The organism is Streptomyces sp. NPDC097619 (genome assembly GCF_040302735.1).
Lineage (GTDB): Bacteria > Actinomycetota > Actinomycetes > Streptomycetales > Streptomycetaceae > Streptomyces.
On sequence record NZ_JBEOSD010000024.1, the window covers coordinates 1 to 56,783 of the forward strand.

At 72.6% G+C, this 56,783-nt stretch carries 50 protein-coding genes and 1 pseudogene (1 of these 51 running past the window's edge); 32 read left to right on the forward strand and 19 right to left on the reverse strand.

The window, feature by feature from the left end; genetic code table 11:
- Window positions 1-115 precede the first annotated feature (115 nt).
- A complete protein-coding gene (locus ABTZ17_RS09505) occupies window positions 116-1,240 on the reverse strand; it encodes a helix-turn-helix transcriptional regulator (protein WP_352194966.1) in 1,125 nt (374 codons plus the stop codon).
- Window positions 1,241-1,539: 299 nt separating this feature from the next.
- Between ABTZ17_RS09505 and ABTZ17_RS09510 the strand changes: the two genes are divergently transcribed.
- Complete coding sequence (locus tag ABTZ17_RS09510; RefSeq protein ID WP_352194967.1) at window positions 1,540-1,854, forward strand: (2Fe-2S)-binding protein; 315 nt, start codon at window positions 1,540-1,542, stop codon at window positions 1,852-1,854.
- Between the two features lie 266 nt (window positions 1,855-2,120).
- Here the strand turns inward: ABTZ17_RS09510 and ABTZ17_RS09515 are convergent, their stop codons facing one another.
- Entirely contained in the window at window positions 2,121-2,525 is a 405-nt protein-coding gene (locus ABTZ17_RS09515) for a pyridoxamine 5'-phosphate oxidase family protein (protein ID WP_352194968.1), read from the reverse strand.
- Window positions 2,526-2,747: 222 nt separating this feature from the next.
- Between ABTZ17_RS09515 and clpB the strand changes: the two genes are divergently transcribed.
- Window positions 2,748-5,333, forward strand: a complete 2,586-nt coding sequence (clpB, locus tag ABTZ17_RS09520) for an ATP-dependent chaperone ClpB (RefSeq protein ID WP_352194969.1) — start codon at window positions 2,748-2,750, stop codon at window positions 5,331-5,333.
- A gap of 192 nt (window positions 5,334-5,525) precedes the next feature.
- On the forward strand, window positions 5,526-6,059 hold the full coding sequence (locus tag ABTZ17_RS09525; protein ID WP_352194970.1) for a type III secretion system chaperone family protein: 534 nt from the start codon (window positions 5,526-5,528) through the stop codon (window positions 6,057-6,059).
- 309 nt (window positions 6,060-6,368) lie between these two features.
- Here ABTZ17_RS09525 and ABTZ17_RS09530 read toward each other — a convergent pair whose 3' ends face one another.
- Window positions 6,369-7,256, reverse strand: coding sequence for a hypothetical protein (locus tag ABTZ17_RS09530; protein ID WP_352194971.1), 888 nt, complete (start codon window positions 7,254-7,256; stop codon window positions 6,369-6,371).
- A gap of 105 nt (window positions 7,257-7,361) precedes the next feature.
- Between ABTZ17_RS09530 and ABTZ17_RS09535 the strand changes: the two genes are divergently transcribed.
- Window positions 7,362-7,847, forward strand: a complete 486-nt coding sequence (locus ABTZ17_RS09535) for a prevent-host-death family protein (protein ID WP_352194972.1) — start codon at window positions 7,362-7,364, stop codon at window positions 7,845-7,847.
- A 421-nt stretch (window positions 7,848-8,268) separates the two neighbouring features.
- Here the strand turns inward: ABTZ17_RS09535 and ABTZ17_RS09540 are convergent, their stop codons facing one another.
- Both ABTZ17_RS09540 and ABTZ17_RS09545 read right to left on the reverse strand, forming a co-directional pair.
- Window positions 8,269-9,456: a pyridoxal phosphate-dependent aminotransferase gene (locus tag ABTZ17_RS09540; RefSeq protein WP_352194973.1), complete on the reverse strand. Its 1,188-nt coding sequence runs from the start codon at window positions 9,454-9,456 to the stop codon at window positions 8,269-8,271.
- 108 nt (window positions 9,457-9,564) lie between these two features.
- Window positions 9,565-9,861, reverse strand: coding sequence for a hypothetical protein (locus tag ABTZ17_RS09545; RefSeq protein WP_352194974.1), 297 nt, complete (start codon window positions 9,859-9,861; stop codon window positions 9,565-9,567).
- A gap of 261 nt (window positions 9,862-10,122) precedes the next feature.
- Here ABTZ17_RS09545 and ABTZ17_RS09550 point away from each other — a divergent pair, with 261 nt between their 5' ends.
- The 10 genes from ABTZ17_RS09550 (at window position 10,123) to ABTZ17_RS09595 (ending at window position 21,787) form a co-directional block, all read left to right on the forward strand.
- Window positions 10,123-10,641 carry a DUF2617 family protein gene (locus ABTZ17_RS09550; RefSeq protein ID WP_352194975.1) on the forward strand — a complete coding sequence of 173 codons (519 nt, stop codon included), beginning with the start codon at window positions 10,123-10,125 and terminating at the stop codon, window positions 10,639-10,641.
- Window positions 10,642-10,765: 124 nt separating this feature from the next.
- Entirely contained in the window at window positions 10,766-12,502 is a 1,737-nt protein-coding gene (locus ABTZ17_RS09555; RefSeq protein ID WP_352194976.1) for a polyamine aminopropyltransferase, read from the forward strand.
- A 155-nt stretch (window positions 12,503-12,657) separates the two neighbouring features.
- Window positions 12,658-13,935, forward strand: a complete 1,278-nt coding sequence (locus tag ABTZ17_RS09560) for an SRPBCC family protein (RefSeq protein ID WP_352194977.1) — start codon at window positions 12,658-12,660, stop codon at window positions 13,933-13,935.
- A gap of 72 nt (window positions 13,936-14,007) precedes the next feature.
- Complete coding sequence (locus tag ABTZ17_RS09565; RefSeq protein WP_352194978.1) at window positions 14,008-14,793, forward strand: aldose epimerase family protein; 786 nt, start codon at window positions 14,008-14,010, stop codon at window positions 14,791-14,793.
- A gap of 77 nt (window positions 14,794-14,870) precedes the next feature.
- Window positions 14,871-15,434: an orotate phosphoribosyltransferase gene (pyrE, locus tag ABTZ17_RS09570; protein WP_352194979.1), complete on the forward strand. Its 564-nt coding sequence runs from the start codon at window positions 14,871-14,873 to the stop codon at window positions 15,432-15,434.
- 198 nt (window positions 15,435-15,632) lie between these two features.
- Window positions 15,633-16,655, forward strand: a complete 1,023-nt coding sequence (gene fbaA / locus ABTZ17_RS09575; protein WP_352194980.1) for a class II fructose-bisphosphate aldolase — start codon at window positions 15,633-15,635, stop codon at window positions 16,653-16,655.
- Between the two features lie 835 nt (window positions 16,656-17,490).
- The gene (locus ABTZ17_RS09580) at window positions 17,491-17,904 is read left to right on the forward strand and encodes a DUF3151 domain-containing protein (RefSeq protein ID WP_352194981.1); all 414 of its coding nucleotides are present in this window, start codon (window positions 17,491-17,493) and stop codon (window positions 17,902-17,904) included.
- A gap of 269 nt (window positions 17,905-18,173) precedes the next feature.
- Complete coding sequence (locus ABTZ17_RS09585; RefSeq protein WP_352194982.1) at window positions 18,174-19,025, forward strand: tryptophan 2,3-dioxygenase family protein; 852 nt, start codon at window positions 18,174-18,176, stop codon at window positions 19,023-19,025.
- Entirely contained in the window at window positions 19,018-20,241 is a 1,224-nt protein-coding gene (gene kynU, locus ABTZ17_RS09590) for a kynureninase (protein WP_352194983.1), read from the forward strand. Before ABTZ17_RS09585 ends, kynU begins: the two co-directional genes overlap by 8 nt.
- Window positions 20,242-20,908: 667 nt before the next feature.
- Window positions 20,909-21,787, forward strand: coding sequence for an alpha/beta hydrolase family protein (locus ABTZ17_RS09595; protein ID WP_352194984.1), 879 nt, complete (start codon window positions 20,909-20,911; stop codon window positions 21,785-21,787).
- A 133-nt stretch (window positions 21,788-21,920) separates the two neighbouring features.
- Here ABTZ17_RS09595 and ABTZ17_RS09600 read toward each other — a convergent pair whose 3' ends face one another.
- Window positions 21,921-23,204: an adenylosuccinate synthase gene (locus ABTZ17_RS09600; protein ID WP_352194985.1), complete on the reverse strand. Its 1,284-nt coding sequence runs from the start codon at window positions 23,202-23,204 to the stop codon at window positions 21,921-21,923.
- A gap of 163 nt (window positions 23,205-23,367) precedes the next feature.
- Between ABTZ17_RS09600 and ABTZ17_RS09605 the strand changes: the two are divergent.
- Window positions 23,368-23,838, forward strand: a pseudogene (locus tag ABTZ17_RS09605) (diacylglycerol kinase family protein); the annotation flags it as partial.
- Window positions 23,839-24,432: 594 nt separating this feature from the next.
- The gene (locus ABTZ17_RS09610; RefSeq protein ID WP_502994631.1) at window positions 24,433-24,738 is read left to right on the forward strand and encodes a hypothetical protein; all 306 of its coding nucleotides are present in this window, start codon (window positions 24,433-24,435) and stop codon (window positions 24,736-24,738) included.
- 227 nt (window positions 24,739-24,965) lie between these two features.
- On the opposite strand, the gene ABTZ17_RS09615 is transcribed toward ABTZ17_RS09610, so the two are convergent.
- From ABTZ17_RS09615 to ABTZ17_RS09660, 10 genes are all read right to left on the reverse strand, one after another.
- Window positions 24,966-26,183 (reverse strand): cytochrome P450, encoded by a 1,218-nt coding sequence (locus ABTZ17_RS09615; protein WP_352194986.1) that lies wholly within the window; start codon window positions 26,181-26,183, stop codon window positions 24,966-24,968.
- A gap of 192 nt (window positions 26,184-26,375) precedes the next feature.
- Window positions 26,376-27,035, reverse strand: coding sequence for a response regulator (locus ABTZ17_RS09620; protein WP_352194987.1), 660 nt, complete (start codon window positions 27,033-27,035; stop codon window positions 26,376-26,378).
- The gene (locus tag ABTZ17_RS09625) at window positions 27,032-28,372 is read right to left on the reverse strand and encodes a sensor histidine kinase (protein WP_352194988.1); all 1,341 of its coding nucleotides are present in this window, start codon (window positions 28,370-28,372) and stop codon (window positions 27,032-27,034) included. Before ABTZ17_RS09625 ends, ABTZ17_RS09620 begins: the two co-directional genes overlap by 4 nt.
- 88 nt (window positions 28,373-28,460) lie before the next feature.
- A complete protein-coding gene (locus ABTZ17_RS09630; protein WP_352194989.1) occupies window positions 28,461-29,141 on the reverse strand; it encodes a response regulator in 681 nt (226 codons plus the stop codon).
- Window positions 29,138-30,457 carry a sensor histidine kinase gene (locus ABTZ17_RS09635; RefSeq protein ID WP_352194990.1) on the reverse strand — a complete coding sequence of 440 codons (1,320 nt, stop codon included), beginning with the start codon at window positions 30,455-30,457 and terminating at the stop codon, window positions 29,138-29,140. Before ABTZ17_RS09635 ends, ABTZ17_RS09630 begins: the two co-directional genes overlap by 4 nt.
- Window positions 30,458-30,467: 10 nt before the next feature.
- Entirely contained in the window at window positions 30,468-31,727 is a 1,260-nt protein-coding gene (locus ABTZ17_RS09640; protein ID WP_352194991.1) for an acyltransferase family protein, read from the reverse strand.
- Window positions 31,705-32,688 (reverse strand): alpha/beta hydrolase, encoded by a 984-nt coding sequence (locus tag ABTZ17_RS09645; protein WP_352194992.1) that lies wholly within the window; start codon window positions 32,686-32,688, stop codon window positions 31,705-31,707. Before ABTZ17_RS09645 ends, ABTZ17_RS09640 begins: the two co-directional genes overlap by 23 nt.
- A 562-nt stretch (window positions 32,689-33,250) precedes the next feature.
- Complete coding sequence (locus ABTZ17_RS09650; RefSeq protein ID WP_352194993.1) at window positions 33,251-33,628, reverse strand: VOC family protein; 378 nt, start codon at window positions 33,626-33,628, stop codon at window positions 33,251-33,253.
- 40 nt (window positions 33,629-33,668) lie between these two features.
- A complete protein-coding gene (locus tag ABTZ17_RS09655; protein WP_352194994.1) occupies window positions 33,669-34,058 on the reverse strand; it encodes a nuclear transport factor 2 family protein in 390 nt (129 codons plus the stop codon).
- A 136-nt stretch (window positions 34,059-34,194) separates the two neighbouring features.
- Complete coding sequence (locus tag ABTZ17_RS09660) at window positions 34,195-36,171, reverse strand: serine/threonine-protein kinase (RefSeq protein ID WP_352194995.1); 1,977 nt, start codon at window positions 36,169-36,171, stop codon at window positions 34,195-34,197.
- Between the two features lie 369 nt (window positions 36,172-36,540).
- Between ABTZ17_RS09660 and ABTZ17_RS09665 the strand changes: the two genes are divergently transcribed.
- The 4 genes from ABTZ17_RS09665 to ABTZ17_RS09680 all read left to right on the forward strand — a co-directional run bounded on the left by ABTZ17_RS09665 (window position 36,541) and on the right by ABTZ17_RS09680 (window position 42,568).
- On the forward strand, window positions 36,541-37,902 hold the full coding sequence (locus ABTZ17_RS09665; protein ID WP_352194996.1) for an aspartate aminotransferase family protein: 1,362 nt from the start codon (window positions 36,541-36,543) through the stop codon (window positions 37,900-37,902).
- 187 nt (window positions 37,903-38,089) lie between these two features.
- Window positions 38,090-38,788: a GntR family transcriptional regulator gene (locus ABTZ17_RS09670; protein ID WP_352194997.1), complete on the forward strand. Its 699-nt coding sequence runs from the start codon at window positions 38,090-38,092 to the stop codon at window positions 38,786-38,788.
- A gap of 215 nt (window positions 38,789-39,003) precedes the next feature.
- Window positions 39,004-41,574 (forward strand): glycosyltransferase, encoded by a 2,571-nt coding sequence (locus tag ABTZ17_RS09675; RefSeq protein ID WP_352194998.1) that lies wholly within the window; start codon window positions 39,004-39,006, stop codon window positions 41,572-41,574.
- 343 nt (window positions 41,575-41,917) lie between these two features.
- Entirely contained in the window at window positions 41,918-42,568 is a 651-nt protein-coding gene (locus tag ABTZ17_RS09680; RefSeq protein WP_352194999.1) for a putative DNA-mimic protein, read from the forward strand.
- 143 nt (window positions 42,569-42,711) lie between these two features.
- On the opposite strand, the gene ABTZ17_RS09685 is transcribed toward ABTZ17_RS09680, so the two are convergent.
- The gene (locus ABTZ17_RS09685) at window positions 42,712-43,437 is read right to left on the reverse strand and encodes an SLATT domain-containing protein (RefSeq protein ID WP_352195000.1); all 726 of its coding nucleotides are present in this window, start codon (window positions 43,435-43,437) and stop codon (window positions 42,712-42,714) included.
- A gap of 249 nt (window positions 43,438-43,686) precedes the next feature.
- Here ABTZ17_RS09685 and ABTZ17_RS09690 point away from each other — a divergent pair, with 249 nt between their 5' ends.
- The 8 genes from ABTZ17_RS09690 to ABTZ17_RS09725 all read left to right on the forward strand — a co-directional run bounded on the left by ABTZ17_RS09690 (window position 43,687) and on the right by ABTZ17_RS09725 (window position 51,139).
- Window positions 43,687-44,031 (forward strand): YbaB/EbfC family nucleoid-associated protein, encoded by a 345-nt coding sequence (locus ABTZ17_RS09690; RefSeq protein WP_352195001.1) that lies wholly within the window; start codon window positions 43,687-43,689, stop codon window positions 44,029-44,031.
- Between the two features lie 110 nt (window positions 44,032-44,141).
- Window positions 44,142-44,741, forward strand: coding sequence for a recombination mediator RecR (gene recR / locus ABTZ17_RS09695; RefSeq protein WP_352195002.1), 600 nt, complete (start codon window positions 44,142-44,144; stop codon window positions 44,739-44,741).
- A complete protein-coding gene (locus ABTZ17_RS09700; RefSeq protein ID WP_352195003.1) occupies window positions 44,734-45,390 on the forward strand; it encodes a DUF5063 domain-containing protein in 657 nt (218 codons plus the stop codon). Before recR ends, ABTZ17_RS09700 begins: the two co-directional genes overlap by 8 nt.
- A gap of 340 nt (window positions 45,391-45,730) precedes the next feature.
- Window positions 45,731-47,005 carry an aspartate kinase gene (locus ABTZ17_RS09705; protein ID WP_352195004.1) on the forward strand — a complete coding sequence of 425 codons (1,275 nt, stop codon included), beginning with the start codon at window positions 45,731-45,733 and terminating at the stop codon, window positions 47,003-47,005.
- Window positions 47,002-48,114, forward strand: coding sequence for an aspartate-semialdehyde dehydrogenase (locus ABTZ17_RS09710; RefSeq protein ID WP_352195005.1), 1,113 nt, complete (start codon window positions 47,002-47,004; stop codon window positions 48,112-48,114). Before ABTZ17_RS09705 ends, ABTZ17_RS09710 begins: the two co-directional genes overlap by 4 nt.
- A gap of 269 nt (window positions 48,115-48,383) precedes the next feature.
- On the forward strand, window positions 48,384-49,082 hold the full coding sequence (locus ABTZ17_RS09715) for a SigE family RNA polymerase sigma factor (protein ID WP_502994630.1): 699 nt from the start codon (window positions 48,384-48,386) through the stop codon (window positions 49,080-49,082).
- Between the two features lie 104 nt (window positions 49,083-49,186).
- Window positions 49,187-50,299, forward strand: coding sequence for a hypothetical protein (locus tag ABTZ17_RS09720; RefSeq protein WP_352195006.1), 1,113 nt, complete (start codon window positions 49,187-49,189; stop codon window positions 50,297-50,299).
- 30 nt (window positions 50,300-50,329) lie between these two features.
- The gene (locus tag ABTZ17_RS09725) at window positions 50,330-51,139 is read left to right on the forward strand and encodes an SURF1 family protein (RefSeq protein WP_352195007.1); all 810 of its coding nucleotides are present in this window, start codon (window positions 50,330-50,332) and stop codon (window positions 51,137-51,139) included.
- On the opposite strand, the gene ABTZ17_RS09730 is transcribed toward ABTZ17_RS09725, so the two are convergent.
- Complete coding sequence (locus ABTZ17_RS09730; protein WP_352195008.1) at window positions 51,120-52,940, reverse strand: prolyl oligopeptidase family serine peptidase; 1,821 nt, start codon at window positions 52,938-52,940, stop codon at window positions 51,120-51,122. The two genes, ABTZ17_RS09725 and ABTZ17_RS09730, sit on opposite strands and share 20 nt — an antisense overlap.
- 81 nt (window positions 52,941-53,021) lie before the next feature.
- On the opposite strand from ABTZ17_RS09730, the gene codA reads away from it, so the two are divergent.
- On the forward strand, window positions 53,022-54,365 hold the full coding sequence (gene codA, locus ABTZ17_RS09735) for a cytosine deaminase (RefSeq protein WP_352195009.1): 1,344 nt from the start codon (window positions 53,022-53,024) through the stop codon (window positions 54,363-54,365).
- A 155-nt stretch (window positions 54,366-54,520) separates the two neighbouring features.
- Window positions 54,521-55,081 (forward strand): NADPH-dependent FMN reductase, encoded by a 561-nt coding sequence (locus ABTZ17_RS09740; protein ID WP_352195010.1) that lies wholly within the window; start codon window positions 54,521-54,523, stop codon window positions 55,079-55,081.
- A 54-nt stretch (window positions 55,082-55,135) separates the two neighbouring features.
- Here the strand turns inward: ABTZ17_RS09740 and ABTZ17_RS09745 are convergent, their stop codons facing one another.
- Window positions 55,136-55,471 (reverse strand): YnfA family protein, encoded by a 336-nt coding sequence (locus ABTZ17_RS09745; RefSeq protein ID WP_352195011.1) that lies wholly within the window; start codon window positions 55,469-55,471, stop codon window positions 55,136-55,138.
- A 172-nt stretch (window positions 55,472-55,643) separates the two neighbouring features.
- Here ABTZ17_RS09745 and ABTZ17_RS09750 point away from each other — a divergent pair, with 172 nt between their 5' ends.
- Both ABTZ17_RS09750 and ABTZ17_RS09755 read left to right on the forward strand, forming a co-directional pair.
- Complete coding sequence (locus ABTZ17_RS09750; protein WP_352195012.1) at window positions 55,644-56,216, forward strand: DUF6153 family protein; 573 nt, start codon at window positions 55,644-55,646, stop codon at window positions 56,214-56,216.
- Between the two features lie 213 nt (window positions 56,217-56,429).
- On the forward strand, window positions 56,430-56,783 hold the 5' end (the start) of the coding sequence (locus tag ABTZ17_RS09755) for a DUF305 domain-containing protein (RefSeq protein WP_352195013.1). Its footprint extends 426 nt past the window's final position; the window shows 354 of its 780 coding nt (coding positions 1-354); the start codon lies at window positions 56,430-56,432; its stop codon lies off the right edge, out of view.

Genomic DNA, 56,783 nt, shown 5'->3' on the forward strand with positions numbered 1-56,783 from the left:
CGGTCATGAACACCGCGTGCGGCAGGCCCCAGGCGTTCACGTGGAACTGGGGGACCACGATCAGCGCGGTGTCGGCGGCGGGCCCTCGGTCGTTTCCCGGGTCCCCCCTCGGCCCTCAGGCGTCCCCGGGGCCGCCTTGCGGGCCGTGACCGACCGGATGACCGTCGTGCGGGCCGTGCGTGCCGTGCAGACCGGCCCCGGCCCCGTCGTGCGGGTCGTCGTGGCCCTCGGGCACGGGGCCTTCGAGGATCCCGGACTGGGCGATCAGGTAGCCCAGTTGGGCCCGGCTGCCGCTGCCCAGGTAGCTGGCGAGCTTGGCGATGTGCGCCCGGCAGGTCCGTACGTTCATTCCGAGCCGGCGCGCGATCGCCTCGTCCACGTGGCCCTCGACCAGGAGTTGGGCGATCGAGCGCTGCACCCCGGAGATGCCCGAGGGGGTGGGGTCGTAGGGAACCTGCTCGGTGAGCGGGGTGGCGCGGTGCCAGAGGGACTCGAAGACCTTGATGAGGTAGTCGACCAGCCCCGGGTGGCGGAGCTCCAGGGCGACGCTGCGGTCATCACTGGCCGGAATGAAGGCAACCGTTCGATCGAAAACAATCAGCCGTGGGATGAGCTCCTCAAGTGTCCTGATTTCCACCTTGCCGGCCGAAATGCGGTCCACGTAGGCCAGGGTGCCCGGACTGTGTCGGACGGTGTGTTGGTAGAGGGTCCTTATGCTGACACCGCGGTCGGTCAACGGCTGGTCGCGCTGGAGGGCCTGGGTCAGGGCCCGGACACTGCGACCGCCCCCGGGCTGGATGGTCAGCATCTCCGTGGCGCAGCCGGTGGTGGCGAGGTTGAGGGCCGCGTTGATGCGGTCGAAGCCCTCGTGCACCGTGATGGCGTGCGTGCTGGGCGGGGTCTGGGCGCTCAGGGCGAGGAATGGCTCGAAGACTTCGGTCAGTTCGATCGAGTACCGGCGCCGGTCCTGGATCTCCCGTTCGAGGGGATGCAGACGCTGGGCGAGGGCGATCGACGGGGGAACCGGCCGGAGCAGTTCGGCGTCATCCGGATCGGGGTGCAGGAGGGCGAATTCCAGCAAGCACGGGGCGGGCCTGACCTCCGCCCGGGCGATCCGGCCGGTGCTCAACGCGCTCGCGTAGAGCCGTGCCCCCTCGTCGCACAGGTCGGCGACCGAGTGGGGATGTGTCGGCTTTGTGCTGTTGATAGGCAAATCTCCACCCCCCAGGGTCCTGAACATGCAAGAACATGATGCATCGTCCCTGTGGCATTGACGTGCCCGAATGAGCCATCGTCTTGTCCGCGGGGGAGAGGATTTCATCAAGTGAGGACGAAGCCGACCATGTACAAGAGAATGCTTCGCTCGACGCTTGCCACTGTCATCTTCTCGGCCGTGGCCTTCGGGGGGGTTATCGGGGCGAGCCTGGGGGCCCTGGGGACTCTGGAGAGCCCGCCGGACAGTGGCTGGGACAGCTCCCGCGCCGCGGAGCTGACCAGCGGATGGCGATCGGACTCCACCCTTTCCCCGGAGGCTCTGGTATGACCCCCGACGACCGCACCTTCCGCCGCGAGATGGCTTCCGCTTACCGCTCCGGCTGGCAGTTCGTCGACCTCGTGACGGCGATCCCACATCCCGGTGACTCCCTGATGGTCACCCTGTTCGGCCAGCCGATCGTCGTCGTCCGCGAGGAGGACGAGGACGTCCGCGCCTACCGCTGCCTGCGCAGGCCGCGCGGCGCGCCGCAGCCCGTGCGCTGCGAGGTCCGCTACGGCATGGTCTTCGTCAACCTCGATCAGCGTGACCACCAGCTCTTCGAACCCGACATCACCACCGCCACCCCCCGCAGTGCCTGACGCGATTCCCCCGTCGTCACAGATCGCTCAGGCGCTACCCCCACACAACGGCGCCATCGTGGACCTGAACACGATGGCGCCGTTGTGATGCCCCTGTCCATGCGCGGACCGGCCAATCCCCGCGGATCCGCGGGGCGCCGACACCGCCCGCGCGGGCCCGTGACGCGCCCCCGCCGGGCTCTGCCGCCGCCCGCGCCGGGACTTCCCGTGACCGCCGTGCGCCGCCCCGCGCCCCGCCAGGCGCGCCGCCGGGCGGAAGGCACGCCCTAGCCGCGGCCCATGGCGCGGTCGAGCCTGATCTCCAGCACCACCCGGTCCGGATTGGGCGACGGGGTCCGCTGGTAGCGCTCCGCGTACCGGGCCACCGCCTCGGCCACCGCGGCCTCCTCCGTGCGGATCACCGCGTGCCCCTCCAAGGTGGCCCAGCGCTTGCCCTGCATCTGGCAGACCGCCGCGCGGGCCGTGCCCGGCGCCGCCGCGAGCACGTTGCGGATCTTCTTGCTGTGCCGGCTGCTGATCACCCGCGCCACGCCCGCCTCCGGGTCGTAGGTCACCCCCACCGGCACCACGTGCGGGGTGCCGTCGGGCCGCAGCGTGGTGAGCGTGCAGACGTGCCGCTCCCGCCAGAAGGCGAGGTACTCGGGCGTCGGGTTGAGTGGGTCCAGGGCCATGGGCCAAAGGGTAGCGAGCGCGGTTCCGGCCGATCTCACGCCCCGGGAGGTCCCGCGCACCGCCTTGAGTGGAATAGACTCAACTTTGTGGACGCTGTACGAGTCAGTACGGGCAGCGGTTCCGTCCGGCCCGCCGCACGACCCGAGCGACCCGAAGATGACCCGAAAGATTCGAACGACCTGACAGACCTGTCGAGGCCCTGAGAGAGGAGACAGCCACACGTGGACGCCGAGCTGACGAACAAGAGCCGGGAAGCCCTCAACGCCGCCACCGGCCGGGCGGTGCAGGACGGACACCCCGACCTGACCCCCGCACACCTGCTGATGGCCCTCCTGACGGGCTCCGACAACGAGAACATCACCGACCTGCTGGCCGCCGTGGACGCGGACCAGGCGGAGCTGCGCGCCGGCACCGAACGCCTCCTCGCCGCCCTGCCCAGCGTCACCGGATCCACCGTGGCCCCGCCCCAGGCCAGTCGCGAGCTGCTCGCGGTCCTCGCCGAGGCGGGCCGGCGGGCCAAGGAGCTCGGGGACGAGTACCTCTCCACCGAGCACCTGCTGATCGCCGTCGCCGCCAAGGGCGGCGCGGCCGGAGAGCTGCTCGCCCGGCACGGCGCCTCCGCGAAGAAGCTGCTGGGCGCGTTCGCGACGGTACGAGGAGGACGACGGGTGACGAGCCCCGACCCGGAGGGCCAGTACAAGGCACTGGAGAAGTTCGGCACCGACTTCACGGCGGCCGCCCGAGAAGGGAAGCTGGACCCCGTCATCGGCCGGGACCAGGAGATCCGCCGCGTGGTGCAGGTCCTGTCCCGCCGCACCAAGAACAACCCGGTGCTCATCGGCGAACCCGGCGTCGGCAAGACCGCCGTGGTCGAGGGCCTGGCCCAGCGCATCATCAAGGGCGACGTCCCCGAATCCCTGAAGAACAAGCGCCTGGTCTCCCTGGACCTCGGCGCCATGGTCGCCGGGGCCAAGTACCGCGGCGAGTTCGAGGAGCGCCTCAAGACCGTCCTCGCCGAGATCAAGTCCAGCGACGGCCAGATCATCACCTTCATCGACGAGCTCCACACCGTGGTCGGCGCGGGCGCCGGCGGCGACTCCGCCATGGACGCAGGCAACATGCTCAAGCCCATGCTGGCCCGAGGCGAGCTGCGCATGGTCGGCGCCACCACCCTGGACGAGTACCGCGAGCGGATCGAGAAGGACCCGGCCCTGGAGCGCCGCTTCCAGCAGGTGCTGGTCGCCGAGCCCAGCGTCGAGGACACCATCGCCATCCTCCGCGGGCTCAAGGGCCGCTACGAGGCCCACCACAAGGTCGTCATCAACGACAGCGCGCTCGTGGCCGCCGCCACCCTCTCCGACCGCTACATCACCTCCCGCTTCCTCCCCGACAAGGCCATCGACCTCGTGGACGAGGCGGCCTCCCGGCTCCGCATGGAGATCGACTCCTCCCCCGTGGAGATCGACGAGCTCCAGCGCGCCGTGGACCGGCTCCGCATGGAGGAGCTGGCCCTGAAGAACGAGTCCGACGCCGCCTCCCGCGACCGCCTCGACAAGCTCCGCAAGGACCTCGCCGACAAGGAGGAGGAACTGCGCGGACTGACCGCCCGCTGGGAGAAGGAGAAGAAGTCCCTCAACCGCGTCGGCGAGCTCAAGGAACGCCTCGACGACCTGCGCGGCCAGGCCGAGCGCGCCCAGCGCGACGGAGACTTCGACGCCGCCTCCAAGCTGCTCTACGGCGAGATCCCGGCCCTGGAGCGGGAGCTGGCCGAGGCCACCGAGGCCGAGCAGGAGGCCGCCGTGGACACCATGGTCAAGGAGGAGGTCGGCCCCGACGACATCGCCGACGTGGTCGGCTCCTGGACCGGTATCCCCGCCGGCCGGCTCCTGGAGGGCGAGACGCAGAAGCTGCTCCGCATGGAGCAGGAGCTGGGCCGCCGCCTGATCGGGCAGACCGAGGCCGTCCGGGCCGTGTCCGACGCGGTCCGCCGCACCCGGGCCGGCATCGCCGACCCCGACCGGCCCACCGGCTCCTTCCTCTTCCTCGGTCCCACCGGCGTGGGCAAGACCGAGCTGGCCAAGGCGCTCGCGGACTTCCTCTTCGACGACGAGCGGGCCATGGTCCGCATCGACATGTCCGAGTACTCCGAGAAGCACAGCGTGGCCCGTCTGGTCGGCGCGCCGCCCGGCTACGTGGGCTACGAGGAGGGCGGCCAGCTCACCGAGGCCGTCCGGCGCCGCCCCTACAGCGTGGTGCTGCTCGACGAGGTGGAGAAGGCCCACCCCGAGGTCTTCGACATCCTGCTCCAGGTCCTCGACGACGGCCGGCTCACCGACGGACAGGGTCGGACGGTGGACTTCCGCAACACCATCCTGATCCTGACCTCCAACCTCGGCAGCCAGTTCCTCGTGGACCCGCTGACCAGCGACCACGAGAAGCGGGAGCAGGTGCTGGAGGTGGTCCGCGCCTCCTTCAAGCCCGAGTTCCTCAACCGCCTCGACGACCTGGTGGTCTTCTCGGCCCTGAGCCGGGAGGAGCTGGCGCACGTGGCCGAGCTCCAGATCGCCTCCCTCGCGGAGCGACTGGCCCAGCGCCGGCTCGCCCTGGAGGTCACCCCCGAGGCCCTGGCCTGGCTGGCCGCCGAGGGCCACGACCCGGCCTACGGCGCCCGCCCGCTCCGCCGCCTGATCCAGACCGCGGTCGGCGACCGCCTGGCCAAGGAGATCCTGGCCGGCGAGGTCCGCGACGGGGACACCGTACGGGTGGACGTGGCCGGGGACGGCCTGATCGTGGGCCGCGCCTCCTGACCCGCGCCTCCCGAAGCGTCCCCCGGCACGCTCCCCTTCGCCCCCGGGTTTACCGGAGGGTAGTCATCCGATCACCTGGGATCCGCTTCCGGTGCCATTCATTGCGCCGGAAGCGGATCGGGGGGTGCGGGGCTTGCCACGGGGTAGGCGCGATGGGGGAGGATGGCGGCATCCGCACGAAGGGAAACAACGGTGAGCATCGACCCGGCCTCGATTCCGAATTTCGGGGGGCAGCAGCCCGATCCGCAGGCCTCCGGACCGGCGGGACCCGTCGTGCCCGATCAGGACCTCGTCAAGCAGCTCCTGGAGCAGATGGAGCTCAAGTACGTCGTCGACGACGAGGGTGACCTGGCGGCTCCGTGGGAGGAGTTCCGCACCTACTTCATGTTCCGCGGCGAGGACGAGCAGCAGGTCTTCTCGGTCCGTACCTTCTACGACCGCCCGCACAAGATCGAGGAGAAGGCGCAGCTCCTGGAGTCGATCGACGACTGGAACCGCCGCACCCTGTGGCCCAAGGTGTACTCCCACACCCACGACGACGGCTCGGTCCGCCTCATCGGCGAGGCCCAGATGCTGATCGGCACCGGTGTGTCCCTGGAGCACTTCGTGTCCTCCACGGTCAGCTGGGTCCGCGCCTCGATCGAGTTCGACAAGTGGCTCGTGGAGCAGCTCGGCCTGGAGCAGGACCTGGACGGCTCCGAGGGCGAGGAGCAGGGCGAGGGCTGACCCCGCCCGGGCCCCCGCCGCCCGCAGCATCCGCCGGAGCCCGGCCGCCGACACCGGCGGCCGGGCTCCGGCGCGCCCGGCCCCTGACGCGCCCGCCCCCCGCCCGGCCGCCGGCACCCTGCGCCGCCGCTGCCCCGCCGCCGGGGGCCCCCGTCGCGGCCCTGAGTCGCGGAATCCCGGAGTCCCGGAGTCGCGGAGTCCCGGGGCCTCAGAGTCGGGCCAGTCGTTCCGCCGCCTCCACCAGTACCTCGTCCTTCTTGCGGAAGGGAAAAGCGTGAGCACCTACGGGCGGAGTCGGACGCCCGGGCATCATCGACACGAAGCCTGTACTTCGAGGGCGAGACGTTCCTGACCTGGGCCGACCTGGCTGGTCACCTGCACTTGTGCGGCTGCCTTACGGATCACTTTTGAGGATGCGCAGTCGTAGAGGACGTGGACCCCGCCAGCTTGTCCGAGGTAGAGCATCGGGCCGTCCACCGGTCCCGCGGTGCCCGACACCTCCGCGAAATCGGCACGGACGTACTGCGGGCGCATCCCCACCATGTACTCCAGGCTGGTCAGCCGAGCCGACACGATGGTCTGCCTCCCGCGTGTCTCCATGGCATCTCCCAGGGACATCAGGCAGAGCGCGGTCAAGAAGAAGACGACCAGGCAGAGCCGCAGCAGGGGCCCTAGAGTCCGGTGCTTGCCGGCAAGGTGCAGTGCCGGCGCTGCGAGGAGGGTCCCGCCGGCCCAGAGGACCATCCAGGTGCCTTCTGTGAGGAGGGCGGTGGGCCCCTCCGTCAGGGCCATTACGGCCCAGCCAAGCCCCACCAGTGCCGACAGCGCAAGGGTCCGGAGCCCAGGGTGCTTCTTGAAGGATTCCGTCACGAAGCGCGAGGCCCGCTGTCGGTTCGAGCCTTCAGCCGCACCGAGGGTGAGCACACCAGGCCAGAAGAGCAGCATCGGAAGCATCAGGAATCCGAGGAATGCCAGTGCCGTGGCGACCCGGGTCAGAAGGACTGATGTGTCCAGCCCGACCTCCTCAGGAGTGACACCGAACTGAGCAAGATACCGATCCACGGACCAGTACTGGATGCCAGTGAGCAGGACGCCGCTGAGTCCCAGAACCGCGATGACCGTCTGGAGGGCGTCCTTCTTGCTCAGAACACGGGAGACGTCCGTCTCTGGGGTTGGTGGTGAGGTGACTGTCGACATGGCGTGATGGTGCCCCGTCGACATGCTCCATGAGGCTGGTTTGAGCGTCCTCTGAGTCTTCACTTGGCGCTGGAAATCAGACCATGATCTGAGTACAGTCTGAGTATGAGCCTTGCTTACCTGGGAGCCGAGCCCGAGTCGGTTTCGTTCACGGATCTGTCGAGAAACCCGAAGGCCGTAGCCGCCCGGGCCGCCGCCCTCGGTGCTCTGCGTGTCACGCATCGGGACGCGCCCGACATGGTGCTGACGACGGCCGTGCACGCGGAGCGCACCGAGGAGAACCTCACGACGGCGTCCCGGCTCTTCCTCGCGCTCATGAAGCACGATGACGGAGCCCGGTCGCTGCTGCTGGCGCTGCCCGAAGTCTTCCCGTGGGTGCGGCATCTGGACGACGAAGAGATGCGCGCGTTCACCGTGGAACTCCTGGAAGCGCTGTCCGATGCGGCGGAGCTGGGTGCGCGGGAGGCAGTGCACCGCGCGCTCGTCTCCTGGAGGGCGACGGCTCGTATCAACGCGGATCCGGAGCAGCTCAAGGATGCTCTGCGTCCGCTCGACGGGGATGATCTGGGGCCGGTCGAGGTGGGCGGGTGAGCCCGAAGAAGGGCGATCGTGTCAGCGTTCCACCCCTGAGCGGTTGGAACGTGGTCTTCGGGACCACGGAGGCGGTGACGGGGTGGGAGGACCTGTGCCGAGCGGCGCTGCCCAGTGCCCACCGCTGCCTTGAAGCGCTGCGCACCGACCCGTTGTCACGTGACAACTGGAACCGTCAGCACCAGCTGCGCGGGAGGCTCGCCACCAAGGAGTGGAAGGGCTCCGCGCTGGAGCAATGGGAGTTCGAGGTGACGACTGGCGGCCGTGTGCGCTACCTGGTCAGCCCCGAGACGTCGACCGTCATCCTGGTCTACGCATCCACTCGGCACCCCAAGGACACCGAGCAACTCGCACTTTCCGTGTGGCACGGGCTCCGGCTGAATGGCCGGGCCCCGTGCCCGCACGTCCATATGGCCCGCTCTCAGCGAGTCAGCCGACCGAGGCGGTCCGCCGCCTCCACCAGTACCTCGTCCTTCTTGCAGAAGGCCCAGCGGACCAGGGTCCGGCCCGCGTCCTTGTCGTCGTAGAAGACCTGGTTCGGGATGGCCACCACCCCCACCCGCTCCGGCAGCGCCCGGCAGAAGGCGAAGCCGTCGCGCTCGCCCAGTGGTGCGATGTCCGTGGTGATGAAGTAGGTGCCCGCCGGGGCGAACACCCCGAAGCCCGCCGCCGCCAGCCCCGAGGCCAGGATCTCCCGCTTGCGGGCCATGTCCGCGAGGAAGCCCTCGTAGTAGGAGTCCGGCAGGGCCAGGGCCTCCGCCACCGCGTACTGGAACGGCCCCGAGGCCACGTACGTCAGGAACTGCTTGGCCGAGCGGACCGCCGCCAGCAGCGGCGGCGCGGCCAGCGCCCAGCCCACCTTCCACCCCGTGAAGGAGAAGGTCTTCCCCGCCGAGGAGATGGTCACGGTCCGGTCCCGCATCCCGGGGAACGACGCCAGCGGCACGTGCCCGCCCGGGGCGAAGACCAGGTGCTCGTACACCTCGTCCGTGACCACCAGCAGGTCCCGCTCCACGGCCAGCTCGGCGATCCCCGCCAGCTCCTCGCGGGTCAGCACGGTGCCGGTCGGATTGTGCGGGGTGTTCAGCAGCAGCAGCCGGGTCCGGGGGGTCACCGCGGCCCGCAGCTCCGCCGGGTCCAGCCGGAAGGCCCCCTCGTGCGGGCGGAGCGTCACCGGCACCCGGACCGCCCCCGCCATCGCGATGCAGGCCGCGTACGAGTCGTAGTACGGCTCCAGGGCGATCACCTCGTCACCCGGCTCCAGCAGCCCCAGCAGCGCTGCCGCGATCGCCTCGGTGGCCCCGGCCGTCACCAGCACCTCGGTGTCGGGGTCGTAGGACATCCCGTAGAAGCGCCGCTGGTGCGCGGTGACCGCGGTCCGCAGCTCGGGGACGCCCGGGCCGGGCGGGTACTGGTTGCCGCGGCCTTCGAGGACGGCCCGGGCGGCCGCCCGGGCGATCTCGGCGGGCCCGTCGGTGTCGGGGAAGCCCTGGCCCAGGTTGATGGATCCGGTCGCCGCGGCCAGCGCGGACATCTCCGCGAAGATCGTGGTGCCGAAGGCGGCGAGCCGCCGGTTCAGGTGGGGACGCGGTGCGGTCATGGGCGCCATCCTGGGCCGAACCTCTGGACTTGCTCAAGTGCGCTTTGGGCCGCCCCCGGCCCGGGAATCCCCCTGGCACGCGGGACGGGGGTCCCGCCGCTCGGGGGGACCGAGACGTCAGTGAAGGGAGCCCGAGATGCTCCTCGTCTTCATCACAGCGGGAATCATCGTGGTCGCCGTCGCGATCTGCATCGCCCTGGCCGCGCGCGCCGGAGCGCGCGCCACGAGGACCACCCGCCGCTCCGGCGGCTCCCGGCGCGGCAGCTGGTGGTCCGACAGCAGCTCCTCCGGGTCCTCCTGCGGGAGTTCCTCCTCGTCGTGCGGGTCTTCCTCCTCCTGTTCCTCCGGCTCCTCCTGCGGCGGCGGCGGGGGATGCGGGGGGTCGAGCTGACCCGTCGCGGCACACCCGGGCACCCGGCAGGGCAACTGCTGCCGGGTGCCTCCGCGTTGAACACGTGAACTGGGTAGCCCCCGAGGGGATGTAAACCCCGTCAAGTTGGGTAAAAACGCTGTGTGCGTCGTGCCTTTCATGATTCCCTCGGTTGAGTAGACCAGTCCGAGGACCCCATCGGACCCCATGGACCCTGCTGGATCCGAGCCGGCGAGACCCCACCCGACTGATTCCGGCCGGGGCGAGTCCGGCCCACCCCCCACGCGCGTTTGCGGAGCCGACTCATGCTCACGACCCTCAAGACCACTTACACCGACACGCGTGCCGCCGATCTCGCCTGGGCCCTGGGCCGCGACCCGCTGCCCGCGCTGGCCGTGCTCCACCTGGAACTGTCGGGCGCGAAGGTCGAACTGCGCCTGCTGGGGGCCTCCCACCAAGTCCTCATGGAGGAGGGCGACGTGCTCTGCTCCGAGACGGTCGCCTGCATCCCCGGCAGCAGCACCCCGCTCCCGCTCGGCGTGGCCAAGCGCGTGGGCGACTGGGAGTACGAGTTCGCCGCCCGCGTCGAGACCCTCTCCCAGGGCCAGTTCGCGGGCCGGGCCCAGGAACTCCTCGCCCTCGTCGCCGACCACCCCCACGGACTCGCCGGCACCTTCCCCGGCAGCCCCTACGCCTTCACCGCGATGCTCGCCCAGCGCCACGAGGGCCAGGTCCGCTGGCGGACCTGGCACGCCTACCCGCAGGAGGGCCAACTCGTCGCGACCCGGACCCGCGTCGGGGTCCGGATGGCCGCCCCCGTCTGACCCGCCCGACCCGGTGCGCCGCCCGCTCCCGGCACAAAGGTTCCGCCAACCGGGCGGACCAGTACCCCAGTTGCACCCATGTGGGTGACGGGTAGTGGGCATGCCGTGACGTACGGTTCGGTCCATGATCGACCGTTCCTCCCGCGGTGGCGGCGAGGCGCCGGGCGGCACCGGCGCCCGCGTCGCCCCCGCACCGGTGTCCGTACCGGGGTCCGGGCCGGCGCCCGCACCGCTCTTCGGGCCGGACACCGCGGCCCCACCGGACGCCGGAACCCCGCCCGGCACCGGATCCGCGGAGCCGCCGCTGCCCGTGAACCCACGCCTGGCCCGCCTGCTGGTCCTCGCCACCGTCTTCGTGTGCGCCGCCTGCGGGCTGGTCTACGAGCTGGAACTCGTCGCCCTCGCCTCCTACCTGATCGGCGACTCCGTCACCCAGGCCTCCGTGGTCCTGTCCGTGATGGTCTTCTCCATGGGCGTCGGCTCCCTCCTCGCCAAACGGCTGCGCTCCCGGCCCGCCGCCGGCTTCGGGGCCGTGGAAGCCGCCCTCGCCCTGGTCGGCGGACTCTCCGCCACCGCCCTCTACGCCTGCTTCGCCTGGTTCGGCGAGTCCCGACCCGCCCTCGTCGCCTTCTCCGTGGTCATCGGCATCCTCACCGGAGCCGAGATCCCCCTGCTGATGACCCTCATCCAGCGGGTCCGACGACAGGACCCCGGCGGCGCCGTCGCCGACCTCTTCGCCGCCGACTACGTGGGCGCCCTCGTCGGCGGACTCGCCTTCCCCTTCCTGCTCCTCCCCGTCCTCGGACAACTCACCGGCGCCATGCTCACCGGCACCGTCAACGCCGCCGTCGGCGGCGCCCTTGTGCTCTGGCTGTTCCGACGCGACCTCTCCCGCCGGGCCCGCTGGCTGCTCTGCGCCGGCAACCTCGCCGTCCTCGCCATCCTCGGCACCGGCACCGTCCTCGCCGACGACTTCGAGGAGATCGCCCGCCGCGCCGTCTACGGGGACCAGGTCCGCGTCGCCGTCCAGACCGACGTGCAGGAACTTGTCATGACCGGCCCCGACCGGGGCTCCCCCCGCTCCCTCGACCTCTACCTCGACGGCCGGCTCCGCATCAACGGCCACGACGAACACCGCTACCACGAAGCCCTCGTCCACCCCGCCATGAACGGCCCGCACGCCTCGGTGCTCGTCCTCGGCGGCGGCGACGGACTCGCCGCCCGCGAGGTCCTCGCCCACCCCGGGGTCCGCTCCGTCACCGTCGTCGAGATCGACCCCGGCGTGGTCCGACTGGCCCGCACCGACCCGATACTCTCCGCGCTCAACGGCCGCGCCTTCGCCGACCCCCGGCTGCGCGTGGTCACCGCCGACGCCTTCCACTGGCTCCGCTCCGGCACCGTCCGCTACGACGTGATCGTCTCCGACCTGCCCGACCCCGGCATCACCGCCAGCACCAAGCTGTACTCCCAGGAGTTCTACGGACTCGTCGCCCGGGCCCTGCGCCCCTCGGGACGCCTCGTCGTGCACGCGGGCTCGCCCTCCGGCCGCCCGCGCGGCTACTGGACGGTCGAGTCCACCCTTCGGGCCGCGGGCCTCGGCACCGTCCCGTACACGGCGGGCGGCGGCCGCTCCGGCTCCGCCGCCGGACCCGACCGTTCCCCCGGACGGCCGGACACCGCCCAGGACTGGGGGTTCCTCCTCGCCGCCCCCGGACGGGTCCCCGCCCTCGGCGTCGACCCGGACCGGGCCCGCCCCGGCGGGCTCTCCACCCAGGCCCTGCGGGCCGCCGCCCGCGACACCGCGAATCTCCGGATCGGCGGCCTGCCTCCCTCCACGCTGCCGCACCCGCGCTACTCGTGACCGGGGCGGCGGTCGTGCGGGCCGCCGGGGCGGCGGGTGGCCGTGCGTGTCGTCCGCGGGCCGGTGGCCGGTGGCCGGGCACAGCAGCGCCCCACCTGACCTGTTGCGCGCAGGTGCGGGTGCAGGAGCGGCCCGCGTCGGTAGGCTCGGTGCCCATGGAGCATCAGGTGTTCGTTCCGGTACCGGCAGACAACCTCCGTGCGGTGCTGCGCGACCCCGCCCGGGTCGCCCGCTGCGTCCCCGGGCTCCAGCGCGACGCGGCCGCCCCCGCCGACGGACCCGCCCCGGGCCCACTGACCGGCCGCTTCCGCATCCGGGTCGGCAACAGCACCGTCACCTACCGGGGGGAACTCCGTCCGGCCGAACGGGACCCGGACACCTTCGAGCTGACCGGCGAGGGCATCGAGGCCCGCGGCAGCGGCACCGTCACCCTGACCCTCATCCTGCGGCTCCGCCCGGTCGACGGCGGCACCCAGCTGGACCTCACCGCCCGGGGGCACGCCCAGGGCCGGGCCGCCGCCTTCGACCCCGACGCCCTGGCCGCCGCCGTCCGCCGCACCTTGGACCGCGCCGCCGAGCAGCTCGCCGCCCTGGCCGCCGCCGACCTGACCGCGACCGACGCGGCGGGGCCGGACGCGGACCCGGGGACGGCCGATGCGAGCGGTTCGGCGGGTGTGGTGGGTGCGGCGGGTTCGGCCGGTGCGGCGGGTGCGGCGGGTGCGGGCCGCTCGGATGCCGATGGCTCGGAGGTCGCTGGTCCTGGGGCGGACTCGGGTGGTCGGCCGGCCGTCGCGGGGCCGCGGGTGTCCGCGGACGGCCCGGCCGCCCCGGCCAAGCGGGGCGCCCGGGGCGGCACGGGGAACGACCCCGCGGGTGGTCGGCCGGACGCCGAGGTCGAGGCCGACCCGGCGGGGGCCGAGCTCCCGCAGGACGATCCGGCGTATGCCGATTCCGGAGCCGATGCCCCGGTCGATTCCGACGCCCCTCCGGAAGTCGGTACGGAAGTCGGTGGGGAGGCAGGCACGGAGGCGGGCACGGAGGCCGCCGCCGGGGCCGAGCAGGTGCCCGGCCAGGGGGACTCCGACGGCGTGCAGTCCCCCTCCCTCTTCGGCACCGAGGTGCCACCCTCCGCGCTCGACCCCGCACTCGACCCGGTCCTCGACCCCATCCTCGATCCCGGACCGGACCCCTTCCTACAGGAGGAGTTCACCGAGGCGGGCCGGCCCCCCGCCGAAGCGGCCCACGCCCGCCGCACCATGATCGGCCGCAGCGCCGAGGAGGTGGACCACGCCCCGCCCCGCGGCCGGTACGCCCCCGTCCCCGGCCCCGACACGGCGGGCGGGGCCGGTCCGCTGCGCTGGGCCGCCCCCGCCGCCGCCCTCGCACTGGCCTCCGCGGTCGTGGCCGCCCGGGTGCTGCGCCGCCGACGCTGACGCTCGTACCCGTGGCACCCGTACCGAGGCGGCAGACCCTGCGGTGGGCCGTACCCCCGTAGGGTCGGACCCATGAGTACGCAACTGACGGCGGGCGGCGCCGACGTGGTGGTCGATCAGGAGAACGGCTGCCGGGTCTCCAGCCTGCGCATCGACGGCACGGAACTGCTTCGACAGGGCGAGAAGTTCGGCGCCTTCCCGATGGTGCCCTGGTGCGGACGGATCGCGGAGGGCCGGTTCCGCAACGGCGCCGAGCAGCACCAGATGCCGGTCAACGCCCCCCCGCACGCCATCCACGGCTTCGGCCGGACGGCCGCCTGGCGCCCGGTGCGCTCCGAGAAGACCGAGGCAGCCTTCACCTACGACCTGGTCGAGCCCTGGCCGTACCCCGGCCGGGTCACCCAGACCTTCGAGCTCTCCGAGACGGCCCTCACCCTGCGGATGGGCGTGGAGACGTACGGGGACTCCTTCCCGGCCCAGGCCGGCTGGCACCCCTGGTTCCTGCGGAACCTCGGCGAGGGCGGCGAGGACGTCCGCGTCGACTTCGAGCCCGCCTGGCAGGAAGAGCGGGGCGCCGACCACCTGCCCACCGGACGGCGCATCGACCCCCTGCCCGGCCCCTGGGACGACTGCTTCGGCATGCCCTACGGCGTGGACGTCACCCTGACCTGGCCCGGCAGGCTGGAGCTGAAGGTGACCAGCCGCGCCGAATGGGTGGTGGTCTACGACGAGCAGGCCGAGGCCGTGTGCGTGGAGCCGCAGTCGGGACCGCCCAACGGACTCAACACCGAGCCCCGACTGGTCACCCCCATCGACCCGCTGGAGATCGAGACCACCTGGACCTGGCGGCGCCTCTGACGGCCCGCCCGCCGGGCCCGGCCCGCACGGTGGACGCCGTGCGGTACCGCGCCCGGCGGGAGCCTAAGCTCAGGGGCATGAGTGACGTGAACGAAGTCAAGCCCTCGGGCACCCGTGGTGAGCTGCTCCAGCAGATCAAGGACAAGGCCGTCGTGCACGGCAAGGTGATCCTCTCGTCGGGCCGCGAGGCCGACTACTACATCGATCTCCGCCGGATCACCCTGGACGGCGAGGCGGCCCCCCTCGTCGGGCAGGTCATGCTCGACCTCACCGCCGACCTCGACTTCGACTGCGTCGGCGGGCTGACCCTCGGTGCCGACCCCGTGGCCACCTCGATGCTGCACGCCTCCGCGGCCCGCGGCGCCCGCCTGGACGCCTTCGTGGTCCGCAAGGCGCAGAAGGCGCACGGGATGCAGCGCCGCATCGAGGGCACCGATGTCAAGGGCCGCCGCTGTCTGGTGGTCGAGGACACCTCCACCACCGGTGGCTCCCCGCTGACGGCCGTCGAGGCCGTGCGGGAAGCGGGCGGCGAGGTCGTGGCCGTGGCCACCATCGTGGACCGCGGTGCGGCGGACGCCATCGCGGAGGCCGGACTGCCCTACCTCACCGGCTACCAGCTGGCGGACCTGGGCCTGTCCTAACTGGTGACCAAGGTCCTCCGGCTCCGGCCGTGAGGCCCTGACCAGCGGTTTTGTCGCGGGGTGGAGTGTTTCACGTGAAACGCTCCACCCGCTGCGGGTGGAGTGTCACGCGGAGTCTGGAAAGATGTGGGCTGACGATGACGTCGCCCCCCAGGTCAGGGTCAGCAATCACCTCCCGCACATCCAAGGAGCGGACAGATGCCCATCGCAACCCCCGAGATCTACAACGAGATGCTCGACCGGGCGAAGGCAGGCAAGTTCGCCTACCCGGCCATCAACGTCACCTCGACCCAGACGCTGCACGCCGCCCTGCGCGGCTTCGCGGAGGCCGAGAGCGACGGCATCATCCAGATCTCCACCGGTGGTGCGGAGTTCCTGGGCGGCCAGTACAACAAGGACATGGTCACGGGCGCCGTTGCCCTGGCCGAGTTCGCGCACATCGTCGCCGCCAAGTACGACATCACGGTCGCGCTGCACACCGACCACTGCCCCAAGGACAAGCTGGACGGCTACGTCCGCCCGCTCCTTGAGGTCTCCGCCGAGCGCGTGGCCAAGGGCCTGAACCCGCTCTTCCAGTCGCACATGTGGGACGGCTCCGCCGAAACCCTCGCCGACAACCTGGCCATCGGCCAGGAGCTGCTCGCCAAGGCCGCCGCCGCCAAGATCATCCTTGAGGTCGAGATCACCCCGACCGGTGGCGAGGAGGACGGCGTCACCCACGAGATCAACGACGAGCTGTACACCACCGTCGAGGACGCGATCCGTACCGCCGAGGCCCTGGGCCTGGGCGAGAAGGGCCGCTACCTGCTCGCCGCCTCCTTCGGCAACGTGCACGGCGTCTACAAGCCGGGCAACGTCGTGCTCCGCCCCGAGCTGCTCAAGGACCTCCAGCAGGGCGTCGGCGAGAAGTACGGCAAGACCAGCCCGTTCGACTTCGTCTTCCACGGCGGCTCCGGCTCCACCGAGCAGGAGATCGCCACCGCGCTGGAGAACGGCGTCGTGAAGATGAACCTCGACACCGACACCCAGTACGCCTTCACCCGCCCGGTCGCGGACCACATGTTCCGCAACTACGACGGTGTCCTGAAGGTCGACGGCGAGGTCGGCACCAAGTCCACCTACGACCCGCGCACCTGGGGCAAGCTGGCCGAGGCCGGCATGGCCAAGCGCGTCACCGAGGCCTGCGCCAACCTGCGTTCCACGGGCACCCGCCTGAAGTGACCGAGGTCGTCCGCGCGTCGCGCCTCGACACCGATGCCCTGAGCCGCCCGCGGATCCCGCGACCGGCCCGGGGATCGGCACCGCCGGCCCGCACACGGACACCGCCTGACGCCTGACAGGAGCCCCGCCGCCGTCCACCCGGATGGCGGCGGGGCTCCTGCCGTTTCGGGGGCGACTTCCGGACGTGCGCCGGCGGGGGACCGGCCGCGTCGATCCGCGTCGATCCGGGTCGATCCGAGGTGACCCGGGGCGACCTGAGGGGACCCGTGTCGGCCCTGGTCCGCTGGTGCCGGGCGGTGGCGACCGGTGCCGAACCGCCTTCACTTGTACGTTGACCTGCGAAGACGGCGCCTACCCTCGGTTACCTGACGAAGTGGCAGGCGCATGCTGGCGGCGCCGGGGGACCCGGGGAGAGGCTTCGTACATGCCCCGGGATGCGCCTGTCCAGGGGAGGGCGCGGTGCGCCCCGGGGCCCTCAGGGTCCGGCTCTGCCGGACCCGCTGCGGGAGCGACGGCGTCCGCCGGTCACGAGGGGGCCCGGCGGACCCCGCCTTCCTGCCGCTCCCGCAGCCCGCAGCCCGCAGTCGACCGTGCCGGCCACGCCCGCCGTACGCATCGTGCCCGTTGTACCCGCCGTACCGGGCGTACTCATCGCGCCTGTGGTGTCCATCGAGCCTCGCGGCCGCCCCGCCCGCAGTGGGCCACCACCCTCCCCTCGCGGGGACCCGCACTCGACCCGGGCGGACCTCCCGATCACCTCGCCGGTCACGCCGGCCCACCCCGTATCGTGCGCCCCTGCCACCCGGGTTCGGGCCGGGCCGGGCAGACTGGGGTCATGGCCATTCACCAAGACCTCCTCGGGGGACCCGCCCCGACCCACCTGCCCGACGACCCCGAGCCCCGCGAGCTGCTCGCCGCCGGAACCGACCCGGCCGACGTCGCCGCCAAGTACCCCACCTCCTCCCTCGCCTGGGCCCGCCTCGCGGACGACGCCTTCGAGGCCGGGCGCCCCGTGGAGTCGTACGCCTACGCCCGTACCGGCTACCACCGCGGCCTCGACGCCCTGCGTCGCGCGGGCTGGAAGGGCCACGGCCCGGTGCCGTGGGAGCACGAGCCCAACCGCGGCTTCCTGCGCGCCCTGCACGCCCTCGCCCGCGCCGCCCAGGCCATCGGCGAGCAGCACGAGTACGAGCGCTGCACCACCTTCCTCCGCGACTCCTCCGCCACGGCCGCCGACACCCTCGGCTAGCAGGCGGCCCGGAGCACCGGACGCCCCGGATGCTCGGGCGTCCCGGATGCTCGGGCGGCGTCCCGGGAGCGCGGATCCGCCGTGCTCCCGGGGCGGCCCGCCCTCCGTCGCCGTCCGAGCGGCGTGGTCCGCCCGGCCCTGTGAGCCCGGTCACCCGGGTCTCGGCCGAGGCCCGAGAGCGGGCTTATGATGCCCGCAGGGGACCGGAGCTCCACAGCCTTCAGGAAGGAGCGGACCGCTACCCGGAAGTTCGTGTCGAGGAGACAGCGATGTCGCACAGCCTTGATGCCTCCGGAGCCGGTTCGGTGACCCCGAATCTCGACTTCGCGGGCACCACGCCGTACGAGGACTACGTCCAGGCAGACGTACTCACCCACCTCCAGCACCCTCGCTCCGATGACCCCGGAGAGATGGTCTTCCTGGTCACCACCCAGGTCATGGAGCTGTGGTTCACCGTCATCGTCCACGAATGGGAGACCGCGGCCCGCGCCCTGCGCGAGGACCGGCTCACCGTGGCGATGGACGCGCTGAAACGTTCCACCTACGAGCTGGAAGCCCTCAACGCCTCCTGGCGGCCCATCGCCCAGCTCACCCCCGCCCAGTTCAACGCCTACCGCAGCGCCCTCGGCGAGGGCTCCGGATTCCAGTCCGCCATGTACCGGCGGATGGAGTTCCTGCTCGGCGACAAGTCGTCCTCCATGCTGGTCCCGCACCGCGGCGCGCCCCGCGTCCACGACGAGCTGACCAAGGCCCTGTACGAGCCGAGCCTCTACGACGAGGTGCTCCGGCTCCTCGCCCGCCGCGGCTTCGCCGTCCCCGCCGCCGTACTCGACCGCGACCTCTCCCAGCGCTACGAACCCTCCCCCGAGGTCGAAGCCGTCTGGGCGCAGCTGTACTCCGGCGACGACGCCACCCAGCACGGCGAGCTCGTCGCCCTCGGCGAGGCCCTCACCGACGTCGGCGAACTCGTCTGGCGCTGGCGCAACGACCACCTCGTCGCCACCCGCCGCGCCATGGGCTCCAAGGTCGGCACCGGGGGCTCCGCCGGCGTGGCCTGGCTGGAGAAGCGCGCCACGAAGAACGTCTTCCCCGAGCTGTGGACGGCGCGCAGCCATGTCTGAGACCCCCACCGGCGACCTCGCCCTCCGCGCCGCGGCCCTGGACGCCGCCGACGGCCTCGGCAAGCTCCGCGACCGCTTCGACCTCCCCGAGGGCCTCGTCTACCTCGACGGCAACTCCCTCGGCGCCCTGCCCGCCACGGTCCCCGGACGCGTCACCGACGTCGTGGCCCGCGAATGGGGCGAACTCCTCATCCGCTCCTGGGACGAGAGCGGCTGGTGGACCGCCCCCGAGCGGATCGGCGACCGCATCGCCCCGCTCGTCGGAGCCGCCCCCGGCCGGATCGTCGTCGGCGACTCCACCAGCGTCAACCTGTTCAAGGCGCTCGTCGGCGCGGCCCGCCTCGCCGGCCGGACCCAGCAGCGGGGGAGCGGCGAACGCACCGAACTCCTCGTCGACGCCACCACCTTCCCCACCGACGGCTACATCGCCGCCTCCGCGGCCCGGATGACCGGCCTCACCGTGGTGCCCGTCGCCCCCGAGGACCTCCCCGGCGCCCTCTCCACGCGCACCGCCGCCGTCCTGATGAACCACGTGGACTACCGCACCGGCCGGCTCCACGACCTGCCGGGACTGACCGCGGCCGTCCACGCGGCCGGCGCCCTCGCGGTCTGGGACCTCTGCCACAGCGCGGGCGCCCTCCCCGTCGGACTCGACGAGCACGGCGTGGACCTCGCCGTGGGCTGCACGTACAAGTACCTCAACGGAGGCCCCGGCGCCCCCGCCTACCTGTACGTCGCGGACCGCCACCAAGCGGACTTCGACTCCCCGCTGCCCGGCTGGAACTCCCACGCCGAACCCTTCGCCATGATCCCCGGCTACGTCCCCGCCGACGGCGCGGTCCGCGGCCGCGTCGGCACCCCCGACATCCTGTCGATGCTCGCCCTCGAAGCGGCCCTCGACGCCTGGGAAGGCGTGGACATGGCGGAGGTCAGGGCCAAGTCCCTGGCCCTGACCGACTTCTTCCTGGAATGCGTGGACGCCTACGTGCCCCGGGGCCGGGTCGAAACGGTCACCCCGCTCGCCCACGCCGAACGCGGCAGCCAGGTCTCCCTGCGCACCGCGAACGCCGCGGACACCATGAAGCAGCTCATCGGACGCGGCGTCATCGGCGACTTCCGCGCCCCCGACGTGCTCCGCTTCGGCTTCACCCCGCTCTACGTCGGGTTCGCCGACGCCGAACGGGCCGCCCGCACCCTGGGCGACATCTGCGGCTGAGCCCTGGGCCGTCCCTGCCGGACTCCGTGGCGGACTCCCTGTCGGTTCCGCCGCCGGACTCTTCGTCGGGAAGCGCCGTCGGACTCCTCGTCCGATGTGCCGTCGGACGCGCCGTCGGATCCCCGACCGCACGCCCGGGCACCCGCCCGCGTGTGCGGTCGGGGAGTACGAGCGGGCGGTGAGTACGAGCGGGCGGAAGTGACCGCGCCCGGTCGGTGACGGCGTCGGGCGTGGTGACGGCCCTTCGTACGGGACCGCCTCACGAGGAGCCCGAGATCCCCGTGCCGAGCCGCACCCTCGGTCCTCGGTGCAGCAGGCGTCGCGGTGACGCGCGGAGCAGCGCATCGACACACCGGTGCACCGAGCGGTCGGTGCACCGGTGAATCGGCGCAGCGACGCAGCGACGCAGCGACGATCAGCGCATCAGCGCATCAGCGCATCGGCACGTCGGCGTGACGCATGAGGGTGATCGTCACGGTCGGCCGGGACCCCGCCCCCGCAGGCCGGGAGGAACGTCCCGCCCGCCCGGAACGGCCGCCGGCACCACCCCCGCACGCCCCGCTCCCGCCCCGATCCCGCTCAGGGGCGGCCCCCTCCCCACCCCGCGGCGACTGGTACCTTCCCGCTGCCCGGATCTTGTGCCCCGCGTACCGAGAGGCTGACCCGCATGTCGGACCCCGCAGTGGAACGGGATGCGGCCGAGGCCGCATCGGCGTTCGCACACCCGCCGGTCGAACCGGACGCCACCGCCCCCTACGGCGACCACCCCGACCAGACCGTCGACTTCTACGCCCCCCGCACCGGAACCGGCCCCGCCCCCCTGGTGGTGCTCGTGCACGGCGGAGCCTGGCGGGCCCCGTACGACCGGCGGCACGTCACCCCCCTCGCGGACTTCCTCGCCCGCCAGGGGTACGCCGTCGCCAACGTGGAATACCGGCGCGGCAGCCCCGTACCCCACCAGGGAGCCACCGGCCCCATCGCCGGACGCTGGCCCGAGACCTTCGACGACCTCGCCGCCGCCCTCGACGCCCTGCCCGGCCTCGCCGCCTCGGCCGTACCGCGCGCCGACCCCCGACGCACCGTCCTCACCGGGCACTCGGCGGGCGGGCACCTCGCCCTGTGGGCCGCCGCCCGCCACCTGCTCCCCGCCGACGCCACCCCCGCCTGGCGACTCGCGGCTCCACCCCGGCTGCGCGGTGTCGTGGCCCTCGCCCCCATCGCCGACTTCACCGTCGCCGAGGAACTCGGCGTGTGCGGCGGGGCCTGCGCCCAGCTCCTCGGCGGCCCCGACGGCTTCGCCGCCCGGCGCCCGTACGCCGACCCGGCAGCCCTGCTGCCCAGCGGCATCGCCACCACCCTCGTGCACGGCCGCGAGGACATCGTCGTCCCCGCCCGGGTCTCCGAGTCCTACGTGGACGCCGCCGCCACGGCGGGGGAGACGGTCGGCCTGACCCTCCTCGACGGAGTCGGCCACTTCGCCCTCATCGACCCCGCCGCCGACGCCTGCGCCGTGGTGGCCGAGGAGATCGCCCAGCTCGCCTGGTGACGGGAGCAGCGCACGGAAAACGGCCGGAGGGCCCGGGACGAACCCGGGCCCTCCGGCCGTTCACATCCGCTTCCTCAGCCTCGGCACCAGCCGCAGCCGCAGCCACGACGCAGCTTCGGCCTCGGCATCAGCCTCAGATGAAGGAGTTGATCTCGATGGTCTCGGTGCGGCCGGGGCCGACGCCGATCGCGGAGATCGGAGCGCCCGACATCTCCTCCAGCGCCTTCACGTACGCCTGCGCGTTCTTCGGCAGGTCGGAGAAGGTCTTGGCCTTGGTGATGTCCTCGGACCAGCCCGGCAGGTACTCGTACACCGGCTTCGCGTGGTGGAAGTCCGACTGCGAGTACGGCAGCTCCTCGACGCGCTTCCCGTCGATCTCGTACGCCACGCACACCGGGATCTGCTCCCAGCCGGTCAGCACGTCGAGCTTGGTCAGGAAGAAGTCGGTGAGGCCGTTCACACGGGTGGCGTAGCGGGCGATCACCGCGTCGAACCAGCCGCAGCGACGGTCACGGCCGGTGGTGACACCGCGCTCGCCACCGATGCGGCGCAGGTCCTCGCCGTCCTGGTCGAACAGCTCGGTCGGGAACGGACCGGCACCCACGCGCGTGGTGTACGCCTTCAGGATGCCGATGACCCGGGTGATCTTCGTGGGGCCGACGCCCGTACCGGTGCAGGCACCGCCCGCGGTCGGGTTCGACGAGGTCACGAAGGGGTACGTGCCGTGGTCCACGTCGAGCAGGGTGCCCTGGCCACCCTCGAACAGCACGACCTTGCCCTCGTCGAGCGCGTCGTTCAGGATCAGCGTCGTGTCCGCGACGAACGGCTTGATCTGCTCCGCGTACTGGAGCATCTCCTCCACGATCGCGCCGGGCTCGATGGCACGGCGGTTGTAGAGCTTGGCCAGCAGCTGGTTCTTGCCCTCCAGCGCCGCCTCGACCTTCTGCGTCAGGATCGACTCGTCGTAGAGGTCCTGCACCCGGATGCCCACGCGGTTGATCTTGTCCGCGTAGGTCGGGCCGATGCCGCGGCCGGTGGTACCGATCTTGCGCTTGCCGAGGAAGCGCTCGCCCACCTTGTCCAGGGTGACGTTGTACGGCGTGATCAGGTGCGCGTTTCCGCTGATCAGGAGCTTGGAGGTGTCCACCCCGCGCTCGTTCAGGCCACGCAGCTCGGAGAGCAGGACAGCGGGGTCGACGACCACGCCGTTGCCGATCACCGGCGTGCACTCAGGGGTGAGGATGCCGGAAGGCAGCAGGTGCAAGGCGTACTTCTGGTCGCCTACGACAACCGTGTGGCCGGCGTTGTTGCCGCCCTGGTAGCGGACCACGTAGTCGACGGAGCCACCGAGGAGGTCGGTGGCCTTTCCCTTGCCCTCGTCACCCCACTGGGCTCCGAGCAGCACAAGAGCGGGCACAGGCGTACACCTCTTCCGGATGGGGCATGTCCAAGGTCAGGGGGCGTACGACGATGTACACCGCAGGCTGAGCCGTCGGACCGGTACCCCGGAATAGACGAAGCCCCTGGCGCAATAGCGCAAGGGGCTCTTGCACAAAGATGCTACCCGAGGAAGGACCGAGGTGTCGGCTCCAGAGCCCACCATGAGCCACGCGGGCGCGGCGGAGGCCGCCCTGCTCGTGCTCGTCGACCCGGTCGCCCGCCGACTCGACGGCGAGTCCGTGCGGATCGCGAAGGACGTACTGTCCGCCGGGGCGGCGGCGAAGATCTGCCTCCCCGCCGACCCCGAGGAGTTCGCGCGGGCACTCGCCCGCCGGGGCCATAGGCGCCCCGTCATCATCGGAGACGACCGCGCGCTGGTCCGCGCCGTCACCCTCCTGCACCGGGAACGGGCCCTCCCCGGGAGCGTCCTCTCCCTGGTCCCCGTGGGCACTCTGACCACCCTGAGCCTCGCCCGTTCCCTCGGCGTTCCCACCAGCGCCGTGGAAGCGGCGCGCGCCGTGCTCGACGGAACGATCCGCCGGCAGGACCTCTTGGTGGACGACACCGGTGGCGTGGTCCTCGGAGACCTCCGCATCCCCGCCCTCCCGCCCCTCCCGCACCCCACCACCTCGCGCACCGACCGCCTCCTTCCCCGAACCCGCGACCGGGCCCGCGACCGGGCTTCGGAACGCCCCACCGGCCCCCGCCCGGCAGCAGCCGGCGGGGAGGCAGGAACCCTGGGGCCGGCAGGTCCCGGGGCGTCCGAGGCCGGACCGTCGGGAACTGGGGCACCTGGGAGCGGGGCGACCACGGGTGCAGTACCGGAGTCCGAGGGGCCCCCCGCCCCCGCCCCCGCCCCCTCCCCCCACCACCCCGTCCCACCCCACCCCACCGAAGCCGGGGCACCCCTGCCCGAAGTTCGGTCACCCTCGCCCGGAGCCGGAGCCGGAGCCGGAGCCGGAGCCGGAGCCGGAGCCGGAGCCGGAGCCGGAGCCGTGCTCGGCTCTGCCTCGGGGGCCGGTGCCGCTCCCGCCGCCGGCGGGTCGACGGGCTCGGGCGGTTGGTCGGCGGCGCCGGGACCTGACCCCATCCCGATGCCCGGACCCCGTACGGGCCCGCCCGCCGGCGGTGCCCGCGCTGCCGCCATCGGGGGCGCCGTCTGGGATGCCTGCCGCTCCTTGGTGCGGAACCTGGTCCGCCCGCCCATGGGCGTCCAGGCAGCGGCTCCCGGGGCCGGTGCGGCCCACCGGCTCCGGGTCGAGGCCGACGGCGTCGTGCTGATCGACCTGGACAGTCCCGTCCACCAGGTCTCCGTGTTGGCCTACGAGGGAACCGTCGAGGTGACCGTACGGAGCGGCCCCTCCGCGGCCCCCGTGACCGTGCGGGCCCGATCCGTGACGGTCTCCGGCCCGGCTTTCCGCTACCGCGCCGACTACCAGGCCACGGGCCCGGTCACCCGCCGCACCTGGACCGTGCACCCTGCCGAATGGGCCCTCACCCTCCCTCGCTGACCACCACCGGCAGGCACCCAGCCGCCCGCCTTCCGCCGCTGCCCTCCTCCGTCCTGTTCCGTCCCCTGCCCGGCCCGCAGGGGGCCGCGGGCAGGGTGGCGGCGGAGGCTGTGGTGGCCTGCCCCGCTCCTGTCCCTGCTCCTGCGCCAGGCAGGGCGTGAGGGCTCGGTGGCAGGCCGCCACCGACAGCCGACATCGACGGTCGCCCCCGAGCCCGAGGCCGGTCTTCAGCAGGCCACGATCAGCTCCCGGAGGCCGCGGATCACGTACCCCTCCTCCCACTCGGGCTCCCGTACCAGACGCAGCGGCGGCACGGACGGGTCCAGCAGCGCCCCGAAGGAGGCCGCCAGCTCCAGCCGGGCCAGCGGAGCACCCAGGCAGTAGTGGATCCCCGCACCGAAGGTGATGTGCGGATTGTCGGTACGGGTGAGGTCCAGCCGGTCCGGGTGTCCGAAGCGGCGGGGATCCCGATTGGCGGAGCCGAACAACAGCGCCACCTCGCTTCCCCGCGGAATCACCGTGCCACCCACCTCGATCTCGTCGAGGACCCACCGCTCGAACATCTGGAGCGGCGTGTCGAACCGCATCAGTTCTTCCACAGCTGTGGGCAACATGTCCGTCGGCGCCGCCCGAAGCTCCGCCAACTGCTGCGGATGCCGGAACAGGGTCAGCCAGCCGTTGGCCGTGGTGTTCACCGTCGCCTCGTGGCCCGCGTTCAGCAACAGCACGCAGGTGGACACCATCTCCTGCTCACTCAACCTCCCCTCCTCGTCATGAGCGGTGATCAGCGCGGACACCAGGTCCTCACCCGGATCCCGCCGACGCTCCGCGATCAGCTCCCGCAAGTAGGCGTCGAACTCCACCGAAGCCCTCACGGCCCGGTCGGCCGTCTCCGCGTCGGGCTTCAGCTCGAACATCCCGCAGATGTCCGCCGACCACGGCCTCAGCAGCCCACGATCCACCTCCGGCACCCCCAACAGCTCGGCGATCACCGCCACCGGCAGGGGCTCCGCCACCTCCTTCAACAGGTCCCCACCCCCCTGCGCGAGGAACCTCTCCGTCAGCTCCGCGGCCAACCGCCGCACCGCCGGGGTCAGCCGATCCACCATCCGCGGTGTGAACGCCTTCGCCACCAGCCGCCGGACCCGCGCATGCGCCGGATCCTCCAGGTCGAGCAGCCCATTCCCGTTGAGCACGTGGAACGGCTCCTGCTCCGGCGGGGGAGGGGACTGCCCGAACTCCTCATGGCTGAAGCGGTGCAGGTAGGTCCGCCCCAACCGCCTGTCCCGCAACAACGCGCTGACATCCTCGTAGTGGGGGATCAGCCACTGCCCCGTGGCCTCGGACCACAGGGCCCGCCCCTGCGCCCTCAGCTCCCGGTAGGCGGGGTACGGGTCCGCCACGAAGGCCGCCGACCAGGGATCGAACCGAACAGCATCGTCCATGCCGCCGACGCTAGCGGAGCACGCCCGCCCCCACCTGTCCGTACCTCCTTTCCCGCGCAGGCCCTTCACTTCTGTGGCTTCGTCACGGCCCGATCGCCCCACCCCACTACCCCCGCCGCTCGGCTGCGACTCGGGCCTGAGTCCGCTCCGCCACCGGCTGCCCCCGGGGACACGACCGGCGGCGGTAGGGCCTCAGGTCGGGGTGACCAGCCGTGCCTCGTAGGCGAACACCGCTGCCTGCGTTCGGTCCCGCAGACCGAGTTTCACCAGGATCCGGCTCACATGCGTCTTGATCGTCGACTCGGCGATGACCAACCGGTCCGCTATCTCGGCATTCGACAACCCCTGGGCGATGAGGACCAACACCTCCGTCTCCCGCTCCGTGAGTTCCGCCACCGAGGTCCGAGCGGCGGGCCGCTGTACCTCAGCGAGCTTCGAGAACTCGACGATCAGCCGCTTGGTCACCGAAGGTGCCAAGAGCGCGTCACCCGAGGCCACCACCCGCACCCCCTCCGCCAACTGCTTCGCGGAGGCGTCCTTCAAGAGGAACCCCGAAGCCCCCGCCCGCAGCGCCTGGTACACGTACTCGTCCAGATCGAAGGTGGTCAGCACCAGCACCTTCGCGTCCACATCGGCCGACACGATCAGGCGCGTCGCCTCCAGCCCGTTCATGACGGGCATCCGGATGTCCATGAGGACCACGTCCGGCCGGAGCTCCGACACCTTCCGGACGGCCTCCAGACCGTCCACCGCCTCACCGACCACCTCGATGTCCGGCATGGCCCCGAGTAGTACCGAGAACCCCTCCCGGACCATCATCTGGTCGTCGACGATGAGAACCCTGATCGTCATGCCGGGTCCCCAGGCTCCGCCTCAGCACGCGGCACCGGTATGAACACGGCCACCTCGTACCCACCGTCGCCGGTGGCCCCCGCAGTCATGTCGCCCTCCAGCATCGCCACCCGTTCCCGCATCCCGGTGATGCCGTGCCCGGCACCCGGCGACGGCCGCACATCCCCGACCGGCGCCTCGTTGTGAATGCGCAAGCCCAAACCGCCCAACACGTACGACACCTCCACCCCGGCTGCCGCACCCGGTGCGTGCCGCAGCGTGTTGCTCAGCGCCTCCTGGATGATCCGGTACGCCGACAGCTCCACGCCCTGCGGGAGCTCCCGCACCGACCCCGTCACCGTCTTCCCCACGGGCACCCCGGCCTCCCGGACGTTGGCCAGCAGACCGTCCAGCACCGCCAGCGTCGGCTGCGGGGCCTCCGGGGCCTCGTAGTCCTCGGACCGGACGACACCCAGCACCCGACGCAGCTCCGTCAGGGCCGCCACCGCGTTCTCCCGGATGGTCACGAACGCCGCCTCCAGCTCCGGCGGCGGATCCTGCACCCGGTACGGGGCGGCCTCGGCCTGGATCGCCACCACCGACATGTGGTGGGCGACCACGTCGTGCAGCTCACGGGCGATGGTGGTCCGCTCCTCCAGCAGCGTCCGCTTGTCCCGTTCCACCGCGGTCACCGTCTGCTGGGCGACCACCTCCCGTTTGGCCTCACGCCGGATCTGCACCACCGAAACAGCCAGCAGGACCAGAGCGGAGACGAAGGCCATCGGGACCGTGTTCGCCGAAAGACCCTGCTGCGCCACCGCAGGCAGCACCAGCCCCATCGCCAGGGTCAGGGCCCACATCCACACGGTGACCTTCGGCTCCGTCCGCAGGGCCACCACGGCCATCACCACGAGATGCGCGAAGAACGTCGCAGGGGTCCACGGCCAGGAGCCGGAACCCACGCCGAGCACGGCGAGGAGCAGGGTGACCGCCAAGGACACCCACCAGGCGCCGATCGGACGGCTGAGCGTCAGCAGGACGGCTGCAGCGGGCAGCCCCCCGGTCAGGATCCAGCCGGGGTAGCCCAGGGAGTAGTCGCCCGTCGTGGACGCCACCGACAGTGTCATCAGCGCGGCCGCCACCACGACGGCGTGCGGGGTCCAGGCCGTGTACGGGCGTATCCGCTTGGGGAGCAAACGGCTCGGCCTGCTGTCCGTGGACGACCGCGGCAGGGGCCGGTAGGCGAACGGGTCCGTACACAGGGCTTCCTGGAGACTGCGCAGCAGCCCCGCCGCGAAGCGGACCTCAGGGGGTCGGGTCGGCTGGGTCCGGGTCGCCCCGGCCAAGGTCTCGGTCATACCGAAACCGTAGGTGTCCGGGCCCGTGGTCCGCGTCGCCGTACAGCGGGATCCTCGGGGGTCCCTCTCAAGTACTACGAGGGTCGGGTCAGTAGCCCGAAGGACGGATCAGGCCGGTCTCGTAGGCGAAAACGGCGGCCTGGGTCCGGTCGCGCAGCCCCAACTTCACCAGGATCCGACCCACGTGCGTCTTCACCGTCTGCTCGGCCACCACCAGACGTGCTGCGATCTCCGCGTTGGACAATCCTTGGGCGATCAGCGCGAGCACCTCGGTCTCCCGCTCCGTCAGTTCCTCCACGCGCTGCTTCAACGGGCCGCGGGGGGCACCCATACGGGAGAACTCAGTGATCAGCCTCTTGGTGATGTTGGGCGACAGCAGCGCCTCACCGGCCGCGACCACACGCACGGCCTCGGCCAGCTGATCGGCGGAGGCGTCCTTCAGGAGGAACCCGGAAGCGCCGGCCCGCAACGCCTCGTAGACGTACTCGTCCAGATCGAACGTGGTCAGGACCAGCACCTTCACCTCGGAGCCGGGCTCCCGGGTGATGCCCGCGGTGGCCTCGATACCGCCGACACCCGGCATGCGGATGTCCATCAACACCACGTCGGGACGGAGCTCGGCGACCTTCGCCATTGCCTCGGCACCGTCGACGGCCTGGCCGACCACCTCGATGTCGGGCTGGGCGTTCAGGAGGACCGTGAAGCCCTGCCGGACCATCATCTGGTCGTCGGCGATCATGACGCGGATCGGGGCGTGGGAGGTGGTCATGTCTCCTTCTTCGGTTCGGTAGGGGTGGCCACCGAACCGGTCGGCAGCACGGCGGACACCTCGTACCCGCCGTTCGGGCGCGGCCCCGCGGCGAGTTCGCCCCCCAGCATGCCCGCCCGCTCCCGCATGCCCAGCAGTCCGTGCCCCGCTCCGGGCGAGGCCGGAACGGGCCCGGTGGGCGCGGTGTTGGCGACACACAGGTACAGGTCACGAGGGCCGTAGGCGATGCCGACTTCCACCTGTGAGCCGGGGGCGTGGCGCAGGCAGTTGCTGAGGGCCTCCTGCACGATCCGGTAGGCGCTCAGTTCGACGCCGGGTGTGAGGGGACGCCTGATCCCGGCGGTTTCGACGGCTACGGACAGTCCGGCGGCCCGCACGTTGTCCACGAGGGAACCGAGATCGGCCAGCGTGGGCTGGGGATGATGCTGATCGGCCTGGTCCTCCGCGCTCTCCGACCGTAGGACACCGAGGACGCGGCGCAGCTCGGTGAGGGCCTCCAGGGCGTTCTGCCGGATGCCGGCGAGGTTCTCCTTCAGTTCCTCGGGAGGGTCGGTCACGAGGTAAGGGGCGACCTGTGCCTGGATGGAGATCACCGACATGTGGTGGGCGACCACATCATGCAGCTCCCGGGCGATGCGGCTGCGTTCCTCCAGCAAGGCCCGGCGGGATCGCTCTTCTTCGGTCAGTGCCTCCTGGTCGTGGAGCCGGCCGCGGGCCACCCGCACTCCGCGGAGCGCGTACCCCAGCAAGGAGGAGAAGCCGAAGAGGACGGCGACCTGGAACCCGGTGAGGGAGGAGTGCTCCGGCCGCCAGATCGTCTCGATGACGAAGGTGACGAGGAGAGCCACCCCGGTCAGTTCGAGCGTGACCCGTGGCGTCACGCGGAGGGCGGCGAGGAACAGGACGGCCGCGAAGGCGAACATGCTCGACGGCGGCCACATCCAGTTCTGGCCCGGGCCCACGGACCCGTGAATGGACAGGGCCGCGACGATGCCGGTGATCAGTGCCAGCCACCACGCGGCGATGGGCCGGAACATCGCGAGGAACACCGACACCCCGGTCACGATGCCCACGGGCAGTGCCGTCCCGGCGGTGATGTCGTAGTGGTTGGTCAGGTTCGTGGTGGTGAGCCCGCCGAACATGTACGCCACGAGTGCGCCGAGCACCTGGGGCAGCCGGTTGAGGCGACGCGGTTTGCGGAGCGGGGGGAACGGATCGCGTCGGAGGGTGAACAGGTCCGTGGCCAGACGGCGCGGCCACAGCCGGACGGCCTCGGGCAGGCCGCGGCCCCGCTCGCTGTCAGGTTCGGAGTTCACCCGGGTCACCTTAGGCATGGGAAGCCTCCTCGCCGACAGCCGGTATCGCCCGGACGGGAGCACGGAACCCGGCGGGGCGGAGGCCCCGTTCCCTCTTCCCGGGGTCAGGCCGGGCCGGGCCCCGCTCATGGATGTGGAAGGCGGCCTGGCAGACGGCCAGCGCCAGGGCGAACACGGGAAGCCACAAGAGGCGGGCGGCTATCCAGTCCGCGGACGAGGGAAGGCGATGGAGCCCGGGAAGGTCGGTGTCCACCAACAGACCCAGAGCCGTCACGGCCATCATCGCGGTCTGGTGCCACAGGAACACGGTCATGGCCGACAGGTTCACCAGGGCCACGGCGGCCCACACCAAGGGCCGGCGCAGGGCCCGGGCCAGTGGGTCGCGCACCAGTAGCGCCAGGCCGCATTGCGCCAGCCCGAAGGTCACCGCGGCCAGGGTCGGCGGGTTCAGATTCGACACCGGCGCTCCCGGAACACCCACCATGGAGCTCGGATAGCCGGCCCACACGACCAGGACGAAGGTGGCCACCGCCCCGCCCACCAACATCAGGACACCGTCCCGGCGGCGGGCCAATCGGCCCGTTGACCAGGTGGCGCCGAGGCAGTACGGCACGAGCCAGCCCGCCGCGACGTTGACCCAGCCGAGCCACCCGGGCCCACCCAGCCCGAACCGCACCACGTCCACGACGAAGACCACGGCCGCCGGCCATCCGGGATGCAGTCGGGCCACCCACGGCGTGGCAGCGGTCAGGGCGGCGAAGACCACCAGGAACCACAGCGGGGACAACACCAGGCGCAGCAAGGGCCACACCGTGTCCCAGCCCACTCCCCCCACCGACAGGATCGCCACGATCACCGCCCACAGGCCGAGGAGTGCCAGGACCGGCCGGAGCAGCCGGGACAACCGCTGCACGAGCCACGACCTGTAGGGGACGCCCCGGCTCCGAGACCGCAGGTATCCGTCGGCAGCCACCCGGCCGCCGACGAAGAAGAACACCGCGAGCGTCTGGAACACCCACGACACGGGTGCCAGCCACGGCATCTCCGCCAGTGGACTCACGGGACGAAGCACCCCGCTCCCGTCGGTCAGCGCCGTCACGAGCCAATGCCCCAGCACCACACCGGCTATCGCGAAAGCACGCAGTGCGTCCAGAGACCGGTCCCGCTCCCGAGGGGTACCGGCGTCGATCCGACGGACGAGGGCCCCGATCCGAGGGAGCCGGGCCCCGGTGGACAGACGTCGTTCCTCAACCACGGGACACCGCCCCATCGCGGCCGTGTGCGACGGACACGGAAGAAGCGTGGGGGCCCAAGGCGATCCGCGCGAGACTCTCCAGGGACTCCGTGCCGGGCTTCAGATAGTCGCTGTGCCCTCCCTCCCCGGCGGTGAACGGCTGAGCTCCGAAAGCGGGGTCGACCGGATCCCTGCCGAAGCCGACTCGCAGCCCGGGCAGTTCGACCCGGGTGTGGGGGACGCTCCCGATCCAGTCGGAGGCACCCCTGCCCGCCCAGACCCGCGCCGCACCCGTCGGCAGCTCCGCCACGGAGCCGAACCCGGTACCTGGGCTCCCGAACAGCACCACGTCCGTGAGCGGTCGGCTTCCCGAGACTCTCGCGCAGACCACGGAACCGTAGGAGTGGCACAGCAGTGACAGCTCGGCGGCCGGGGTGAGAGAACTCAGTTCTTGGAGGAAGGGCCCGAGTGCGCGGGCAGCTTCCTCGGCCCGGCCCGTCGTCACCACCGCCGGGCTCACCGTTCCAGGGGTCTCGTACCCCAGCCACGTCACCACCGCCGAACGCGGTGCAGACTTCCGCATCCGGTCGTACAAGGCGACCGCCCCCGCCCGGAACCGCTCGTACGTCTCGATGGACGTGTCCGAACCAGGGACCAGGACCGCGACGCGTCTCGCCGTCGACACGTCACCGAAGACCTCCACGATCCGGCCCGCACCATGGCCGTCGAAGAAGAGGAGCCGCGCCCGCTCGCGAGCCAGCCGGCGGAGCGCGGCCGCCCTGCCGTCCCGCCCCGCCTCCTCGGCCATGCGGGCCGCCGTCACGACACCGGCCGCGTTCACCTCGAACCTCTCCGCGGCGGGAGTACCGACGGGGAATCGGGCGGGGGCGGGCGCGGGCACGCCAGGAAGCGCCCCCGCGGTCAGCGGCAGGGCGACGGCGCCGACGACGAGCGCGGCCAGCAGGGCGCGGCGGAGCCTTCCAGGGCTGCGGAGCATGGGGCGTTCCTCCGGGTCGGGCGGCAGTCCTTCTGCCTGCCCCGAAGCTATGAACCGCACCGACTGGTCGACATCCCGCTGCGGAGCCGCCTTCTCGCCTGGCTCTCAGGTATGACACCCCCTACCTGAGAGCCGACTCCGGCCCGAAGGGGATTGGGCCGGGTCGCCGGGTGGCACACCCTCGGCAACAGGATCCACCCCCACCCCACCGGACACCGGCAGGGACCGGGACTCACCGAGGAGACACGATGAAGAAGACCACGCCCCCGACCCGATCCCACCCGACACCCGGGACACGTGGGACATCCATGACGCCGGTGTCGCCTACGACGCACGCGAATCCGGGCCACTCCGACCGGTCGGACCGTACGCGGATCGTCGGACGGACCGCCGGCATCGAGCAGCCCGATTCACACGGGCGACACGGGTGCACGCAACGCGGCTGCCGGGCCCGGCGGAAGGAACCCCACGAGGAGGTGATCGCCGTCTGGGCCGACCCCGACGAAGGCGAACCCCCCTTCAGACACGGCCCACCCGGCTCTCTCGGACCAGCCGGAGCGGATCAGTGGCGCACCAGGCAGAAGGGGTGGCCGGCCGGGTCGGCGAACACCCGCCAGCCCCGGACCTCAGGGCCCGTCTCCAGCAGGGACGCACCGAGGGAAAGCACCTGGGCCTCCGCCGCATCCAAATCGGACACCCCGAAGTCCAGATGGAACTGCTGGGGGCGAGCCGGATCGGGCCATCGAGGCGGCTGGTACTCCGCGGCCCGCTGAAACGCGAACACCGTCCCCGAAGGAGTGTGAACGGTCGCCCAGTCCTCATCCAGTTCCCAGCGGGCATCGGGACGGTTCACCGCCCCACCCGACAGGGCGCCGTAGAACTCCGCCAGAGCCTGCGGTTCGGGACAGTCCAGCACCACGCACTGAAGAGCAGCGATCATGCCGTGATCCTAGGACCGGCAGCGTCGCAGCATCGCCGGCTCAGGGTCCGTCCGTGCCCAACAGCTCCACGAAGCCGGCTCGCCACCGGGGAGCGGGATCCTGCCCGGGACTCGTCCAATACTCGCGACCCCGGACGATCCGCCCGTCCCGCACGGTCCAGAAGGACACGGCACGGTAGACGACGTGGTCCTGCGGAATCTCCACCTCCGACACGACCAGCTCACCATCGGCCAGTATGCGCAGCACCTCCACGGACCACTCCTCCGTGAATTCGCTGTTCACGGCGATGAAATTGGCCCGTCCCACGATGCGTTCGCCGCTTACCGGCCAGTCGATCACGGCGTCCTCGGCAAGTAGATCGCCCGCTCGCACCCAGTCCCGTGCCTCGATCCGTTCCCACAACTCCTGCACGACGTCCAACGGCTCCATGCGCGGCAGCATGCACAACGGCAATCCGGCGCAACAAGGTTTCCCAGAAGGCTTATTGACCTCGACACAAAAGAAGCAGGTGTGTTGCATGGAATTGAGAATTACGCTCTTCGCCCCGATGCCGGGCGTCCCGGTGTCAGGAGCCCTTCGTATAGACCAGCGGAGCTTTCCCGCTGCCGACCAGTTCCCGTTCCAAGGTGGTTTCGGAGCGCAGGGTCAGTCGGCTCCACTGCCCCGGAGAGCAGCGCGCGGGGTCGCCCGAGCTGACGCTCGAAGGAGCCAGTTCCACCGGAGGCCCGGCGGTCCGCAGGGTGGCGGACCAGGTGCAGCGGAAATCGGTACCGGTGACCGACAGCACCATGACGGTGGAACCCACCTCACCGGGGCTCAGGGCCAGCTGCCACGAGCCGGTCTCGGAAGTCGCGTACCAGGTACCCGCGTATCCGGCGGGCAGGCGCCCCGGCGTGGACGGCGAAGGAGACAGAGAGGAGGGCGATCCGCCGGTCCCCGTGGTGCCCTCGGAACCGGCACTGTCGCCGGCCATGCCCTTCCCGTCGGTGCCGACGGAGGCGGTGGGCCCGGGCCCGCGTACTTCGGGATCGCCCGTCGAGTGCATGAAGGCGTAGACGGAACCGCCCGCGAGGAGCGCGACCACCACGGCCAGAACCACCAGGAGCACGCTCGGCAGGGTCCGTCGCGGCCGGTCCTCGTAACCGACGGGTGGACCGTAGCCATAACTGGAAGCGGGCCCGGGCCCGGGCCCGTACGGGCCGTAGGAGGCCGGGGTCGTCCCGGCGAGATGAGGAGCAGCGGCATGCCCTCCCGACGGCGGCGAGGGGTAAGGGCTCGCCATCGGTGCTGTGAAGGGAGTCGTGGGCGCTGGAGGAGAAGAAGGCGACGCCGGCCCGAATGGTGGTGGTGAGGTCGGATGACCGGTACGAACTCCGTATACGGCCGCTCCGGGACGGGACGGTGGCAAGGGAGCGGCCGGTCCAGGGCCAGTGGAGGCTGCCGCTCCGTGAGCGTCGTCGTGGGAGGAAGGAGTCCGCTGAGGGTCCACCGGGTTCGACGAGAGGAGGGGAGAGAGCAAGGGAGGCGCCTGCGAGGGACGCGCGTGAGCGGATGACGCGGCGTTCGGATCGGCTGCGGCGGGTGAGGGGCGCGCGGGACCCGAGTCCTCACGGTCGAGGAGCTCCACGGCATGCCGGCCGAGCTGGGCGACCAGGGCGACCGGCAGCCAGGGCTCGATCGACCGGCCGTCCGCCACGGTGTCCTGCGCGCCCACCAGCGCCAGGAGATCACCCGGGGTGGGACGGGCGGCAGGATCCTTGGCCAGGCACGACCGCACGAGGTCCCGCAGTGAGGCGGGCACACGGGAGAGATCGGGTTCGGATTCGGCGATCCGCAGCAGGAGAGCTGCAGCTCCTCCTTCGCTGTCGGTGTCGCCGAAGGGCAGCGTGCCACCGGCCGCGTAGGCGAGGAGGGAGCCGAGACAGAAGACGTCGCAGGCGGTGGTGACGGCCTCACCCCGCAACTGCTCGGGAGCCATGAAGCCCGGGGAGCCGATCAGCTCACCGGTGCGGGTGTGCGAGCTCAGGATCGAGGTGTCGGCGGCACCGCCGTCCTCCAAGGCGCGGGCGATGCCGAAGTCGATGACCCTGGGGCCATCGAGGGTGACGAGGACGTTCGAGGGCTTCAGGTCGCGGTGGATGAGACCGGCGGCGTGGATGTCCTGGAGGGCGTAGGCCAGTCCCGCGGTGAGAATCCGCACGGAACGCTCGGGTAGCGGGCCGTAGTTGTTGGCCACGACCGCCTGAAGACTGGGGCCGGCCACGTAGCCCGTGGCGAGCCACGGCACTTCGGCCTCGGTGTCGGCGTCGAGGACGGGTGCGGTCCACTCCCCGGCGACCCGACGGGCCACCGCGACCTCCTGCCGGAACCGGGCACGGAAGTCGGGGTGCTGGGCGAGGTCCCGCCGAACCAGCTTCACGGCCACCGTGCGGCCGCGTTCCGAGCGGGCGAGGAACACCTGGCCCATCCCGCCCGCGCCGAGGCGGGCGAGGAGGCGGTACCCGCCGATTTCCTGCGGGTCAGTCGGTGACAGATGTTCCATGGCCTTGAGGCCCCTCCCCCTAGGACTGGCCGAATGGCCCGAGGATAGTGCGGCGCGGGGCCGGGACGCAGGGCAGCGGGCGCGGTGGTCGAGATGTTCGGTTTCGGCCGCGGGCCAGGTAGGGCGTGCAGGGGTTGTGGGCCGGCGGGGCGAGGGGTGGGGGGAGGGAGGGGGGAGGGGCCCTCCCCGATCCAACTCCGGGGGGACGGCGGGCAGGGGACGGCGGGTGGTGGGCTGAGCTGCGGGCTTCGGTTCGGGTCCGGGGTGGGTGGGGTGGGCGTCTCGGCAGACACACTGCCGAGGTGGCCGGGTTCCGGGCTTACAGGACGCCGATGTCCTGTCCACTGGGTGGACTCTTAGCCTTGCCGCATGACCCCTCATGCCGATCCGCAGGCCGGGGCGGCCGTCAAGGCCGCCGACCGCGCGCACGTGTTCCACTCCTGGTCCGCCCAGGCCCTGATCGACCCGCTTGCCGTGGCCGGTGCCGAGGGCTCGTACTTCTGGGACTACGACGGGAACCGGTTCCTCGACTTCTCCTCCCAGCTGGTCAACACCAACATCGGGCACCAGCACCCGAAGGTCGTCGCCGCGATTCAGGAGCAGGCGGCGAAGCTGTGCACCCTCGCGCCGGGTTTCGCGGTCGAGGCGCGTTCCGAGGCGGCGCGGCTGATCGCCGAGCGCACCCCGGGGGACCTCGACAAGATCTTCTTCACCAATGGTGGTGCCGAGGCCGTCGAGAACGCGGTGCGCATGGCCCGGCTGCACACGGGCCGGGCGAAGGTGCTGTCCACCTACCGCTCGTACCACGGGGCGACGGCCGCCGCGATCAATCTGACCGGTGACCCGCGCCGCTGGCCTTCGGACACGGCGTCGGCGGGGGTCGTGCACTTCTGGGGGCCGTTCCTCTACCGTTCGCCGTTCCACGCGACGACGGAGGCGGAGGAGTGCGAGCGGGCGCTGGCGCACCTCGCGGACACCATCGCCTTCGAGGGCCCGCAGTCCATCGCGGCGATCATCCTGGAGACGGTGCCCGGCACCGCGGGCATCATGACGCCGCCCGCCGGTTACCTGCGGGGCGTCCGGGAGCTGTGTGACCGGTACGGCATCGTCTTCATCCTCGACGAGGTGATGGCGGGCTTCGGTCGGACGGGCAAGTGGTTCGCCGCGGACCACTGGGACGTCACCCCCGACCTGCTGACCTTCGCGAAGGGCGTCAACAGCGGCTACGTGCCGCTGGGCGGGGTCGCGATCTCCGCCGAGATCGCCGAGACCTTCGCGACCCGCCCCTACCCGGGCGGTCTGACCTACTCCGGTCACCCGCTGGCCTGCGGTGCTGCCGTCGCCACGATCAACGCGATGGCGGAGGAGGGCATCGTCGAGCACGCCGCCCACCTGGGCGAGAACGTGATCGGCCCGGCCCTCGCGGAGATCGCGCAGCGTCACCCGAGCGTGGGTGAGGTCCGCGGGCTCGGCACCTTCTGGGCGCTGGAGCTGGTGAAGGACAAGGAGACCCGGGAGCCGTTGGTCCCGTACAACGCGGGGGGTTCGGACAACGCGCCGATGGCGGAGTTCGCGGCGGCGTGCAAGAAGTCCGGGCTGTGGCCGTTCGTGAACATGAACCGCACGCACGTGGTCCCCGCCTGCAACATCACCGAGACGGAGGCGAAGGAGGGGCTGGCGCTCCTGGACGAGGCGCTGCTGGTCGCGGACCGGCACACCACCTCGGGCTGAGCCGCCACCCGCCCCGGACTACCCCTGTCGCCCCGCCGCCCCGTCGCCCTGCTCTGCCGGGGCGGCGGGGCGGCGGGGCGTCGTGGGCGACGGGGTGGTGGGGCGGGGCGTTCCGTGGGATCGGTCACGCGCCGTGCGGCCCCGGCTGGCCTAAGGTGTCCGGAGCCTGACGAAGGAGACGGACCCCATGGCCGGCAGCGGAGCTGTCACCCGCAACACACTGCGCCAGCAGATCGCGGACGCGCTGCGCGACGAGGTGCTGGCGGGCCGTCTGCCGCCCGGAACCGAGTTCACGGTCAAGCAGATCGCCGAGCAGTACGGGGTGTCCGCGACCCCGGTGCGCGAAGCCCTGGTCGACCTGTCGGCGCAGGGCCTCCTCGATTCCGTGCAGCACCGTGGTTTCCGGGTGCGCGTGTTCACGGCGGAGGACTTCCGGGGCATGGTCGAGGCCCGGACGCTGATAGTGGACGGGATCTTCCGGAGGCTCGCCGAGCGTGGGTCCGAGCCCGGTGGGGGTGAGGCCCTGGTCTCCGTGCGGAGGCGGGCCGACGAGGCCGAGCGGGCCGCCCGCAGCGGTTCCCTGGAGGTGCTGATCGGCTACGACCTGCGGTTTTGGCGCGAGCTGAGCGGGCTGGTCGGCAACGAGTACATCGTGGAGTTCCTGCACCGGATCCGGGTGCAGTGCTGGGTGTTCGCGGTGCCGCACCTGAAGCGGGAGCCGCGGGGCCGGGACCACCTGTGGGTCGGGCACGGGCAGCTGGTGGACGCGGTGACCCGTGGGGACGCCGAGGAGGTCCGGCGGCTGGTGCACGCGTACAACGAGCACGGGCTGGCGTGGGTGGACACGCTGTCTCCGGTCGCCCCCGTCGCGCGGTCGCGCGGATGAGCGCCGCCGAGGAGCCGGGGTCGTCCCGGGTGCCGGAGGGAGCGGGTCCGGGTACCGGTGGTCCGGAGCCGGAGGGTGTCGCTCCGGTGGCCGGTGGCGGGTACGTGGCCGCTGCCGAGGCCGCTGTCCCTGCCGGCACGTCGACGGCCACAGCCGCGCCCACCGCCACGACCGCGCTCACGACCGCGGCTGCGGCCCCGGCGTGGTGGGGGGCCGTGGAGCTGAGCGTCGTCGTGCCCGCGTACGACGAGGAGGAGCGGATCGGGCCCACCCTGGAGGCGGTCCGCGCCTATCTGGACGGGCACGTCGGGACGGGGCCGGGGGACTGGGAGCTGATCGTCGCCGATGACGGTTCGGCGGACCGTACGGCGGAGCTGGTGGCGGCCGCCGCGGTGGTGGAGCCGCGGATCAAGCTGGTGTCCTCGGAGGTCAACCGGGGCAAGGGCGATGCGTTGCGGCGCGGGGTGCTGGCCTCGTCCGGGCGGCGGGTGCTGCTCATGGACGCGGATCTGGCGACTCCGGTGGAGGAGCTGGAGCGGCTGGAGAAGGCCTTCGTCGAGGACGGCGGCGGGAGCGCGGGCGGGTTCGGGCCCGTCGACTCACGGGTCGGGCCTGTCGGCTCACCGGTCGGGCCTGTCGGCTCACCGGTCGGGTCGGGCGGGGCCGTCGCCTCACCCGCCCGGTCCGGGGCTTCCGTCGGCGCGCCGCTCGTGGCCGGGGCCCTCGGGGAGCCCGGTGTGGCGGCGGCGATCGGTTCGCGGGCGCATCCCGAGTCGGAGATCTCCCGGCACCAGGGGCGGTTGCGGGAGTTGCTGGGGCGGGCCGGGAACCGGCTCATACGCGCGGTGGCGGTGCCGGGGATCCGGGACACCCAGTGCGGTTTCAAGCTGTTCGAGGGGGACCGGGCGCGGGCCGCCTTCGCGGCTTCGCGGTTGGACGGGTGGGGGATCGACGTGGAGATCCTGCGGTACTTCCGGCAGCGGAAGTGGCCGGTGGCCGAGGTTCCGGTGCGGTGGTCGCATCAGGAGGGGTCGAAGGTCCGGCCGGGGGACTACCTGCGGGTGCTGGGCGAGCTGGTCCGGTTGAACGCGGGCGGGCTGGCCGTCGCGGCGCTGTACGTGTGGGGTGCGCTGCTGCTCTACAAGGGGCTGTGGGCGGATCCGGACCGGGCGTACCTGGCGGACGCGGGGCAGGACCAGAACCAGTGGGAGTGGTTCTTCGCGGTCACCGCGGACAACGTCTCGCACTTGCGGAATCCGTTGTTCACGACCTTCCAGGGGATGCCCGACGGGGTGAACCTGATGGGGAATACGGTGATGCTGGGGCTGTCGGTGCCGTTGACCCCGTTGACGTTGGCCCTGGGGGCCTCCGTGACCTGGGCGGTGGTGCTGACCTTCGGGCTGGCCGGGACGGCACTGGCCTGGTACTGGCTGATCCGGCGTTGGCTGGTGCGGAACCGGTGGGCGGCGGCCGCGGGTGGCGCGCTCGCGGCGTTCGCGCCGCCGATGGTCTCGCACGCGAACGCGCACCCGAACTTCTGCGTGCTCTTCATGATCCCGGTGATCGTGGACCGGGCGTTGCGGCTGTGTGCGCCGGGGCACGGGCGGAACGTGCGTCGGGACGGGGCGCTGCTGGGCCTGTTCTCGGCGTACCAGGTGTTCCTGGGCGAGGAGCCGTTCCTGCTGGCCGCGCTGGGGATGCTGGCGTTCGCGGTGGCGTACGGGCTGATGCGGCCGGACGTGACGCGGGAGGTGTGGCGTCCGCTGTTGCGCGGGCTGGGGTGGGCGGCGGCGGTGTCGGTGCCGATCGTGGCCTTCCCGTTGTGGTGGCAGTTCTTCGGGCCGCAGAGCTACACGTCGGTGTTGCACGGGGACGCGGCGGGGAACAGTCCGCTGGCGTTCGTGGAGTACGCGCAGCGTTCGTTGTTCGGGGACGAGGCGACGGCGGACAAGCTGGCGCTGAACCGGACCGAGCAGAACGCCTTCTACGGGTGGCCGTTGCTGGCGCTGTGCGCGGGCGTGGTGGTGTGGCAGTGGCGGCGGACGTCGGTACGGGCGTTGACGGTGACGGCCCTGCTGATGGCGTGGTTGTCGTTGGGGCAGCGGATCCGGGTGCCGGGGACGGATCTGGTGCTGCCGGGTCCGTGGAAGCTGCTGGCGGACAAGCCGCTGTTCGAGTCGGTGATCGAGGGGCGGGTGGCGATGGTGTGCGCGCCCGCGTTCGGTCTGCTGGTGGCGTTGGGGCTGGACCGGGTGCTGGCGTGGCCGGTGCGGAAGCAGCGGGTGCTGGGGGTGATGGCGGTGGCGGCGGCGCTGATCCCGGTGGTGCCGACGCCGTTCCCGGTGCGGGACCGGGAGCCGGTGCCGCGGTTCATCGCGGAGGGGATGTGGCGGCAGTACGTGCCCGAGGGGCGCACGCTGGTGCCGATCCCGCTGCCGGATCCGGGCGACGCGGACGCGTTGCACTGGCAGATCGGGCAGGACTTCGGGTTCCGGTTGCCGGGCGGCTACTTCATGGGGCCGTGGGGGCCGGAGCGGACGGGGATCTACGGGGCGGTGCCGCGGCACACCTCGAACATGCTGAGCGACGTCCGGTACGGCAAGGAGCCGCCGGTGATCGGTCCGGAGTGGCGGGCGCAGGCGCGGGCCGACCTGGACTGGTGGCGGGCGGGGGTGCTGGTGCTGCCGCAGCAGGAGCGGGCGGTGGAGTTGAAGCGGACCGTGACCGAGCTGGTGGGGAGGCCGCCGGTGAAGGTGCTCGATTGTTGGGTGTGGACGTACCGGTAGCGGGTGGGGGTGGTCGAGGGGCTGGGTTCGGGCGGGCGCCCGTCGGGTGGGGTGCCGCTGCGCGGGGCCTTCTCCCCGCCCCTGCCCCTGCCCGATAGCGTGGCTCCGCCGCGGACCCCTTTCGGGGCTCCGCCCCCGGACCCCCGCGCCTCAAACGCCGGCGGGGCTGGATGTGCACCCGTTGCTGCTCGGCTGACCGCCGGTGGGGCCTGAAGACCACCGGCGCCTCGATGGCCGCCGGCGGGGCTTGATCCTGGCCCCGTGCCGAGTTCTCCGGTGGTCTTCGCGTGGCGTGTCCGGCGGACTACGCTGGGCTGATCGGTGGACAACGATGGGAGCCCGTGTGGCCTGTGACCTGTGGCTGGTCCCCCTTGTCGACGTGCTGTGCCACAGCCCCGACAATCCCTTCGCGGAGGAGATCTCCGCGTACGACCGGGCGCTGGCCGAGGCCGGGCTGCCGTCCGTGCCGGTCTTCGCCTACATGCCGGGCCTGTCGGGTGACGTCGCGCCCGTGGCCGGCTTCGACTACGACGCCCTGCACTTCCTGCGGCGGGCCTATCTGCTGCACCTGTGCGGTCTGCCGGTGACTCCGGTGGACGAGCTGGGCGGGGACTACGAGCAGTTGCTGGAGATGTTCGAGGCGACGGCCCAGCAGTCGCACCTGGTGTGGCACTACGACCACGCGGGGGCGTACGTGCCGGTGGATTTCGCGGCTCCGCTGGCCAATGAGGAGTTGCTGGCCGGGGGCGGTCCGCTGGGGTCCGCTCAGGGGTTGTTGCGGGAGTTGGTGTTCGTGGCTCCGGCGATCGGGATCGATCCGGGGAATCCGCCGGCGCCGCCGGCTCCGCCGGGGCGTCCGACGGCGTTGGAGGAGCCCGCGGCTCCGTTGCCGCCGGCCGGGGGGCCGTTCGCGCGGGAGCGGCACGTGTGGCTGGGGTTGCACGCGGCCGCCACGCGGAGCCTGGGCCAAGGCTCGATGATCATCTTCAGCTGAGCCGAGCAGAGCCGAGCCGAGCCGGCGGGTACGGGCCGGGCCCCGGTCCTGGGGCCCGGCCCGGCAGCCCCGTGCGTGGGCGGCCGGCCCGGGAGCCCACGCACGGGGACGCCGGGTGGGGAGCGGCCCGATCGGGCCCGCTGTCAGCGGGGCTGCTCCGGGGGGCGTTGGCGGGGCATGTTGGGGCGGGTGCCCGGGGGGAGCGGGAAGCGGAGGGGCGGGGTGCCGGTCTCCTGGCGGGGGGCGGCCGTGGTGAGGGTCTGCATGGCCAGGGGGGCCGGGCCGGAGCGGAATTCGACCATCCAGTCGGCTGTCTCGGAGCGCACCAGTTCGGTGATGTCCTCGGAGAAGCGGCGCAGGACGGTCAGGCAGCGTTCGGCGGCTTCCCCGGCGGTGCCCTCGGTGGGGCCGAGGACCTCGCGGACGTTCTCGGAGGCCCAGTCGAACTGGAGGACCTGGAGGCGGCGCTGCACGGCCTGCGCGGTGGCCACGTCCCGCATCCAGCCCGAGGTCAGGCCGAAGAAGCGGTCCCCGGCCAGCGCGGACGCGGCGAGGAGCAGGGCCAGGTATCCCCAGGCGGCGGCGCCGGGCAGGGAGCCGGTGAGCTCCAGCAGGGGCAGGGAGGCCCCGGTGACGGTGCCGAGGGCGGCGACGCCGCGGAGGAGGCGGGCGCCGAGGCGCTTGCGGGCGCGGTCGGCGTGGTACCACTCGGCGGTGCGCAGGGCTTCGGCCTCGACCCACCGGTAGAGCTCGTCGAGGCGTTCCGCGGGCTCGCCCCAGTCGCCGAGGGGGAACGGCCGGCCGGTCAGGTCCTCCCCGCCGCCTTCCTCTCTGGGGGGCCCCTCGGGCTGCATTTCCGGCTGACTCACCCGGCACTCCCTCTGCCTGCGCTGACGTGTGGTGGTGCGCGTGTGCGCCAATGATGCGCCACCCCTTCCTACCTCCGAATGGCGGGTCGCGGGCCGCGATTCCCCGGATTTCCGCCGTCAGGGACCCCTTGATCAGGTACGGGGGCGGCCGGACTCTCACTCGAAAGAGTTGGTCCTCATGGCGTAGGGCGCGGTGCGCGGGGAGCACGTAGGCTCGGATTCGAGCGAACGACAAGGAGTGTGTGACCCGTGATTCCCGGTGGCGGCCAGCCCAACATGCAGCAGCTGCTGCAGCAGGCCCAGAAGATGCAGCGTGACCTCGCCGAGGCGCAGGCGCAGCTTGCCGAGGCCGAGGTCGAGGGCCAGGCCGGTGGCGGTCTGGTCAAGGCGACCGTGACGGGCTCGGGTGAGCTGCGGTCCCTGGTCATCGACCCGAAGGCGGTGGATCCGGAGGACACCGAGACGCTGGCGGACCTGGTGGTCGCGGCGGTGCAGGCGGCGAACGAGAACGCCCAGGCGCTCCAGCAGGAGAAGCTCGGCCCGCTGGCGCAGGGGCTGGGCGGCGGTTCGGGGATCCCGGGCCTGCCCTTCTGAGGGGTCCCGCCGCTACCGTACGTACTCCGTCGGGCCCGCCGGGTCGCGGTGGATCCGAGCAGTGACCGCGGGCGGCAGCCCGGCGCAGTACCGAGAGAGAAGGCAGTCCGTTGTACGAAGGCGTGGTCCAGGACCTGATCGACGAACTGGGCAGGCTGCCCGGCGTCGGGCCCAAGAGCGCGCAGCGGATCGCCTTCCACGTGCTGCAGTCGGAGCCGGCGGACGTGCGTCGGCTGGCGCACGCGCTGCTGGAGGTCAAGGAGCGGGTGCGGTTCTGCGCGGTGTGCGGGAACGTCGCCCAGGAGGAGCGGTGCGCGGTCTGTCGTGACCCGCGCCGGGACGTTTCGGTGATCTGTGTGGTGGAGGAGCCGAAGGACGTGGTGGCGATCGAGCGGACCCGTGAGTTCCGGGGCCGGTACCACGTGCTCGGCGGGGCGATCAGCCCGATCGAGGGCGTGGGCCCGGACGACCTGCGGATCCGGGAGCTGCTGGCGCGTCTCGCGGACGGTGCGGTGAGCGAGCTGATCCTGGCGACCGACCCCAATCTGGAGGGTGAGGCCACGGCCACGTACCTCGCCCGGATGATCAAGCCGATGGGCCTGAAGGTCACCCGCCTGGCCAGCGGACTCCCCGTCGGGGGAGATCTGGAGTACGCGGACGAGGTCACGCTCGGGCGGGCCTTTGAAGGAAGGCGGCTTCTCGATGTCTGACGCAACCCTGCACGCCCTGGGCCAGGATCCGGACGATTTCGCCGTCCAGATCGCCGACCAGATCGAGTCCTTCATCGTGGCGGTCACCGAGGTGGCGAAGGGCGAGGACCCGGACAGCGCGGTCCCGTTCCTGCTGCTGGAGGTCTCGCAGCTGCTGTTGGCGGGCGGGCGGCTGGGCGCGTACGAGGACGTCCTTCCGGAGGAGCGGTACGAGCCGGACCTGGGGCCGGAGCCCGACGTGGACGAGCTGCGGGAGCGGTTCGCGGTGATGTTGGACCCGGTGGACGTGTACTCGGAGGTCTTCGACCCGTACGAGCCGCGGAAGGCGCCGGTGGCGCACCGGATCTCCGACGACCTCGCGGACGTGGTGGCGGACCTCCGGCACGGGCTGGCGCACTACCGGGCGGGGCGCACCACCGAGGCCCTGTGGTGGTGGCAGTTCTCCTACTTCTCCAACTGGGGATCCACGGCCTCGGCGACGCTGCGGGCCCTGCAGTCGCTGGTGGCGCACGTGCGGTTGGACCAGCCGTTGGAGGACCTGGACGGGCTCGACACCGACGAGGACCTGGGCGAGGACGACCTGGCGGAGGCGGCGGGCCGGGTGATGGTCCAGGAGATCGCCGGTCCGCTGGGTCTGGGTCGCGGCTGAGGCCCGCCCCGCGTCCCCTGCTCCCCGTCCGTGCTCTGCCGACCCCGCCTGCCCGCTCTCCTGCTTCGGGACATCGGCACGTCGGCCCGTCCGCCCGTCGGTCCGTCGGATCTGTGGTGTCGGGCCCGCCGTCCGTCGCCCCGTGCCCCGGCCGGTAGGGTTCCCACCTGCGGTTTCCTGTCCGCGTCCGGGTACCGGGCGGCGGGCGCGGGAACTCCCGGGGTATCCCGCTCGTCCTTTTACGTGAAGATCACATCTCATGATGTGGTACGCGAAGGTCGGATCGCGGTCCCTCGTTAGACTGAGCCGACCGCAGTAACGGATTGAGCGAGGAGCGCACGTGGGCCTTGTCGTGCAGAAGTACGGAGGCTCCTCCGTAGCCGATGCCGAGGGCATCAAGCGCGTCGCCAAGCGGATCGTCGATGCCAAGAAGAACGGCCACCAGGTGGTCGTCGTGGTGTCGGCGATGGGCGACACGACGGACGAGCTGATCGATCTCGCCGAGCAGGTATCTCCGATGCCCACCGGCCGGGAATTCGACATGCTGCTGACCGCCGGAGAGCGGATCTCCATGGCCCTGCTGGCCATGGCGATCAAAAACCTGGGCCACGAGGCCCAGTCGTTCACCGGTAGCCAGGCAGGCGTCATCACCGACTCGGTCCACAACAAAGCGCGCATCATCGATGTCACGCCGGGCCGGATCCGCACCGCGCTGGACGAGGGCAACATCGCCATCGTCGCCGGTTTCCAGGGGGTGTCCGCGGACTCCAAGGACATCACCACCCTCGGCCGTGGTGGCTCGGACACCACCGCCGTCGCGCTGGCCGCCGCCCTCGACGCGGAGGTCTGCGAGATCTACACCGACGTGGACGGCGTGTTCACCGCCGACCCGCGCGTGGTGAAGAAGGCCCGGAAGATCGACTGGATCTCCTCCGAGGACATGCTGGAGCTGGCCGCGTCCGGCTCCAAGGTGCTGCTCCACCGCTGTGTGGAGTACGCCCGCCGATACGACATTCCGATCCACGTCCGCTCGTCCTTCTCCGGACTGCGCGGCACCTGGGTCAGCAACGAGAAGCCGCAAGGGGACGAGCAGGTGGAGCACGCCATCATCTCCGGAGTCGCTCACGACGTCTCCGAAGCCAAGATCACGGTCGTCGGCGTTCCGGACAAGCCGGGCGAGGCCGCGGCGATCTTCCGCGCCGTCGCGGACGCCGAGATCAACATCGACATGATCGTGCAGAACGTGTCCGCCGCCTCCACCGGGCTGACCGACATCTCCTTCACCCTCCCCAAGAGCGAGGGCCACAAGGCCATCGACGCCCTGGAGAAGGCGAAGGCCGCGATCGGCTTCGACTCCCTGCGCTACGACGACCAGATCGGCAAGATCTCCCTGGTCGGCGCGGGCATGAAGACCAACCCGGGCGTCACCGCCTCCTTCTTCCAGGCGCTGTCCGACGCGGGCGTCAACATCGAGCTGATCTCCACCTCGGAGATCCGCATCTCGGTGGTGACCCGCCAGGACGACGTCAACGCCGCCGTGATCGCCGTGCACACGGCCTTCGGCCTCGACTCCGACAGCGACGAGGCCGTCGTCTACGGAGGCACCGGACGATGACCGCGGCCCGGTCCGCCCCGGCGCTCGCCGTGGTCGGGGCGACCGGAGCGGTCGGTTCGGCCCTGCTCCAGATCCTGTCCGCCCGCGCGGACGTCTGGGGCGACGTACGCCTCATCGCCTCCTCCCGCTCGGCCGGCCTCCGCAGGGCCGTCCGCGGGGAGGAGGTCGAGGTGCTGCCCCTCACCGAGGACGCCTTCGACGGCCTCGGACCGGGGGACGCCGTCGTGTTCCTCACCCCGCCGGAGGTCTCCGCCCGCTGGGCGCCCCTGGCGGCCGCCCGCGGCCCCGTCGTCGTGGACCGCTCCCCGGCCTTCCGCGCGGACCCCGACGTGCCCCTGCTGGTGCCCGACCTCACCGGCGCCGCCCCGGCCGCCGACCCGGTCACGGCCGCCCCGCCCCACGGGACCTCCGCGCCCCGCGGGATCGTCGCGGGCCCCGGCCCCACGGCCCTGATCCTGCTGCCGGCCCTGGCCGCCCTGCACGCCGAGTACGGGCTGACCGGACTCCAACTGTCCACGTACCAGGCCGCCACCGGAGCAGGCCGCTCCGGCGCCGCCGCCCTGCGCCGGCAGCTCACCCTCGTCGAGGGCGCCGCCCTCGGCGAACGCCCCGGCGACGTCCGCCGCGCCGTGGGAGAGGACACCGGCCCCTTCGCCGCGCCCCTCGCCCTCAACGTCGTCCCCTGGACCGGAGGCCCCGAGGCCGACGGCTGGTCCGCCGAGGAACTCGCCCTGCGCGCCGAACTCCGCCGCGTCCTCGACCTGCCCGCCCTCCCCGTCGCCGTGACCTGCGTGCAGGTCCCCGTCATCACCGGACACTCCGTCACCGTCCGCGCCCGCTTCGGCCGGCAGACCACCGTCGACGGGGCCCACGCCGTGCTCGCCGCCGCCCCCGGGGTGGTCCTCGCCGACGACCCCGCCGCCGGCGAGTTCCCCACCCCCGCCGACGCCGCGGGCACCGACCCCACCTGGGCGGGCCGGGTCCGCCGCTCCCTCGACGACGACCACGCCCTGGAGTTCTTCGTCTGCGCCGACGACCTCCGCGCCGGCTCCGCACTCGCCGCCCTGCGGACCGCGGAACTGCTCACCCCCGGAACGGCGTCCGCCTGACGGGGGCAGCCCGACCGGGCCGCCTGACGGGGGCCGAGGCCCGCGAGCGGCGCCCGGAACGGGCGGACGGGCCGGGGACTCGGGGCGGGCGCACCGCCCATCACTTTGTAGGATCTTGAACTGATCCCTCGATCAAGGTGCCGGCCCCGCTGCCGCCCGGATGAATGGGGCAACTGGGAAGAACGGGTAGGGATGCGGGTAGACGAGAGGGTTCCGGGCGGCTTGCCTTTCGCGTACAACCCTCCGGCGGGGAAGCGCGTCCAACTGGCGTGGCTCAGGTACTCGACATCGCGATCCCCGTGGGCGGCGCCCTCGCCCCGCCCCGCAGGCGGCCCCGCACACCCGCGGGCGGTTCCCGCGCGTCCGGCCCCGGCGGGGGCATGCCGGTGATCGCTCCCCTGCGGCCCTCCGCGCGCGCGGGCAAGGTGCCCTCCCCGCGCTCCGACTCCGAGACGGCCGCCACGACGGCCGCCGCCGGCACCACCGTCGACCACCTCACCGAGACCTACCGGGCCCACTACCGCTCGCTCCTCGGTCTCGCCGCCCTGCTCCTGGACGACACCGCCTCCTGCGAGGACGTGGTCCAGGAGGCCTTCATCCGCGTGCACTCGGCCCGCAGCCGGGTCCGCGAACCGGAGAAGACGCTGGCGTACCTGCGCCAGACGGTGGTGAACCTCTCGCGTTCCGCCCTCCGCCGGCGCATCCTCAGCCTCAAACTGCTGTCGAAGCCGATGCCCGACATGGCGAGCGCGGAGGAGGGGGCGTACGACCAGCTGGAGCGCGACGACCTCATCAAGGCGATGAAGGGGATCCAGCGGCGCCAGCGCGAGGTGCTCGTGCTGCGTTACTTCGCCGACATGACGGAGGCCCAGGTCGCCGAGACCCTGGGCATCTCGCTGGGATCCGTGAAGGCCTACGGATCCCGCGGCATCGCGGCACTGAGGGTGGCCATGGAGGCGGGCCGGTGAACCGACGCAGCGATCACGACGGACCCCGTCACGAGCGACCCGGTCACGAACGATCCGATCACGACGGACCCAGCGAGCAGACCGACCTGATGGGGAGCGGCGGAGTGAACGGCGGCAGGGGACCCGAGGACGAACCGGCCCTGCGGCTGTTGCTGCAGGGGGCCGTGGACGGGCTGAAGCCCTCCGACGGGGCGCTGGAGCGCCTCCGGATCGCGGTGCCGGCGCGGCGGGCCCGGAAGCGGCAGGCCCTCGTGGGCGTGTCCGCGGCGGCTGCCCTGCTGGTGGGCATCACCGTGCCGGCGCTGCTGCGCGGCGGCCCGGACGGCTCCGGCTCCGACGACCGGTCGGCGATCGCCGGGCACGGCGAGCAGGCCCTGCGGTCCGGTTCCCCCGAGGGCGGCATCACCCCCGATCTGACCTGGCCGGGGCTGCCCGACCCGACGCCGCGGGCCTCCCGGCCCGGACAGCGCGACGAGAAGCCCGGCGGCGGGACGGGCGGTCACCCGGGCACCGATCCGCGGGATCCGGACACCGTCTCGGGTGGCGTGCCGGGGACCGTCGGCGGGGGCACCGGCCCGCTGCCGCCCGAGGTCGGCGACCCCGTCCCGATCTGTGAGGCCGATCAGCTCGGGGTGGCCCTGCAGGAGACGCGGGACCCGGACGCCGACGGCAAGGTGTACGGGACGTTCCGGATCACCAACGTCTCGCAGGGGGACTGCCGGGTCGGGGGCGCCGGCACCTTCGCGGCGGTGGCCTCGGGCGCGGCCGACCCGTCGCGGATCACGGTGGTGGAGCACACGGTCGGGGACCCGGCGACGGGGCTGCCCGGTCCCGGTGCGGAGACCCCGGGTCTCGTGCTGGCCCCGAACGGCGGGTACGAGGTGCGGTTCGCGTTCGTTCCCTCACAGGGCTGCCCGAGCACGAGCACCCCGCCGCCGCCCGAGCCCGGCGCCGACCCGACGGGCGGCACCACCGAGGGCACGACCGACCCGGGCACCGGGGAACCGGGCGGGGACGACGGCCTGGACGACACCGACCCGCTCGGCGACGCCGAGGGCACGACCGGCGACACCGGGGGCGGCACGGCCGCGGGCAGCATCGAGGTGACGCACGTGGCGGAGCCCGGAGCGCCGGCCGCCGTGGCCGTGGTCACCGACGCCTGCGCGGGCACCGTCTACCGGACCGGAGTGCTGCCCGCGGAGGAGCCCGCCTCCTGATCGGGGCGGGCGGGCCCGTACGGTGGAGGGGTGCACCGCTTCCTGCTGACCCCGCGCTGGTGGGGGATCAACGTCTTCGTCGTGCTGGCCGTCCCGGTGTGCCTGTTCATGGGCACCTGGCAGCTGGGCCGGTTCGAGGACCGCGTCGACACCCACCGCGAGGCCGAGGCCGCCGCCACCGGCGCGAAGTCCCCGGCACGGCCGCTGGAACAGCTCCTGCCCGTGGACAAGAAGACCTCCGGGGAGCCCGCGACGGCCGCCGGGACCTGGGCCGAACAGCTGCTGGTGCCCGAGCGGATGCTCGACGGCGAGGAGGGCTTCTACGTCCTCACGCTGCTGAGGACCGACGCGGGCAAGGCCGTGCCGGTGGTCCGCGGCTGGCTGCCCGGCGTCGCGGACCCGGCGAAGGCCCCGCCCGCGCCCACCGGCCGCGGCGAGGTCACCGGGCTGCTCCAGGCCCCCGAGAACTCCTCCACCAAGGGCGTCCACAGCCGGGGCGGGCTGCCCGCCGGACAGCTCGGCGTGATCGGCGCGGCCTCCCTGGTCAACCTGGTGCCCTACCCGCTGTACGACGCCTGGCTGACGCTGCCGCAGGTGCCCGCGGGCTCCCCCGCCGGGATGCTGGCGGTGCCGGTGAAGGCCCCCACCAACACCGGGCTGGACCTGAAGGCGTTCCAGAACCTCGGCTACACCGGCGAGTGGTTCGTCTTCGCGGCGTTCGTGCTCTTCATGTGGTGGCGGCTGTACCGCCGCGAGGTGGAGGCGATCCGGGACGCGGAACTCGGCCTCGTCCCGGACCCCCGCCCGGACCCGGAGCCCGCTACGCGGGCAGGTGCCTGAGCGCGAAGGCGATCTCCAGCCCCACCTGCTTGATGCGTTCCTCCACCACCAGCGAGCCGTGCCCGGCGTCGTACCGGTACACCTCGTGCTCCGCGCCGCGGGCCGCCAGCCGGTCCACGTAGCGGTCGATCTGGCGGATCGGGCAGCGCGGGTCGTTGACCCCCGCCGCGATGTACACGGGGGCCTTCACCTCGTCCACGTACGTCAGCGGGGACGAGGCCGCGAACCGGTCCGGGACCTCCTCGGGCGTGCCGCCGAACAGGGTCCGGTCCAGGGCCTTCAGGGCCTCCATCTCGTCCTCGTAGGCCGTCACGTAGTCCGCCACGGGCACCGCGGCCAGGCCCACCGCCCAGTCGTCGGGGCGGGTCCCCAGCCCCAGCAGGGTCAGGTAGCCGCCCCAGGAGCCGCCGGACAGCACCAGGCGCGCGGGGTCGGCGAGCCCGGACTCCACGGCCCAGGCGCGGACCGCCGAGACGTCCTCCAGCTCGATCAGGCCCACCCGGTGCTTCAGGGCGTCCGTCCACTCCCGGCCGTAGCCGGTGGAACCGCGGTAGTTGACGCGGACCACCGCGAAGCCGTGGTCCAGCCAGGCCGCCGGGCCCGCCGCGAAGGCGTCGCTGTCGTGCCAGGTGGGGCCGCCGTGGATCTCGAACACCGTCGGGAAAGGGCCCTCGCCCGTGGCGGGCCGCTGCACCAGGGCGTGGATCCGGCCGCCCGGACCCTCCACCCAGGCGTCCTCCACGGGCAGGGAGCCGGGGGCCCGCGGGCCGGGCGCCTCCAGCACGGTGCGGCCTGTCGTGGAACGCACCGAGGAGGGCTCCGCCGCCGAGGACCACAGGTACTCGACGGTGCCGTCGGGGCGGGCCGTGGCCCCCGACACCGAACCGCGCGGGGTCTCCACCCGGGTCAGCTCGGCGGTGGCCAGGTCGTAGCGCCACAGCTCGCTGCGGGCCTCGAAGGCGTGCTCGACGAGCAGGGCGGAGGCGTCCGGGTACCACTCGGCGGCCACGTCCCCGGGCAGGTCCACGGCGAGGTCCCGCTCCGAGCCGTCGGCGACGTCCCACAGCATCGGCTCCCAGCGGCCCCGCCGCTGGTGCCCGACGAGCAGCCGGGTGTCCCCGGGCACCGGGGCGAAGCCCAGCACCTCCAGACCCAGCTCCTCGGTGCCGCCCTTGGTGTCGTCGAGTTCGGCGACGGTGGCGCCGGTCGGGTCCACCACCCGCACCGCCGCGTGCATGGCGTCCCCGTGCTCGGTGTGCTCCAGGGCGATCAGGGTGCCGTCGCGGGACAGGTCCCCGACGCCGGCGGACTCGCGGTGCCGGTAGATCTCCACGGGCGCGGCGCCGGGACGCACCACGTGCACGGTGGTGCCGGTCTCGTCGGTGGACCGGCCCACCACGGCCGTGCCGTCCCGGCCGATGGCCAGGCCCGCCGGGTAGGAGGGCTCCAGGCCCGGGGTGGCGGGCTCGTCGGGCCCGCCCGCGAAGGGCTGGCGCAGCCACACCCCGAACTCGTCGCCGTCGGTGTCCGAGAACCACCACAGCCACTCACCGTCGGGGGACAGGGTGCCGTCCGTGGTGCCGTTGGGCCGGTCCGTGGCCTGCCGGCGTTCCCCGGTGACCCGGTCCCAGGCGTACAGCTCGTAGGTGCCGGTGGTGTTCGAGACGAACAGGCAGCGGTCGGGCGCGTCCTCGGCCCACTCGGGCAGGCCGACCCGCGGGGCCCGGAAGCGCTTCTCCCAGTCGGGGGTCTCCCGACCGGCGGACTGGCTGGTGTCAGGGGCATCGGTCATGCGTCCCATTCTGTCCGCCCCGCCGCCGCGCCAGGACGGACCCGGCGAACCTCCGGTGCCGGAACGGGCGAGGCCCCTAGGGTGCGGGGCATGCAGATCATCGTGCGCGGGGCCCGGCTGGCGACCGAGGGCGGCGGGACCGCGCCCGGAACGTACGACGTCGAGTGCGAGGGCGGGCGGATCGCCCGCGTGCTGCCCGCCGACGACCAGAAGGAACCCCCGGCGACCGGGCGGGTCATCGAGGCCCACGGGGCGCTGCTCACCCCGCCGTTCGTGGAGCCGCACATCCACCTCGACACCGCGCTCACCGCGGGCGAGCCCCGCTGGAACGCCTCCGGCACCCTGTGGGAGGGCATCGCGTGCTGGAGCGAGCGGAAGCGGACCCTGACCCGGGAGGACGTGGTCTCCCGGGCCACGGAGGTGCTGCGCTGGCAGGCCGCCCAGGGGGTGCTGCACGTCCGGACGCACTGCGACACCACGGATCCGGAACTGACGGCTCTGGACGCGCTGCTGGAGGTCCGGGACCGGGTCCGGGACGTGCTGGACCTCCAGGTGACGGCCTTCCCGCAGGAGGGCGTGCACTCCTTCCCCGGCGGGGCCGAGCTGTTGGCGGAGGCCGTGGCGCGGGGAGTCGACGCGGTGGGCGCCATCCCGCACTACGAGGACACCCGCGAGGACGGCGTGGCCTCCCTGCACACCGTGTTCGCGTTGGCGGAACGGCACGGGCTGCGGATCGACGCGCACTGCGACGAGACCGACGACGAGCAGTCCCGTTTCGTGGAGGTGCTGGCCGCGCTGGCCCTGCGCTCCGGCCTGCGGGACCGGGTCACCGCCTCCCACACCACGGCCATGGGCTCGTACAACGGCTCCTACGCGCACCGGCTCCAGGGGCTGCTGGTCCGCTCCGGCATCGGCCTGGTCTGCAACCCCTTCGCCAACCTCAACCTCCAGGGTCGTTTCGACGACCACCCGAAGCGGCGCGGCCTGACCCGGGTCAAGGAGCTGCTCGGCGCCGGGTGTCCGGTGGCCTTCGGGCACGACGACGTGATGGACCCGTGGAACCCGCTGGGCACCGGCAACCCCCTCCAGACCGTGCTGGCCGGGGTGTACGCGGCGCAGCTGACGGGTCCGGAGGAGATCGATACGGCCTTCTCGATGGTGACCGACCGGGCCGCCCGGGTGCTGGGCCTGGGCGAGGGGTACGGGCTGGTCGCGGGCCGGCCCGCGAACTTCCTGCTGCTGCCCGCGGACTCGCCCTTCGACGCCGTGCGCCGGCAGGTCGCCCCCCGGTACGTGGTGTCCCGGGGTCGGGTCCTCGCCGAGACCCCGTACGCCCCGGCCCGCTTGTACTGGCCCGGGGAGGACCCCGAACCGGTGGACTTCGTGCGGCGCCGCGACGCGGACTCCGCGCACTGGCGGCGCCTGCCGTTCTGAGCGGGCGGGCCGGTCCGGACCTGTGCGCGCCGGGGTGGGGGAGGCGCGGGCGAGGCGTGGGGCGGGCCGTCCGGGGAGCGGACGGGCGGGCCGCGGCCGACCCGCCATCGGTGATCATGGGCGGCGACATCCGACACCTCCGGAAGGCCGTGCCCATGCCCCGCTTGCTCGTCATCGCCGGCAGCACCCGCCCGACCACCGCGGGCCGTCCCGTGGCCCGCTGGATCGCCGACCTCGCGCAGGAGCGCGGCGGCTTCGAGGTCGCCGAGGCCGACCTCGGCAAGATCGCGCTGCCCTTCCTCGACGAACCCGAACTGCCCGCCACCGGCACCTATCTGCATCAGCACACCAAGGACTGGAGCGCGACCGTCTCCGCCGCCGACGCCGTGGTGCTGGTGATGCCCATGTACAACGGCGGGTTCACCGCCCCGGTCAAGAACGCCCTGGACACGCTGTACCACGAGTGGAAGGGCCTGCCGCTGGGCGTGGTCAGCTACACCGCGGGTCCTTCCGGCGGCGCGCCGGCCGTCGCGATGCTCCGGCCCGTCCTGGACCGGCTGGGCCTGCGGACCGTCGAGCCCGCGCTGTCCCTGCCGGGCATCCGCGCGGAGGGGTTCACCGCCGCGGAGGAGCAGACGGCGGGCGCCCGCGCGCTGCTGGACGCGCTCGCGGCCGCCGTCGCCGAGGCCGCGGCGGAGCCGGCCGCCCAGGGCTGAGCGGACCTTCCCGGGGGCGGCGCGCGGTGTGCGGTCGCTCCCCGGGGCGGGCCGTCAGTGGCCGCGCGGGGCGTACATGATGACGGCCATGCCCACCAGGCAGACCAGGGCGCCGGTGACGTCCCAGCGGTCGGGGCGGTAGCCGTCCACGGCCATCCCCCAGGCCAGCGAGCCGGCCACGAACACCCCGCCGTACGCGGCGAGGATCCGGCCGAACTCGGCGTCGCTCTGGAGGGTGGCGACCACCCCGTACAGGCCGAGGGCGATCACCCCGGCGCCGATCCACAGCCAGCCCCGGTGTTCGCGCAGCCCCTGCCACACCAGCCAGGCCCCTCCGATCTCGAACAGCGCGGCCACGACGAACAGCAGGACGGAACGGGCGACGAGCACGGGGGTCTCCAGGTCGGGCGGTGGATCCGGGCGGTGGGTCCGGGGGATCGGGCGGTGGGGCGGGTGGTTCCGGCGGGTGGGACGGTTCCGGCGGGTGCGGTGCGGCGACGGTCCCGGCGGTGACGGTCCGGGTGGTGGCACCGCGGTCGGGACGTCCGCATACGATGCCCCCATGAGGCGACGGACGCGGTACCGGAGCGGGCCCGACGGGCCGCGCTTCCGCGTGCTGCTCGTCCTGGCCGTGCTCGCGGGGATCCTCGCCATGCACGGGCTCGGCTCCGCCCCCGCGGTCGCGGCGCCGGTCGCGCACCAGCCTGCCACGGCGGGTCCGGCACCCGCCGGGCCGGGCACGGGTCATCACGTGACGCCCTCCGCCCCGCCGCAGACGGCAGCCGCCGCTTCCGTCGGCCACGGCGCACCCGTGGGCCATGCCGCACCCGTGGGCCATGCCGCGCAGGCCCCGGCCGGACACCCCGCCCCGGTCCCCGCCGCCGGCCCTGCGCCGGCTCCCGACCACGCCTGCGGCCACCACGCCGCCGGCTCCGGTGGCACCGGCGGGCACCTGCGGCACGCCGACCCCACCTGCGCGGCGGGCGGCACCAGCACCGGGCCGGTCCTGCCGGCCCTGGCCCCCGCACCCGCCGGCGGCGCACCCGTGGCCTCCGGCCGGCCCGCCGGATCCGCCGGGCCCGTGGCCGGCACGGTCCCGCCCGACCTCAGCGAACTCCAGCTCCTGCGCATATAGGCGGCTCCGCGGGCCCGCCCCCGGGGCCCCGCCCGGACCCGTCTCGTACCGGACCGGCCGGCGCCCGCCCTCGCCGCACCCGCGGCCCGGCCCGCCCGCCCCCGCCGTCCCGATCCACCCTCACCGCGCGCACCGCGGCGCCCCGGCGCCCCCGGTCCCTCCGGCACGCCCCCGGCCGCCGCCCGGTCCGCGCCCCCGCACAGGAGCGTTCTCATGACCTCGTACGACCCCACCACGGCGCCCACGAACACGGCGCCCACGAACACGGCGTCCATCACCACGGTGCCCCGCGCCGCCGTCGCGCAGACCGCCCCGGCCCGCCGGGCCCGTACCGTCGTGGCCGCTGCCGCCGCCACGGCCGCCGCCGCGCTGCTGCTGGGCGCCTGCGGCACCGCCGGCTCCGGCGCCGGGCACGAGGGCGGACACCGGCCCGGTCCCGGCGGCACCGCCACCGTCTCCGGCGCGCCCTCCGGGTCCCCGTCCGCCGCGCCCGGTACCGCCGAGGGCACCCCCAACGCCGCCGACACCGCCTTCGCCCAGGGCATGGTCCCCCACCACCGGCAGGCC

Excerpts from the sequence above, each read along its gene's own strand:
- ABTZ17_RS09505 (WP_352194966.1), bottom strand. The coding sequence starts at position 1,240 with ATGTTCAGGACCCTGGGGGGTGGAGATTTGCCTATCAACAGCACAAAG.
- ABTZ17_RS09510 (WP_352194967.1), top strand. The coding sequence starts at position 1,540 with ATGACCCCCGACGACCGCACCTTCCGCCGCGAGATGGCTTCCGCTTAC.
- ABTZ17_RS09515 (WP_352194968.1), bottom strand. The coding sequence starts at position 2,525 with ATGGCCCTGGACCCACTCAACCCGACGCCCGAGTACCTCGCCTTCTGG.
- ABTZ17_RS09530 (WP_352194971.1), bottom strand. The coding sequence starts at position 7,256 with ATGTCGACAGTCACCTCACCACCAACCCCAGAGACGGACGTCTCCCGT.
- ABTZ17_RS09535 (WP_352194972.1), top strand. The coding sequence starts at position 7,362 with ATGAGCCTTGCTTACCTGGGAGCCGAGCCCGAGTCGGTTTCGTTCACG.
- ABTZ17_RS09540 (WP_352194973.1), bottom strand. The coding sequence starts at position 9,456 with ATGGCGCCCATGACCGCACCGCGTCCCCACCTGAACCGGCGGCTCGCC.
- ABTZ17_RS09550 (WP_352194975.1), top strand. The coding sequence starts at position 10,123 with ATGCTCACGACCCTCAAGACCACTTACACCGACACGCGTGCCGCCGAT.
- ABTZ17_RS09555 (WP_352194976.1), top strand. The coding sequence starts at position 10,766 with ATGATCGACCGTTCCTCCCGCGGTGGCGGCGAGGCGCCGGGCGGCACC.
- ABTZ17_RS09560 (WP_352194977.1), top strand. The coding sequence starts at position 12,658 with ATGGAGCATCAGGTGTTCGTTCCGGTACCGGCAGACAACCTCCGTGCG.
- ABTZ17_RS09565 (WP_352194978.1), top strand. The coding sequence starts at position 14,008 with ATGAGTACGCAACTGACGGCGGGCGGCGCCGACGTGGTGGTCGATCAG.
- pyrE (WP_352194979.1), top strand. The coding sequence starts at position 14,871 with ATGAGTGACGTGAACGAAGTCAAGCCCTCGGGCACCCGTGGTGAGCTG.
- fbaA (WP_352194980.1), top strand. The coding sequence starts at position 15,633 with ATGCCCATCGCAACCCCCGAGATCTACAACGAGATGCTCGACCGGGCG.
- ABTZ17_RS09580 (WP_352194981.1), top strand. The coding sequence starts at position 17,491 with ATGGCCATTCACCAAGACCTCCTCGGGGGACCCGCCCCGACCCACCTG.
- ABTZ17_RS09585 (WP_352194982.1), top strand. The coding sequence starts at position 18,174 with ATGTCGCACAGCCTTGATGCCTCCGGAGCCGGTTCGGTGACCCCGAAT.
- kynU (WP_352194983.1), top strand. The coding sequence starts at position 19,018 with ATGTCTGAGACCCCCACCGGCGACCTCGCCCTCCGCGCCGCGGCCCTG.
- ABTZ17_RS09595 (WP_352194984.1), top strand. The coding sequence starts at position 20,909 with ATGTCGGACCCCGCAGTGGAACGGGATGCGGCCGAGGCCGCATCGGCG.
- ABTZ17_RS09610 (WP_502994631.1), top strand. The coding sequence starts at position 24,433 with ATGGGCGTCCAGGCAGCGGCTCCCGGGGCCGGTGCGGCCCACCGGCTC.
- ABTZ17_RS09615 (WP_352194986.1), bottom strand. The coding sequence starts at position 26,183 with ATGGACGATGCTGTTCGGTTCGATCCCTGGTCGGCGGCCTTCGTGGCG.
- ABTZ17_RS09620 (WP_352194987.1), bottom strand. The coding sequence starts at position 27,035 with ATGACGATCAGGGTTCTCATCGTCGACGACCAGATGATGGTCCGGGAG.
- ABTZ17_RS09625 (WP_352194988.1), bottom strand. The coding sequence starts at position 28,372 with ATGACCGAGACCTTGGCCGGGGCGACCCGGACCCAGCCGACCCGACCC.
- ABTZ17_RS09630 (WP_352194989.1), bottom strand. The coding sequence starts at position 29,141 with ATGACCACCTCCCACGCCCCGATCCGCGTCATGATCGCCGACGACCAG.
- ABTZ17_RS09640 (WP_352194991.1), bottom strand. The coding sequence starts at position 31,727 with ATGGGGCGGTGTCCCGTGGTTGAGGAACGACGTCTGTCCACCGGGGCC.
- ABTZ17_RS09645 (WP_352194992.1), bottom strand. The coding sequence starts at position 32,688 with ATGCTCCGCAGCCCTGGAAGGCTCCGCCGCGCCCTGCTGGCCGCGCTC.
- ABTZ17_RS09650 (WP_352194993.1), bottom strand. The coding sequence starts at position 33,628 with ATGATCGCTGCTCTTCAGTGCGTGGTGCTGGACTGTCCCGAACCGCAG.
- ABTZ17_RS09655 (WP_352194994.1), bottom strand. The coding sequence starts at position 34,058 with ATGGAGCCGTTGGACGTCGTGCAGGAGTTGTGGGAACGGATCGAGGCA.
- ABTZ17_RS09660 (WP_352194995.1), bottom strand. The coding sequence starts at position 36,171 with ATGGAACATCTGTCACCGACTGACCCGCAGGAAATCGGCGGGTACCGC.
- ABTZ17_RS09665 (WP_352194996.1), top strand. The coding sequence starts at position 36,541 with ATGACCCCTCATGCCGATCCGCAGGCCGGGGCGGCCGTCAAGGCCGCC.
- ABTZ17_RS09670 (WP_352194997.1), top strand. The coding sequence starts at position 38,090 with ATGGCCGGCAGCGGAGCTGTCACCCGCAACACACTGCGCCAGCAGATC.
- ABTZ17_RS09700 (WP_352195003.1), top strand. The coding sequence starts at position 44,734 with ATGTCTGACGCAACCCTGCACGCCCTGGGCCAGGATCCGGACGATTTC.
- ABTZ17_RS09710 (WP_352195005.1), top strand. The coding sequence starts at position 47,002 with ATGACCGCGGCCCGGTCCGCCCCGGCGCTCGCCGTGGTCGGGGCGACC.
- ABTZ17_RS09730 (WP_352195008.1), bottom strand. The coding sequence starts at position 52,940 with ATGGGACGCATGACCGATGCCCCTGACACCAGCCAGTCCGCCGGTCGG.
- codA (WP_352195009.1), top strand. The coding sequence starts at position 53,022 with ATGCAGATCATCGTGCGCGGGGCCCGGCTGGCGACCGAGGGCGGCGGG.
- ABTZ17_RS09740 (WP_352195010.1), top strand. The coding sequence starts at position 54,521 with ATGCCCCGCTTGCTCGTCATCGCCGGCAGCACCCGCCCGACCACCGCG.
- ABTZ17_RS09750 (WP_352195012.1), top strand. The coding sequence starts at position 55,644 with ATGAGGCGACGGACGCGGTACCGGAGCGGGCCCGACGGGCCGCGCTTC.